Below are 55429 nucleotides of genomic sequence, written 5' to 3' on the forward strand. Positions count from 1 at the left end.
ACGACCAAAGGCCCCTCCCAACGCCAGCTCTCCGTCGGCGAGACCGTCCGTCACGCGCTGACGGCGGTCCTGCAGCGCGGTGAACTCCGCGATCCGCTGCTCGAAAATGCGGTGATCTCGGTCTCCGAAGTGCGGATGTCGCCCGACCTGAAGCTCGGTACCGCCTATGTCACCGTGCTCGGCCAGACCGATGTCGAGCCGTTCATCGAGGCGTTGAACCGCAATGCCCGCTATCTCCGCGGCCGGCTGACGCCGGCCCTCCGCCAGATGAAGTACATGCCCGACATTCGTTTCAGAACCGACACCTCCTTCGACAACTTCGCCAAGATCGATCAGCTGCTGCGTTCGCCCGAGGTCCAGCGCGACCTCGACCATGAGGACGACGACGGGGACGAACGCTGATGGCGCGGCAGGGACGCAAGCCGAAGGGCCGGCCGATCTCCGGCTGGATCGTCCTCGACAAGCCGAAGGGCATGGGCTCGACCGACGCCGTCGCCAAGCTGAAATGGCTGTTCTTCGCCCAGAAGGCGGGACACGCCGGCACGCTCGATCCGCTGGCCTCGGGCATGCTGCCGATCGCCTTCGGCGATGCGACGAAGACGGTGCCCTTCGTCATGGACGGGCGCAAGATCTACCGCTTCACCGTGCGCTGGGGTGCCGAGACGACCACCGACGACACCGAGGGACCGGTGACTGAAAGCTCGCCGGAGCGTCCGAGCGAGGCCGAGATCCGGGCGCTCCTGCCGGACTACCATGGCGAGATCACCCAGGTGCCGCCGCGCTTCTCCGCCATCAAGATCGATGGCGCGCGCGCCTATGATCTTGCCCGCGAGGGTGAGGTGGTCGAGATCGCGGCGCGTGGCGTCACCGTCCATCGCCTCGACCTCGTCGACATTCCCGACGCCGACACGGCGGTCTTCGAAGCGGAATGCGGCAAGGGCACCTATGTGCGTGCCATTGCCCGCGACCTCGGGCGCGACCTCGGCTGCTTCGGCCATGTCGTCGATCTGCGCCGTCTTGCCGTCGGCGCCTTCGACGAGGACGACCTCGTGTCGCTGGAGGATCTGGAGTCCGCCGCCGACGAAGGCCGCGAAGAGCTGGATGCCGAGGCGGTCGAGTCGGGGGCGCGGGCGCGCGTCGTCGATTTCGGCGCCCTCGACGAATACATCCTCGATCCGGCCCTGGCGCTCTCGGACCTTTATGAGGTGCCGCTCTCGGACGAGCAGGAGCGCCGGGTGCTCTCCGGCAATCCCGTGCTGCTGCGCGGGCGCGATGCGCCGGCCTTCTGCGACGAAGCCTATGCCACGGGCAAGGGTCGCCTCGTTGCGCTCGGCTCGATCGACCAGGGCTCCTTCCACCCTAAGCGGGTCTTCGGCGGCAGGGGGTGAGGCGTCGTCATTGCCCGGTCGTTAGCCCTACGGAATGGTTGGGCTCGCTCGGCTGGTAATTCCCGGCGATCTCGACTATATCCGCGCCAGCGCCGGGCGGCATCGACCGCCCCTGCGCCTACATGGCCCCTGCTGGACGACATCCCGGCTCGGGCGACCCGACCCTCAGACATCATGAAAGGGCTCTCCGATGTCGATCACTGCCGAGCGCAAGGCTGCGCTTCTGAAGGAATACGCTACCAAGGAAGGCGATACCGGCTCCCCCGAGGTGCAGGTCGCGCTTCTCTCCGAGCGCATTTCGAATCTGACCGAGCATTTCAAGGGCCACAAGAAGGACAACCACTCCCGTCGTGGCCTTCTGAAGATGGTATCCCAGCGCCGCCGTCTCCTCGACTATCTCAAGGACAAGGAAGAGGCGCGCTACCAGACCCTGATCGAGCGCCTCGGACTGCGCCGCTAAGGAACGATCACGGCAGCCGGCGGACGCTCAACGTCCGCCGGCGCCATTTTTCAGGCCTCCGCCGAATGAGCGGCGGCCGCCACTGCCCCGGTCCTGCCTTTTGCAGGATCTTGAACCGAACGGTCATGGGGCAGGATTGCCGGAGGCTTCCGGGTGCTGGCCGTGCGTCGTCGACGCCGCGCCGCCGCCGAGATCGATGCGAAGCCCCCCGCCGTCTTGCCCATGACGCGTTCCATCGAAGACTGCGCTCCGCATGAGCCGAACGGCCGCGGAGCCGCGCAGCAAAGGTACGCACATGTTCAACACGCACAAGGTCGAGATCGAGTGGGCCGGACGGCCGCTGACGCTCGAAACCGGCAAGATCGCCCGCCAGGCCGACGGCGCCGTCCTCGCCACCTATGGCGAGACCACGGTTCTCGCCACCGTCGTTTCCGAGAAGCAGCCCAAGCCCGGCTTCGACTTCTTCCCCCTGACCGTCAACTACCAGGAAAAGGCCTTCGCGGCTGGCAAGATCCCCGGCGGCTACTTCAAGCGCGAGGGACGCCCGAGCGAGAACGAGACGCTGGTCTCGCGCCTGATCGACCGTCCGATCCGTCCGCTCTTTGCCGAAGGCTACAAGAACGACACGCAGGTCGTCGTCACCGTCCTGCAGCATGACCTCGAGAACAACCCGGACGTTCTCGCCATGGTCGCCGCTTCCGCGGCCCTGACGCTCTCCGGCGTTCCCTTTATGGGCCCGATCGGCGGCGCCCGGGTCGGCTTCATCAACGGCGAGTACAAGCTGAACCCGCATGTCGACGAAATGGCCGAGTCCAAGCTCGACCTCGTCGTCGCCGGTACGCAGGACGCCGTGCTGATGGTCGAGTCCGAGGCCAAGGAGCTCGACGAAGAGACGATGCTCGGTGCCGTGATGTTCGGCCACCGCGGCTTCCAGCCGGTGATCGACGCGATCATCAAGCTCGCCGAGCATGCGGCCAAGGAGCCGCGCGAGCACGTGACGCCGGACTATGCCGAGCTCGAGAAGGAAATCCTCGGCGTTGCCGAGGCCGACCTGCGCGACGCCTACAAGATCACCGACAAGCAGGCCCGCTACAAGGCGGTCGACGCCGCCAAGGCCAAGGTCACGCAGCATTTCCTGCCCGAGGGCGCCACGGATCTGCGCTGGACCAAGGAGCAGGTCGGCGCGGTCTTCAAGGAGCTGCAGGCGAAGATCGTCCGCTGGAACATCCTCGACACCGGCAGCCGCATCGACGGCCGCGACCTCAAGACGGTCCGCAAGATCGTCGCCGAGGCCGGCGTCCTGCCGCGCACCCACGGTTCGGCGCTGTTCACCCGCGGCGAGACGCAGGCGCTGGTCGTCGCGACGCTCGGCACTGGCGAGGACGAGCAGTATGTCGATAGCCTGACCGGCACCTACAAGGAGACCTTCCTCCTCCACTACAACTTCCCGCCCTACTCGGTCGGTGAGACCGGCCGCATGGGTTCGCCCGGCCGCCGCGAGATCGGCCATGGCAAGCTTGCCTGGCGCGCGATCCGCCCGATGCTGCCGGCCAAGGAGCAGTTCCCCTACACGCTGCGCGCCGTCTCCGAGATTACCGAGTCGAACGGCTCGTCCTCCATGGCGACCGTCTGCGGCACCTCGCTGGCGCTGATGGATGCGGGCGTTCCGCTGACGCGTCCGGTGGCCGGCATCGCCATGGGCCTGATCAAGGAAGAGGAGCGCTTCGCGGTTCTCTCCGACATCCTCGGCGACGAGGACCATCTCGGCGACATGGACTTCAAGGTGGCTGGCACGGAGCAGGGCATCACCTCGCTCCAGATGGACATCAAGATCCAGGGCATCACCGAGGAGATCATGAAGATCGCCCTCGGGCAGGCCAAGGACGGACGTATCCACATCCTCGGCGAGATGAACAAGGCGCTGGGTTCGGCCCGTGCCGAGCTCGGCGAGTTCGCCCCGCGCATCGAGGTCATGCAGATCCCGACCGACAAGATCCGCGACGTGATCGGCTCCGGCGGCAAGGTGATCCGCGAGATCGTCGAGAAGACCGGCGCCAAGATCAACATCGAGGACGATGGCACGATCAAGATCGCCTCGTCGTCCGGCAAGGAGATCGAGGCGGCCAAGAAGTGGATCCACTCCATCGTGGCCGAGCCGGAGATTGGCGAGATCTACGAGGGCACGGTGGTGAAGACCGTCGAGTTCGGCGCCTTCGTCAACTTCTTCGGCTCGCGTGACGGCCTCGTACACATCTCGCAGCTGGGTTCCGGCCGCGTCGCCAAGACGACCGACGTCGTCAAGGAAGGCCAGAAGGTCTGGGTCAAGCTGATGGGCTTCGACGAGCGCGGCAAGGTGCGCCTCTCCATGAAGGTCGTCGATCAGGCGACCGGCGAGGAGATCAAGAAGGGCGCCGAGGACGACGCCGCCTGAGCGGCATCGCCACCGCAGTCTTCAGGAAGGGCCGGGGCGGCAACGCTCCGGCCCTTTTCGTTTAGTCCTGGGCAAAGTCGGCAGCGCCGCTGGAGCGCATCGCGTCGCGCGACCAGCCCCCAACCTCTGGCGCGATGCTTCAGCCATTGACGTCGCCTGACCCGATGCGCCTCTTGCATGCGCCGACTGGCTATGGGGTAACTGTCGCATGCGCCTCATCCTGATCCCCGCCTTCGCCTGCGACGCGCGCCTGTATGGCAGCCTGATCGAGTTGCTGCGCGGCGACTATGACTGTGCCGTCGTGATCCCCGCCGAGCCCACGATGGAGGCTTGTGCCGCCGCGGCCCTGGCCGAAGCGGGTGAGGGGCCGTTCATTGTCTGCGGCACCTCCTTCGGCGGCCATGTGGCGCGTGAGATGGCCTTCGCCGCGCCGGACAGGATTGCCGGGCTGATCGTGATGGGCGCCGGCGCCGGCGCACCAGCATCGCAGGCCGTCTATGACGAACGCCACGCGGCGATCGAGAATGGCCGGGCCGGCGAGATGCTGGAGACGATGGCTCGCGCCATCGTGTTCGAGGAGGAGGGGCGCGGCGAGGCCGCGGCTGACATGTTCCGGGCCATGGCGGCGGCAGCCGACCCCGCGGTGCTCCTGGCGCAGAATGCCGCGCTGGCCCGCCGTCCGGACCGCCGGGACGATGTCGCGCGCCTTGCCTGCCGCACGCTGCTGATCTGGGGCGAAGAAGACCGCTTCTCACCGCCCGCCGACGGCGCCGACATGGCCGCGCGGATGGTGCAGGCCGAGTATGTGACCTTGACCGATTGCGGCCACCTGCCGAGCCTGGAAGCGCCGATGCGCGTCGCCGCCGAGATCCGCCGCGTCTTCGTCCCCAGCGGACGCGGCGGCACGCTCGCCTAAGCGATGAGAGCCCGTGCAGCTCTCACAAGGTCGGCAGCGATTGGCTCCGCTGTGCCGACGGCGGCAGGCCGGCGGCGATGAGCTACGTCCTGCGCCTCCTGGCTGCCCTTCTCTTCGGCTTCGTCGCCAGCCAGTCGGCCGAATTCACCCAGCAGTATCTGCAGCGGCTCGGCGGCGCCGCGGACGAGCTCAGGCGGATCGTCCAGCGCTTCGACGAAGGCGCGGCCAGCCTTGGTCTGTCGCGTCAGCAGGCGGTGGGCCGGCTGGTCGCCAATCCGGATGCGATCGCGGTGCGCCAAGGCGAGGAGGCTGTGCTGACCGCCGGGCGCTATGCCGATGTCGAGCGACGTTATCGGACCTTGCGCGAGGCCGCGCCGCTGCAGCGTCCGTTCCTGGCCCTGTCCGATCCTGATTGGGATATGCTCAGCCGCACCGGCGAGGATTACCGCCCGGCACTGCCGGTGACGATGGAAGGCGTGGTGCTGACACTTGCCGGCTTTGCGCTCGGCTGGGCGGCGGGCGCCGGCGCCGCCGGGACCCGGCACATGCTGCGCCGCCGCCGCCTGCGGCGGAAGGCGGCTGCCGAGGGCACGTCGACGCCGAACTGAGGCAAGCAGAACGGGCGGCCGAACGCGTCAGCCGGCGCACCGGCCGTCGCGCAGCGGCCTGCTATGGCTGCTCGCTTATTTGGTATCGGATGCCGCGTCGTCGCTGTCGGCCGATCCTTCACCGGCGATCTCGGCGCGGCGTTCCTGCGCCTTCAGCTCGTCGAGGGCCGGCATCGACATGATGTTGTAGCCGCTGTCGACATAGTGGATTTCGCCGGTGACGCCGTTGGCGAGCTCCGACAGGAGGTAGAGCGTCGAGTTGCCGACCTCCTGGATGGTGACGTTGCGGCGCATCGGTGCATTGCGGCGCTGATAGTTGAACATCAGCCGGGCGTCGGAGACGCCGGCGCCGGCGAGCGTGCGCACCGGTCCGGCCGAGACCGCGTTGACGCGGATGTTGCGCGGCCCGAAGTCGGCGGCGAGATAGCGAACGGACGCCTCCAGCGCAGCCTTGGCAACGCCCATGACGTTGTAGTTCGGCATGACGCGCATCGAGCCGTCGAAGGTCAGCGTCACCAGCGACCCGCCATTGTCCATGATGTCGACGGCCCGGCGCGCGATCTCCGTAAAGGAGAAGCAGGAGATCAGCATGGTGCGGGTGAAGTTCGCCCGGGTGGTGTCGGCGTAGAGGCCCTTCAGCTCGCTCTTGTCGGAGAAAGCGATGGCGTGGACGAGGAAGTCGATCGTGCCCCAGCGCTCCTTCAGCGTCTTGAACACGCCATCCACGCTTTCGATGTCCTCGACGTCGCAGGGGATGATGAGGTCGGAGCCGAGCTCGGCGGCAAGCGGACGCACGCGGCGCCCGAAGGCCTCGCCCTGGTAGGTCAGCGCCACCTGGGCGCCCTGGTTCGCCAGCGCCTTGGCGGCGCCCCACGCAATGGAATTGTGGTTCGCGACACCCATCACGAGGCCGCGCTTGCCCTTCATCAGATCGCCCATGGTGCCCCCGGCTCTCTCAGTCCGTCACGCGCTGGAACACCAGCGATGCGTTGGTGCCGCCGAAGCCGAAGGAGTTCGACAGAACCCGGTCGAGCCTGACGTCGTCGATCCGCTCGCGCACGATTGGTATGTCTGAGAACTCAGGGTCGAGCTCGTCGATATGGGCGCTCTTGGCGATGAAGTTGTTCTTCATCATCAGGATCGAGTAGATCGCCTCCTGAACGCCGGTCGCGCCCTGGCTATGGCCAGTCAGCGACTTCGTTCCGGAGATCGGCGGAATATCGGCGCCGAAGACTTCCCGGATCGCCTGGATTTCCATGCGGTCGCCGACCGGAGTCGAGGTCGCATGCGGGTTGATGTAGTCGATCGGCCCGTCCAGGCCGGCCAGCGCCATCTGCATGCAACGCACCGCGCCCTCGCCGGAGGGTGCGACCATGTCGGCGCCGTCCGAGGTTGCGCCATAGCCGACAATCTCGGCAACGATGTTCGCGCCGCGCGCCCGCGCATGCTCGTATTCTTCCAGCACCAGCACACCGGCCCCGCCGGCGATCACGAAGCCGTCGCGCGCCTTGTCATAGGCTCTGGAGGCGACCGCCGGCGTGTCGTTGTAGTTGGAGGACAGGGCGCCCATGGCGTCGAAGAGGACGGAGAGAGTCCAGTGCAGGTCCTCGCAGCCGCCGGCGAAGATGATGTCCTGCTTGCCCATCTGGATGATCTCATAGGCATTGCCGATGCAGTGGCTCGAGGTCGAGCAGGCCGACGAGATCGAATAGTTCACGCCCTTGATCTTGAACCAGGTGGCGAGCGTGGCGGAGGCGGTCGAGGCCATCGCCTTCGGCACGACGGTCGGGCCGACCCGTTTTGGTCCCTTTTCGCGCGCCGTATCCGCGGCGGCGACGATCGACTGCGTCGATGAGCCGCCCGACCCCATGATGATGCCGGTGCGGATGTTGGAGACGAGCTCCGGCGTCAGCTGCGCGTCGGCAATCGCCTGGTCCATGGCGACGTGGTTCCACGCCGTGCCGCCGCCGTGGAAACGCAAGGCGCGACGGTCGAGGATCGTCGTCGGATCCAGTGTCGGCTTGCCATGGACATGGCAGCGGAAGCCCATCTCGGCATATTCGGGTGCAAAGACGATGCCGGAGCGGGCGTCCCGCAGCGATTGTGTCACCTCGTCCACATCGTTGCCGATGGACGAGACGATCCCCATGCCGGTCACGACGACGCGCTTCATCGCGTTCTCTCCCGTTGCCGCAATTCTTGCGTTCAGCCGCCGGCGACGCCGCTTTCGGCGCCGGGCTCGTCGGTGAACAGGCCGACGCGCAGGTCGCTGGCGCGGTAGATGACCTCGCCATCCGCCTTCATCCACCCTTGCGCGATGCCGAGCTTCAGGCGCGAGCGCATCACCCGCTTGAACTCGACGCCGTATTCCACGAGCTTCACCTTCGGCGTGACCTGGCCGGTGAACTTCACCTCGCCGACGCCGAGCGCCCGCCCGCGGCCAGGTTCGCCCAGCCAGCCGAGATAGAAGCCGGTGAGCTGCCAGAGCGCATCCAGGCCCAGGCAGCCCGGCATCACCGGATCACCTTCGAAATGGCAGCCGAAGAACCAGAGGTCGGGACGGATGTCGAACTCGGCCGTGATGATGCCCTTGCCGAATTCGCCGCCCTCTTGTGACACTTGCGTGATGCGGTCGAACATCAACATCGGCGGCAGCGGCAGCTGGGCATTGCCGGCGCCAAACAACTGGCCGTGGCCGCAGGCGATCAGGTCTTCGTAGTCGAATGAGGTCTTGCTGTCCGCCATAGTCCGTCCGTTCCGCCCATACGTGTCGCCATTGGCGATCCCGCGGGCCCGCCCTTAGCATTGCCGCCGCCGAGTGACAAACGCAGCGAGCGCGTGCTGCCTTGCTGCCGGCCGGCCGTCGCGCCATGGCGCTTTGTTGCGGCGGACATGGTGGCGGTGCATTGCGTCGGCAAGGATGCCGATCGGCTGTGAGCCGTCAGCCGCATGAAGATTCGGATGGAGCAGGGCATGAGCGAGCGATTTGGAACACGTGTATCGCCCGGCATTGCCGCGCTTCTGGCGACACTGCTCGCGGCGCCGGCCGCGGCTGCGTGGACGGGCAAGACCGGTGAGGCGAGTGCAAGCGTGGAGGGCGGTGGGCGCCTCCGCTTCGCCTGCGCGGCCGGCGCGCTGCGGATGACGCTGTCGGCCCCCGGCTGGCGCTTTGCGGACGGTGAAGCCTACACGGTCGTCGCAGATATCGACGGCACCGCCTTCATGCTGCCGGCGAAAGCGCGGCAGGACCCGCAGACCGGTGTGGCGGTGATCGCCCGGGATGCTGCGCCTGCCGACTATGCGCCGCTGATTGCGGCGTTGAAGGCAGGGCGGCGGCTGGTGATCTCAGGCCCCGGCGGGCGCTGGACGCTGAAGCTGACCGGCTCCGGTGCGGCCCTGCGCCAGCTGGAAGCCGGCTGCTGATCCCCGGTCGAATGGCCGGCGTACCGCTTCTGTCGACTTCAGTAGGACGGCGCGTGGTGAGTGCAGCTGCGCCCTGACCCCTCCGTCCTGCGTCATGGCAGATGCGACCCTCAGCGTTCCGGCACCGGCCCGAAGACGAGATCGAGCCAGGCTTCGAACATTGCCGCGACGTCCAGCGGCTCGTCGCCAGCGAAAAGGCCGTTCCACAACATCGCGATGACGGCCGGAGCGGCCATCAGGATCGGCTGGTCCGACAAGGCATGCGGGCGCAGTTCGCCGCGCCGCTCGGCGCGTCGGGCATAGATCCGGATCATCCTCAGCACCGGTTCGATCGCGACTTGACGGTAGACGCGCGTCAGTTCGGGAAAGCGCGTGCCCTCGCTGGCGACGAGGCGCAGCACCTGCGAGCGCCCGCTCCTTTGCAATTCGCTTAGGAGCGGCGGCACGATCCGGCGCAGGAACGCGCCCGTCGGCTCGTCAGGACGGGGTCGCGGCACCGAGCGGCCGGCGCGCGCGTCACGCAGCACCTCGACGACGACCGCGCCAAACAGCGCCGCCTTGTCCGTGAAGTAGAGATAGATCGTTCCCTTGGCCGTACCGGCGCGCGCCGCGACATCGCTCATCCGCGTGTCGGCGAAGCCCTTCTCGAAGAAGGTCGCAAGGGCGGCCGTCACCAGGGCTTGGCGCGTGGCAGCGGTCTTGGCGGGGCTCGGTCCCCTGCGGCGGCGGGGTGGGGCGTCGTCGTCTTCGAAGGCCATGAATCCGGCATACAAGAAAATGACCAAGCGGTCATCTTTGTATTGAAAGAAATGACCGGAGGGTCAATATTGATGGTGCGGCATGAACCGGAGCTGGTGCCGGACGTCACCGCCAACGCCGGGAGACTCGATCATGGCTGGAACTGATTGCGACGTGCTGGTGGTCGGCGCCGGACCTACCGGCCTGATGGCCGCCTATCTTCTCGCCCGCTGCGGCGTCAGCCTCCGCATCGTCGACAGGAATGCCGCCCCAGCGCAGGAGTCGCGGGCCTTCGCCGTCTCGGCGCGGTCGCTGGAGCTCTTCGCCAATCTCGGTCTCGTCGACAGGGTGCTGAGCCAGGGTACCATCAACGAGCGCATCGACTTTTTCATTTCCGGCAAGCGCGCCGGCGGCTTCGACTTCGACCGCGTCGAGGCGCCGGACACGCCCTATCACTTCATCCTGATGAACCCGCAATCCAAGACGGAAGCTCTGCTGGGCGAGGCTTTGCAGGAGGCAGGCGTCACCGTCGAGCGCGGTGTCGAAGTGACGGCTCTGACGCAGGACGAGGGCTGCGTCAGAGCCGCAGCGACACACGCGGATGGCCGCGCGATCGAGATCACAGCGCGCTATGCCATTGGCGCCGACGGCGCCCATAGCATCGTACGCAAGGCAGCCGGACTCAGCTTCGAGGGCGCCAAGTATCCGCAGAGCTTTCTCCTCGGGGATGTGGCCGTGGACTGGCCGCTCGATCATGCCCGCTTTCGCGTCTTCATGCATGGGGAGCGCATCGGCCTCTTCTTTCCGCTGCAGGGCTCGACGCTCTCCCGTGTGATGACGACGGATCTCGGCGGCTCTGCCGGCAATGAAACGATCGGGCCGGAGCCCCTGGAGCTTGACGTGCTGCAGCAGGCTTTCGCGCAGGCGAGCTGCCAGCCTGTGACTTTGCGCGATCCCGCCTGGCTCACCCGCTTCCGCACCCATCACCGGGTGGTGGATCGCTACCGCTCGGGCCGCCTCTTCGTGGCGGGTGATGCCGGCCATATCCACTCGCCGGCCGGCGGGCAGGGGATGAACACCGGCCTGCAGGACGCCGCCAATCTCGCCTGGAAGCTGGCGGCGGTGCTGAACAAGGGCACTGATGATGCGCTGCTCGACACCTATGAGAGCGAGCGTCTGCCGGTGGCGCGCGAGGTGCTGCGCTTCACCGACCGCATCTTCGGCTTTGCCGCCGGGCAGAGCGGCTGGCGTGCGCGAGCGCGCGACCTGCTGGCGCCCGCGATCGTCGGGCCGGCCTCGGAGATGGACGCGGTGCAGACCGCCGCCTTCCGCCGCTTTGCGCAGATCGATATCCACTATGAGGAGAGCGCCGCCGTCGCCTCAGGCGGAAGCGATCAACCGGCTGCTGGAATGCGGGCGCCGAACGCGCAGCTCTCCCGCCACCGCGACCTCTTCGATCTCATCAGCGGCTACCGATTTCATGTGCTGGCGCTGTCGCGCCGGGCGTTGGAGCAGGCGGAGGTCAGGCCGCTGCTGGCGGCTCTCTCGTCCCTGTCTGGTCCAGGGGTCGAGACCCACCTGGTCGCCCGAGTGGCCGGCCGGCATCAGCCGGGCGTCGAGCCTGTGGAACGTCCGGACGTCTTCGATCGCTACGGTCTTCCCGACGAAGGCGCGCAGGCGATCATTCTCGTGCGTCCCGACGGCACCATCGCCTGGCGCGGGGCGGGACTTGATGTCGAGGCGTGCGGGCGCGTCCTGGCGCGCTTTGTGGCGCCGGCTGGTTGTGGAGCCTGACGCCGTCCGACGTCCCTGGAACGACGAAACGCCGCCGGACGGTGCCCGGCAGCGCTTGCCTGTTCGATCGGTGCAGCCCCGGCGGACTTCGCCGGAGCGTCCTTCATCGGCGGTTCAGCCGGCCGCGCTGTCCGGTTCCTTCGGCTGCCAGACGCTGAACACCCGCGAGATCAGCGGCCACAGCAGGAGCAGGATGGCGAGCCCCATCAGCGTCGCCACGAGATTGTTCGACCAGAAGATCGACAGCGACCCGTCCGACAGGATCATCGACTGGCGGAAGGCATCCTCGGCCTTGTCGCCGAGCACCATGGCGAGCACGAAGGGCGCGATCGGATAGTCGAGCCGCTTGAACACGTAGCCGACGATGCCGAAGGCGACCGCGAGCCAGACGTCGAAGGTCGCGTTCGCCACGGTATAGGCGCCGATCAGGCAGACCACGATGATGATCGGGCCGATGATCGCAAACGGGATGCGCAGGATCGAGGCGAAGAGCGGCACCGTCGCCAGCACCAGGATCACGGCGATGATGTTCGACATGTACATGGAGGCGATCAGGCCCCAGACGAAGTCCGGCTGCTCGGTGAAGAGCAGCGGCCCGGGCTGTAGGCCCCAGATCATCAGGCCGCCCATCATCACGGCGGAGGTTGCCGATCCCGGCACGCCGAGCGCCAGCATCGGCAGGAGCGCCGAGGTGCCGGCCGAATGGTCGGCGGTCTCCGGTGCCACGACGCCCTCCGGCTCGCCGCGCCCGAAATTGGCGCGGTTGCGGCCGAAGCGCCGGCCGATGCCGTAGCTCATGAAGGAGGCCGCGGTGGGGCCGCCCGGCGTGATACCCATCCAGACGCCGATGATCGCCGAGCGGATGAAGGTCGCCCAGTAGCGCGGCAGGCGGGCCAGCGCCGTGAAGATCTCACGCACCTCGATCCGCGAGGAAACGCCGCGGAACTTCAGCTCCTCCTGCACGGTCAGCAGCAGTTCGCCGATGCCGAAGAGGCCGATTACGGCGACGAGGAAGGACACGCCACGCAGAAGATCGGCATAGCCGAAGGTCAGCCGCAGGTCGCCCGACACCGTGTCCATGCCGACGGTCGCGAAGGCGAGGCCGGTGAGGAGCGAGATCGCCGTCTTCATCGGGTCGGCACCGCCGAGACCGATGAAGGAGCAGAAGGCGAGCAGATAGATCGCGAAGAACTCCGGGGAGGAGAAGCGCAGCGCGAAGGCCGCGATCCAGCCGGCGAGAAGCGTGATGACGATGACGCCGACCAGCGCGCCGAGACCGGCCGAGAAGAATGCCGTCGCCAGCGCTTCCGTCGCCCGGCCCTGCTTGGCCATGGGATAGCCATCGAAGGTGGTGGCAACGGAGGACGGCTCGCCCGGAATGTTGAAGAGGATCGACGTCGTCGACCCACCGAACAGCGCGCCCCAGTACATCGACGACAGGAGGATGATCGCCGAGACCGGATCCATGGTGAAGGTCAGCGGCAAGAGCAGCGTCACGCCGTTGGGCGCGCCGAGGCCGGGCAGCACGCCGACCAGGATGCCGAGCAGCACGCCGAGGACGATGATGGCGACGTGGTAGAAGGAGAAGGCGACGGTGAATCCGTGGAAGAGCATGCCGAAGTCGGCCATGGCGGCAGTCTCCTCAGTTGATGCCGAGAAGGGGCAGGACGACGCCCTTCTCCAGCGGGACTTGGAACCAGATCTCGAAGATCGCGTAGAAGGCGACCATCGTGCCGACCGAGATGAGGCCAGCCTTCCAAAGCGGCAGCTTGCCGAGGGTCATCATCGAAAATATGAGGAAGAGCACCGAGGCGAGGTAAAGCCCGAGCCAGGGGATCAGGGCAGCGGCGACGGCCGTCGGCAGGAACACCGAGGCGATGCGGCCGAGAGCGCCGTCTTCCAGGAAGCGACTGTCGAAAGCGGCAAAGCCCTCCGTCGGATGGGACGGATCGGCGGCGGCGACATCAGCCGGGCGCCGCATGCGGCCGGCGAGGGCATAGCGGATCGCGATGGCGACACCCAGCACCACGATCAGCAAGCCGATGCGAAACGGGAAGTAGCCCGCCGCTGGCCCGACATCGGTCCAGCCGATGCCGTTCTCGGTCGAGCCATAGAGGACGACAGCCCCGAGGAGGGCGAGAGCGAGGCCGGTACCGACCTCCATATGGCGGCGTGTAAGCATGCGCGCCTCCGTTGTTGGATGTGTTGAGATGGTGGTGAGGCGCCGCTGGTGAGACGCCGTCATGAGGGCAGGAGGGTGCGCTAGGCGCGGCGAACCGCGATAATGCGGCAGGACGTCCGCGCTGCCGCTCCGGCACCAGCGTCACGTGAGGCTGCTGGGCATACTCTCATGATGGTCCTCCCTTAGATGCCGTCCGGCCAGTGCCGGACGCATGATGGTGCGGGGCAAGCCCCGAAGCCTCTGTATGTCTTCATCGCCGGCCGCTGCGTCCTCCCGCCCGACCGGCGAACTGTGGATCAGGCCACGCTCGGCGCGCCGTCCCTCGAGTGCGTCGCCAGCCGTTCGGCGACGACGCGCGCGCAGAGGGCGAGCGAGATCGCGCCGGCATCTGGATGGCCCACGCTGCGGGCCGCAAGCGGCCGCGCCCGCCCGAGCCGCGGCGTCATCGGTGCCGTAGCGTCGGCGGCCTCGGTCGCAGCCTTTGCAGCTGCGGCCCAGGCGGATGATGCAGCGCCGTCGGCCTCGATCCGGCCGGCCAGCGTTTCGACGAAGGGCACCAGCGCGTCGACCAGCGTCTTGTCGCCGGGGCGGGCACGGCCGAGCCGCATCACCCGCTCCAGCGCCGCACGGGCACCGGTGGCCACGTCGGTCGCCGTGACAGTCTCGCTGTCGGAGAAGGCGCTTGCCCAGCCGCGCAGGAGCAGGCCCCAGATCGCGCCGGATGTGCCGCCAGCCCGGTCCGCCCATGCATCACCCGCTGCACCCAGCAGGCTGGCAGCGCCCGCGCCGGCCGAAGCCGCCGCTTCGGCAGCCTCCACGGCGGCGGCCGAGCCGCGCCGCATGCCTTGGCCGTGATCGCCGTCGCCGGCCACCGCATCGATGCGGCCGAGTTCGTCCTCGGCCTCGCGCAGGGCGCCTGCCATTGTACGGAGGATGGCAAGCACCTCCGCCGCACTCGCCCTTGACGCCTCCGACGCCGGTGCGAAGGCGCGGGCGGCATCGGGAGCATCCGAAACGACAGGCGCCGGACGGGTGTCCGGCACGGTGCCACGCCGCAGGGCGGCGCAGTCTGCCGGCGCCAGCCACAGCGGCTCCAGCTCCGCGTCGAGGAAAGTCAGAGTCAGCGAGCAGCCGGCCATGTCGAGCGAGGTCACGAGCTCGCCGGCTTCCGGCGCGACGATCGTGACACCGGCCATCTCCAGCCGGTCGGCAACATGCGTCCAGAGCACGAAGAGCTCTTCGTATTTGGTACTGCCGAGGCCGTTGAGGATCACGGCGGCGCGGTTATTCCAGCCGTCGGGGCGTTCAGTCAGGAGCGTGTCGACGAGAAGCGTGGCGAGCGCCTTTGCCGGCATCGTCCGCTCTTCGTTGATGCCGGGCTCGCCATGGATGCCGAGGCCGATGCCGATCTGGCCCTTCGGCACCGTAAAGAGAGGCTCTTTGGCGCCGGGCAGCGTGCAGCCGTTGAAGGCGACGCCGATCGACACCGTACGGCGGTTGGCAAGCTCGGCGACGCGCTGCACGTCGTCGATGCCGGCGCCGGTCTCCGCGGCAGCACCCGCGATCTTGAACACGGCGACGTCGCCGGCAACGCCGCGGCGCTTGGCCTGCTCGTGGGCCGATGCGCTCGCCACGTCGTCGGTGACGGCGAGGACGCGCGCGTCAATGCCCTCGGCGCGCAGCCGCTCGGCGGCGGCGCCGAAATTGAGGACGTCGCCGGCATAATTGCCGAAGCCGAGAATGACGCCCATGCCGCGATCGGCGAGGCGCGAGATGCGGGCGACTGCCTGCGTCGAGGGCGAGGCGAAGACGTCGCCGGCGACCGCCGCATCCGCAAGGCCAGGCCCGACATAACCGAGGAAGGCCGGATAATGGCCGGAGCCGCCGCCGATGACGAGCGCAACCTTCGAGGCCCGTGTCTCCGCGGCACGCACCGCACCACCGGCGACGCGCTGCACATAGCGGGGATAGAGGCGGCAGAAGCCGTCGAGCGCTGTAGCGGCGAAAGTTTCGGGGTCGTCCAGGATCTGCGTCATGCCGAGACCGTCACGGCCTTGAGGATGTGGCGCAGATAGGTGCGGTTCTGTCCGCAGACGCTGAGGCCGTCGCCGCCATAATGCTCGAGCAGGAAGGCGCTGCGGAAGCCGTGTGCCAGCGCCATGCGGACCGCCGCGCGGTAGTTGATGATCCCGAGCTCCAGCGGCGCCGGCGTCGTCATCACCGCGCCGGTCGCCTCGTCTTCCATGCGGAAGTAGTTCTTGGCATGCCAGTACCCGGCGAAGGGCGCGAGCTTTTCCATCATCGACTGCCAGTGCTCGACCGGCCGGTGCAGGCGGATCAGATTGCCGAGGTCGCAATTGATCTTCACGTTCGGCAGGTCGACGTCGGTCGCAAAGCGGACCGATGAATCGGCGGTACCGAGATAGGTGTCCTCGTACATTTCGAGGGCCAGCTCGATCCCGAGCTCGCCGGCATGGCGTCCGAGGTCACGGATCCGTTCCACCGCTTTGCGCCAGATAGCCGGGTCGTCGGGATTGACGACACCGGGCATGGTCCAGAACCAAAGGGCGCGTTTCTGCGCCTCTGTCAGCGGGCCGAACAGGCCGAAGGACACTGCGCCTGCGCCGATCTTCGCGGCCGTGTCGATGACGCGGTGGCCATAGGCGAGGTATTCCTCACCGCGCTCGGGATCGATGACGCTGCGCCGTGCCGTCGAGATCGCCGGTACCGACAGGCCGACATCACGCGCGACCGCCATGAACTCGTCGAGGCGCGCCGGCTCGAGATCGGCGAGGCGGATCCAGGAATCGGTCGGATCGACGTCGGTGAAGCCGGCCTCGAAAACCTCCGCCAGCGCCTCGCGCCATTCGGCGGCGCTCTGTTCCTGGACGGTGCGCCCGTCCGGCAGGGCGTTCTGGCGGTGGATCATCGCCGACGCGATGATCCAGGTCTCCGCGTCGGGTCGTGCGTCGGAAGAAGCTCGCATGGCGGCCGCCTTACTCGGCGGCGGCCGCGAAGCGCCCTTGCCGGCGCGCCATGCGGATGGCGAGACGCAGCGCCTCGCGGGTCGCGCCGACATCGGCGATGCCCCTGCCGGCGATGTCGTAGGCCGTGCCATGCGCCGGTGTGCAGAGCGGGAAGGGCAGGCCACCCATCATGGTGATGCCCTTGTCGAAGCCCATCATCTTCATCGCGATCTGGCCCTGGTCATGATACATGGTCAGGACCGCGTTCCAGCCTTCCTTGACGGCGCGCAGGAACACGGTGTCGGACGGGAAGGGGCCCTCGATCACGTGGCCGCGGGCCTTCGCCTCGGCGACCGCCGGCTCGATGATGTCGATCTCCTCCATGCCGAAGGAGCCGCCGTCGCCCGCATGCGGGTTGAGGCCGGCGACGAGGATGCGCGGCTTCTCGATGCCCGCCTGTGCCAGGCAGCGCATCGTCAGCTCGACCTCGGCGAGGATCGCATCCTTCGACAGATGCGAGGAGACGTCCTTCAGCGGGACATGCGAGGTGACGCGGGCGTTCCAGACATTGGGCAGGACGTTGAACTCGCGCACCTTGCCGCGGAAGCCGGTGACGTCGGCAACGAAGCGGATCTCGTCGTCATAGCCCTCATAGGCGTAGCGCATCGCCTTCTTGTTGAAGGGCGTGAAGAACACCGCATCGGCCTCGCCGCGGTTCGCCATCAGCAGCGCCTCGCGGAAGTTGCGCGTGGCGAACGTGCCGCCGGCAACCGTTGCCTCGCCGCGCGTCACCTCCGACGGCGCAAGGTTGCGCAGGTCGACGAGAACATTGCGATCCGAAGCGAGCGCGGCCTCGGCCGTGTCGACGCGATCGATGTCGAGCGTGATGCCGGCAATTTCGGCACCCTCGTCGAGGATGCGCGCATCACCGAAGATGATGATCCGGGCTTCGTCCTTCGCCTCGGGCAGATCGAGAAGCTTGGCCGTGAGCTCGGGGCTGATGCCGGCAGGGTCGCCCATGGCCAGCGCAATCACGGGACGGTCGTTCTGGGACGTCGTGGTGGTCATGATCGGGCCTCCCTGCGAGATCGATGATGCAGACGGATAACGCCAATCCGTACCTGCATCAAGCATTCTGTCTTCTGTATACAAAATTCTGTATTGGCAAGTTGCGTCTGTTGCCATAGCTTGCCGCGCAATGAAGCTGCCTGGGCGAGGAGGCGGAGAAGCGCATATGGACGGAATGACGCCCGTATTGTCGCCGAATGGCGGAGCGGACCGCATTGCGCGTCCCTCGCTCCATGACCTCATCGTCGATCGCCTGCGTGACATGATCATCGAAGGCGAACTGGCGCCCGGCACCCGGCTGCACGAGGTGCAGCTTGGCGAACGGCTCGGCATCTCGCGCACGCCGCTGCGCGAAGCGATCAAATATCTGGCGAGCGACGGGCTGGTGGACCTCGTTCCCGGGCGCGGCGCCAGCGTGAAGCGCCTGAGCCGCAAGGACGTTCGCGATATGCTGGCGGTGATTCAGCGGCTGGAGGAACTCGGCGGCGAACTCGCCTGCGTCAACGCCAGCGACGAGGGCATCGCCCGTGTGCGGGTGATGCATGACGAGATGCTGAGCTGTTACCGCAGCAAGAACCGGCTCGAATATTACAAGCTGAATCAGGCGATCCACAGCGCCATGATGGAGCTTGCCGACAACGAGACGCTGCGAGCGATGCACGGCCGGCTGCAGATGCGGCTGAAGCGCATCCGCTTCATCGGCCACGAAGGGCCGGAGCGGTGGGCTGCGGCCGTCGCCGAGCACGAGGAGATGATGGCAGCGCTGGAAGCGCGGGACAGCCCGCGGTTGTCGGCCATCCTCGGCCTGCATCTCGCCAACGCCTGGACGCGTGTCGAGGAATACGTCTGAGCACCGTGAACTGACAGACGCCTGTCGCAGGAGGCGGCAGGCCGGGAGGACCATGATGATACTAATGATCGAGCGGGCGGCCTTCGCCGCCGCGCACGGAGAGGCTTTGCCTGCGGCCCGGCAGGACGGCGGCGTCCAGACCCGCATTGGCGGGACCTCGGCGGACCAGTCCCGATGAACAGCCATCTTCGTTTCCGGCGGGCCGAGCGTCCCGTCGAGGCTGCGCTCGTGGGAGCAGGTGCCTTCGGCCGATCGCTGCTCGGTCAGGGCCGCCGCATGGACCTGTTGAACGTACGGGTCGCCATCGACGTCACCGCCGAGCGCGCCGCCGAAGCGTTCCGCGCAGTGGGCTGGCCGCAGGCGGAGATCGCCACCTGCCGCACCGCCGCCGAGGCGGACGCCGCCTGGCAGCGCGGCGAGGCCGTTGCCGCCGGCGACCTCACCGTCGTGCTCGGCCTGCCGGTCGACATCGTGGTCGAAGCGAGCGGGCATCCGGAAGCCGGCGCGATCCATACCCATGCCGCCATCGAGGCCGGCAAGCACGTCGCGCTCGTGACAAAGGAAACCGACAGCGTCGTCGGTCCGTATCTCGCGGCACTCGCGGCCGAGCGCGGCCTCGTCGTGACGCCGGTCGACGGCGACCAGCCGGCGCTCCTCATCGGCCTCGTCACCTGGGCCGAAACGCTCGGCCTGCCGATCATCGCCGCGGGCAAGTCCAGCGAGTACGACTTCGTCTATGATCGTGCCGAGGCGCGGCTGACCAGCGAGGCCAAGGCGACGCCGGCGCCCGGCTTCGACGCAGTCTGGTCGCTCGGCGATCGCGAGACTGTGGCCCTTATCGCCGAGCGCGCCAGGCTGGCGGCGGCCCTGCCGCAGCTCGCCGTGCCGGATCTCTGCGAGATGGCTGTCGTCGCCAACGCCACCGGCCTCAAGCCCGATGTCGCCTCCTTCCATGCGCCGATCGCCCATATCGAAGAGGTGGCGAGCCTCTTCGTCGAGCGCGGGCAGGGCGGACTCCTGTCCGGCCGCCGCCGCCTCGACGTCTTCAACGGCTTGCGCGAGCCGGGTGGTCTGTCCTTTGCCGGCGGTGTCTTCATCGTCGTCGCCTGCGAGGACGAGGAAACCTGGAAGGTGCTGGCCGGCAAGGGCCATACGATGAGCCGCGACGGCAAGGCCGCGATGCTCTGGCTGCCGCGCCACCTCCTCGGTCTCGAGGCGCCGATCAGCATCCTTGATGCCGTGGTGAATGGCGTCTCGGTCGCGGGAGCGCCGAAGCCGGTCGTCGATCTCATCGGCCGCACGACACGCCCGCTCGCCAAGGGCACGCGCCTCGACGCGGTCGGACACCACCACACGATCGACGGCCTGGCGCCGGCGCTGATCGATGCAGCGCCCCTCGGGACCGATCGGCCCGCCCCCTATTACCTCATCGCCGGTCGCACCCTTCTGCGCGACCTCGACGCCGGTGTGTCCGTGACGCTCGGCGACGTCGATATCGACGAGGACGCGCCGATGGTCGCGCTGCGTCGTCGCCAGGATGCCCGCTTCTTTGCCGAGGCAGCGGGAGGATCTGGCTCGTGAATGCGCGGCGCTGCCGCGTCGGCCGCCGGGGCCGTTCCCGGCACACAGGACATCCGATTACCAACAGGGAGGAACGTTCCATGACCAGCATGTTTCTGAAGACTGGCGTCGCCATCTGCGCCATCGCCTTTGCCGCTGCACCGGCTGCGGCCGAATGGGCACCGTCGAAGTCGGTCGAATTCGTCGTGGCGTCCGGTGCCGGCGGTGGCACCGACCAGTTCGCGCGCCTCATCCAGTCGATCATCGTCAAGCACGAGCTGATGCCGGCCTCGGTCGTTGTCACCAACAAGGGCGGCGGCGCCGGCACGGAGGCCTTCGTGGCGGGCAAGCTCGCCGGTAACGACCCGCACAAGCTCGTCTTCGGCACCAACAACGAGTGGCTGCTGCCGCTGGTGATCAAGGCCGGCTACAAGCCGGAGGACCTGCGTCCGGTCGCCGCCATGGCGGTGGACGAGTTCCTGCTCTGGACGCACAAGGATGCGCCCTACAAGGACGCGGCCGAGTTCATCGCTTCGGCCAAGGAGAAGCCGATGAAGGTCGGCGGCAGCCAGTCCAAGGACACCGACCAGATCCTCTCCAAGCGGATCGAGTTCGCGACCGGGGCGAAGTTCACCTACGTGCCCTTCAAGTCGGGCGGCGAGGCGGCGACGCAGCTTGCCGGCGGCCATATCGAGGCGAACTTCAACAATCCGCAGGAGAACGTCGCACAGTGGCGCGGCGGCATGGTGCGTCCGCTCTGCGTCTTCTCGCCCCAGCGCATCAGCTACACCGCGAAGGTGACGGATACGATGTCCTGGGCCGACATCCCGACCTGCAAGGAAGCCGGCATCGCCGTCGACCAGTACCAGATGCCGCGTACCATCTGGCTGAACGCCGAGGTCGATGACGAGGCGGCTGCTTATTATGCCGACGTCTTCGCGAAGGTGCGCGAGACGCCGGAGTGGAAGGAGTGGCTGGAGCGCACGTCGCAGACCGACCGCTTCCTCACCGGTTCCGAGTTCACCGACATGGTGTCCAAGGAGCAGGCCAGCGCCCGCGAGCTCTTCGAGAAGACCGGCTGGCTCGTCTCCAACTGAGCCGATAAGCGGCCGCAGCGGCGGCCATGCAATGCTGGGAAGGAGCTGGTTCGCCGGCTCCTCCTTCTTTTTCCCATGGTGAAGAGCGCAGCATCGCCCGCGAGAATCGGTTAAGCGTCCGCGCGACGTCGTCTCTCGGAAAGCCTCATCATGGCGGACAAACAGCCGCGCCTTCTCGTCAGTCTGCTGATGCTGCTCGGCCTCGCCACGCTCTGGGGCGCCTCCTACACCTTCATCAAGATCGGCGTTTCCACCATTCCGCCGGTAACGCTGATCGCGGCGCGCACGCTGATTGCCGGCAGCGTCCTCATCCTTGCCCTGCGCCTGCGGGGCCTGCGCCTGCCGACGGATCGCCGCAACACTAAACGCTTTCTAATCCAGGCCTGCCTCAACACGGTCCTGCCTTTCACGCTGATCGCCTGGGGCGAGCAGTATGTCGATGCGGGGCTCGCGACGATCCTGAACGCGCTGACGCCGGTCTTTGCCTTTTTGATAAACGCGCTGGTCGTGCGCCACGAGAAGGTCACCGGAGCGAAGTCCATTGGCGTCGTCGCCGGCCTCGTCGGCATCTGCTTCGTCGTCGGTCCGGCGGCACTCGCTGGCGTCGGAGAGCAACTGGCAGCGCAGCTCGCCGTCGTGACGGCGGCGATCGCCTACGGCGCTGCGGTGAACTTCGGCCGGACCTTCAGCGATCTCGATCCTATGATGCCTGCGGCCGGCTCACTGATCTGGGGCGCCGTCATCCTCCTGCCCATCAGCCTTCTCGTCGATCGGCCGTGGACGCTGGCGCCGTCCAACGCCTCGCTGCTCGCGCTGCTGGCGCTGGCGCTGTTTTCGACGGCGCTCGCCTTCGTGCTCTATTTCAACCTGCTGCAGCGCCTTGGCCCGGTCGGCACGACGGCGCAGGCCTATCTGCGCGTGCCGATCGGCGTCGGCATTGGCATGGTCTTTCTGGGCGAGGCGCCGCAGCCGACGGCCTGGATGGGCCTTGCCTTCGTGATCGTCAGCGTCCTCGCAATGACGCGTCCGGCGAAGCGGCGCCTGCAGCCGGAGTAAGTGAGGCCTGTCCGATTTATGAACGAAAATGATGTCTGGCCCGCATCAAGTGAACAATCCTTCAAGCTCGGTCCATCTTAGAACCTCAGGCGGCAACGCTTAAACCTTAGGCCATGCCGCTGCACATCACCCTGCAGCCGCTTCTCCCGTCCTCCGTGTCACGGTCACGCCCATGAAAAAGATCGGCTTCCTCTCCTTCGGTCATTGGACTCCGTCCCCGCAGTCGCAGACGCGCTCGGCCGCCGACACGCTGCTGCAGTCGATCGACCTCGCTGTCGCGGCCGAGGAGCTCGGGGCGGACGGCGCCTATTTCCGCGTCCACCACTTCGCCCGGCAGCTCGCCTCGCCCTTTCCGCTGCTCGCCGCGGTCGGCGCCAGGACGAGCCGCATCGAGATCGGCACGGGCGTTATCGACATGCGCTACGAGAACCCGCTCTACATGGCGGAGGACGCCGGCGCGGCGGACCTGATCTCGGGCGGCCGCCTGCAGCTCGGCATCAGCCGCGGCTCGCCGGAGCAGGTGATCGAGGGCTGGCGCTATTTCGGCTACGCGCCGCAGGAGGGCCAGAGCGACGCCGATATGGGTCGGCGTCATACCGAAGTGCTGCTCCAGGTCCTCAAGGGCGAAGGTTTTGCGGAGCCTAATCCGCGCCCGATGTTCCCGAACCCGCCGGGCCTCCTCAGGCTGGAGCCCTATTCGGAGGGCCTGCGCGAGCGCATCTGGTGGGGCTCGGCCTCCAACGCCACCGCGCTCTGGGCGGCCAAGCTCGGCATGAACCTGCAGAGCTCGACCCTGAAGGAGGATGAAACGGGCGAGCCGTTCCACGTCCAGCAGGCCAAGCAGATCCGCGCCTACCGCGAGGCCTTCGCTGCGGCGGGCCATGCGCGCGAGCCGCGCGTTTCGGTCAGCCGCTCGATCTTCGCGCTCGTCGATGATCGCGACCGGGCTTATTTCGGGCGTGGCCAGGATAGCGACCACATCGGCATCATCGACAACATGCGAGCGATCTTCGGCCGTTCCTACGCGGCCGAGCCGGACAGGCTGATCGAGCAGCTGCGTGCCGACGAGGCGATCGCGGAGGCCGACACGCTGCTCCTGACGGTGCCGAACCAGCTCGGCGTCGATTATTGCGCCCACACGATCGAGTCGATCCTGACGCATGTCGCGCCGGCCCTCGGCTGGCGCTGACGGTCACCTCTCCGCGCCCCGGGGCGGCGCCGGATTTCGGCGCCGCCTTGGAGTCATTCAGCGCCTTTGTCCGGTTCTAGCGCTCCCAGCTGCGCCGCAGCAGGGCGTGCCAGTTGCGCCAGGCGATCTTCTCGATGAGGTCACGGCCGTAGCCCGCCTCCGCCATCGCCTGGAGCAATTTCGGCAGTCCGGCGGCCGACCCGATGGCAGCGGGAATCGTCGCGCCGTCGAAGTCCGACCCCAGTCCGACGCCGTCCTCGCCGAGCTCAGCCAGCAGATGATCGAGATGGCGGATCATCACGTCTAGGCCGGTATCGGCATCCATGCGCCCGTCCGGCCGCAGGAAGGCGGTGGCGAAGTTCAGCCCGACGATCCCGCCGCTCTCGCGGATCACTTGGAGCTGCCGGTCGGTGAGGTTGCGGCTGTGCGGCGTCACCGCATGAGCGTTGCAGTGGGTGGCGACGAGCGGCGCGCCGGAGAGGGCGGCGACGTCGTCGAACCCTTTCTCGTTGAGATGCGACAGGTCGACAATGATGCGCAGCTCGTCGCAGCGTTTCACCAGCCGCTTGCCGGCTTCGGTCAGGCCCGGCCCGATATCGGGCGAGGTGGGAAATGCCATCGGTACGCCATGGCCGAAGATGTTGGGACGGCTCCACACCGGCCCGAGCGAGCGCAGGCCCGCGGCGTGCAGCAGATCGAGCGCTTCCAGGTCGGCATCGATGGCCTCGGCGCCCTCGATATGCAGGACGGCGGCCAGCGCCCCGGCGGCGGTTGCCGCCTCGATGTCCGCGACCGAGCGGCAGACGCGCAGGCGACCGCCCGATCGGGCCTCCAGGCGGAAGAGGATGGCGCTCATGCGTATCATCGCATCCATCGCCTCGTGCCGATCGAGTGGCGTTGGAAGCGGCAGCTGATAAGGCGGCTCCGGCATGGAGGCCGACAGCGATACCGAGTCGTGCGAGGGCGGGAACATGGCGAACAACCCGCCGGCAAGGTTCCCCTGGCGCGCCAGGGCGCTGTCGATATGGCCGGTCGCCCCGCCGTCGAAGAAGCGCTCGATGGCGTCGCCCGTCGGATCGTCCATCAGCCGGAGCAGCGTATCGTTGTGGCCGTCGAAGACCGGTATGTCGGCTATGGATGCTATCACGGTCATGTCCTTCATCGATCAGGCCGGATGGTTGCCTCGCGTCACCGGGAACTGCGGTGCGACTCGGCTGCCGACCTTTGGAAGCTGGCGCGGGAGTTCTGCCCTTGTGGCGCAGCCGTCAAGCGATCCGCCAGCACGACCTGCCTCGCGGCATCTGCGCCAGCCACCCGAACCAGCGTTGAATGTCCCGAGCAACTGGGCGATGCAAGGGTGGCTGCGGTCGTCGAACAGGAGAATCGCTTTGCGCGCAGGTCTGTCGCAGGGGCAGCGTAAACGACCGGCATCCTGGTGCCGGAACACGCGTGCGTGCGGCGCGAAGCCGGGTCGCCGGGGCTGCCCGCTGGTAGGCTCCATACGGATCGGCCAGCCATGACAGGGGCACCGGCTCCCTCCCGCAAGGCGCGCCGAAAGGGTTCGGGCGTGACGATGGCCGAGGTGGCGGCTGCCGCGGGGGTCTCGATGCAGACGGTCTCGCGTGCGCTGCGCTCGCCGCAGACCGTGACGGCGGAGACGCGCAAGGCCATCGAGGCCGCGATCGAGAAGACTCACTACGTTCACAATCTCGCGGCCAGCCACCTGGCCTCATCGAAGAGCAATACGGTCGCGGCCGTCATCCCGACGATCTCGGCCTCGATCTTCGCCGAAACGATCCAGCACTTCTCCGACGTCCTCAACGCGGCCAACTACCAGATCTTCCTCGGCAATACGGATTACGGCTCGGAACGCGAGGAGGCGGTGATCCGCAGCCTGCTGGGGCGCCGGCCGGACGGGCTCTTTGTCATCGGGGCCCATCATACGCGCAGCTGCATCGCGCTGATGCGACGCGCTGGAATCCCGGTGGTGGAGGGCTGGGACCTGACGGCACGGCCGATCGACGGCATGGTCGGCTTCTCCAGCGCCGCGGCGATCACCGAACTGGCGCGCCGTCTTGCCGGCACCGGCCGAAGGCGCATCGTCTTTGCCGGCGTCCTGCGCCATGGCGACAGCCGCGCGGCAGAGCGGCGGGACGGCTTCGTGGCGGCGATGGCGGAGCTGTTCCCGCACGAGGCGCCACGGCTCTGCATCGCCGGCGACCTACCGTTGGAGATGGAATCAGGCGTAACGCTGCTGGAGCGCGTCCGCCGGCAGGACCCGGACGCAGACGCCATCATGTTCTCCAGCGACATCATCGCCTCGGGAGCGATCCTCGCGGCGAGCCGGCAAGGCATCGCCGTGCCGGAGGACATTGCGATCACCGGTTTCGGCGACTTCGAGCTGGCGCGTCACCTCAATCCGGCGCTGACGACAGTCGCCATCCCGGCGGCTTTGATCGGACAGGAGGCGGGACGTCTGCTTCTGGAAAGCATGAGCGGCCGCAAGCCGCAGCAAAAGCGGATCGATGTCGGGTTCCGGCTGATGATCCGCCAAAGCGGCTGAGCGAGCCGAAGCTCAGACCTCGGGCTGGTGCGGGAAGTCGGTCAGGAGCTCGCAGCCCGTCTCCGTCACGCGCAGCATGTGCTCCAGCCTGACGCCGCCGACCTCCGGGTCGAAGGCCTGCGGCTCCACCATCACCACCATGTCCGGCTGCAGCGTGGCGTCTTCATAGGAGACGATGCGCGGCCATTCATGCACGCCGGTGCCGATCGAGTGGCCGGAATGGTGGGCATAGGCATAGCCGTGCCGCGCCACATGCGCCTGCAGCATCCGGTCGAGATCGCCGATGACGAGGCCGGGGCGGATGGATTCGATCGCCAGCGCCAGAGCCGAGTGCGCGGCGCCGAAGAGCTTGGCAAAGCCGGGCGTGGCATGGCCGAGCATCACCGAAGCGCAGCTGTCGCCCCAGTAGCCGGCAACGCGCGGAGCAAGGTCGCAGATCACCGGGTCACCGGCTTGGAGGCGCCGGTTGCCGGGCCAGCCCATGAAGGCGGAGGTCGCCTCGCGGCCGGAGATCAGGTCGCCGGTGACGGGCAGACGCCCGCCCGCGCTTGTTTCCATCGCGAGGCGGATCTCGGCGAATATCTCGAGTTCGCTGCGCCCAGCCTGCGCAGCCTGCAGGAAGGCGCGCTGCCCGGCCGAGGCGATGCGGGCGGCTTCGGTGAGAAGCGCGATCTCGGCCCCCGTTTTCACCGACTTGGCGCGCCGCAGGGCCGGCTCGATCGGCACGATGCGGAGGCCGCCGAGGAGATCGCGCAGCGCGAAGGGAAAGCCGTCCTCCACTGCGATCGTGCCGGAGACGCCGAGCTCCTTTGCCAGCGAAGCGACAGCGTCGCGATAGTTGGCGGGGATGTCGGCCGGCGTCTCGTGCGAGAAGCCGACATAGGTCGCGATGGGCGCCGCCCAGCTCGCTGTGCCGGCTTCCAGATTGGTGACGACGAGGCCGCAAGCGCCGTCCGCCCCGATCATGGTGACGGCAGGTCCGCCGGCAAAGGGCGACGGCCCGGCCTCGATGGCGACGACGTGGCCGGTGGCATAGGCCACTGCCTCCGGGCTCGTCAGCAAGGCCCAGTCCGCACCGCTCTCCCGGACGGCTGCGGCAGTCTTCTGGAGACGCTCGTCCATCGCCGTGCCCTCAGATCAGGTTGCGGATGTGCTGATCGCGGCCATAGGCGGCGACGAGCGCGAGGATGAGGACGCCGAGCGCGGCCTGTACGCTCGCCTCCGGCAGGCCGAGGCCGATGAGGACCGTGCGCAGCTCGACCAGCACCATGGCGCCGGCGACCGTGCCGATATAGCCGCCGCGCCCCCCGATAAGGGCGGTGCCGCCGATCACCACGGCCGAGACGGTCTGGAAGAGGTAGGGCGTCCCGACCCCGGCACTGGACGAACCGGTAAAACCGAGGAGCAGGATGCCGGCGAGCGCCGCGAAGACGGCGCTGAGCGCAAATGTGGTCGCCCAGAGCGCAACGGGGCGCACCAGCGCAAGCTCGGCGGCCTTCGGGCTGGCGCCGAGGGCATAGAGCTTGCGGCCGTAGATCGTCCGCCGCAGCACGAAGAGAATGGCGAGGGCGAGCAGCAGCGTGAAGGGCACGAGCGGCGGGAAGGGCAGCGGCCCAGTGGAGCCGCCGAGCGAAACGAAGTCGTTGATCGCCTGCGGCGCCGAGCCCATCGGGAGGCCGCGTGTCCAGATCTGCACGCCGGCCTGGACGGCGGTGCCGATGCCGAGCGTCACGATCAGCGGATGGATGGCGAGCGCGGCCGACAGGGCGCCCGACGCCGCGCCGATCAGGGCGGCGCAGCCGAGAACGATGGCGAAGGTGGCAGGCGCCGGCAGGCCGTCGCCATAGAGGCTGGCGAAGACGACGTTGGCAAAGCCGATCACAAAGGGGATCGAAAGGTCGATCCCGCCGAGGATCATCACCAGCGTCTGGCCGAGCGCCGCAATGGCCAGCAGCGAGCCGAGGATCAGCATGGCGCGCACGGAGAAGAGACTGGCAAAGCCCGGGATCAGCACGGCGCCGGCAGCGAAGATCACCACCGCGCCAAGGACCGCGATCAGCGCGCGATTGCTGAAGACGGAGGAGAGCGCCCGGCTCATGCCGCGATCCTTCGCCGGCCAATGAGGGCCTTGAGCTTCTCCGAGTTCAGGCAGACCGCGAGGACGAGCACGATGCCGTAGGTCATCTGCAGCACGAAGGTCGAGACGTTGAAGGCGGTGAGCACGCTCTGAAGCAGGAAGATGTCCGCCGCGCCGAGGAAGGCGGCCGTCAGTCCGCCGATCCCGCCGGCAAGGCTGACGCCGCCGAGCGCGACCGCTGCGATGGCGATCAGCGTGTAGCCTGGGCCGATATTCGGGTCGCCGGAGCCGATCAGCGCCGTCAGGGAGAGGGCGGCGAGGCCGGCAAAAAGGCCCGCCAGCAGATAGGCCGTGAAGCGGACGCGCGGCACGCCGACCCCGGCCGTATAGGCGGCGCGGTCGTCGCTGCCGGTCGCCATCAGAAGATCGTAATAGGGCAGCCGCCGCACTGCGAGCCAGAGGAGGACGGCGGCACCGACCGGCAGCACCGACCAGGGGCCGGCCAGCGCCCGCAGCCAGTCCGGCACGCTGCCGGCGGGCGAGGGCAGGATGGTCAGCGCCAGGCCGGAATAGATAAGATAGGTGCCGAGCGTCGCGACGATCGGCTGAATGCGCAGCACGGAGGTCAGGAACCCGTTGAGGGCGCCGGAGGCAAGACCGAGGATGAGCGCCGCCGGCACGATGAGGAGCGGCGACTGGATACCGGCGCCAAGGATCAGACCTTTGACGATCAGGACGTTGACGAGGCCGATCAGCGGCCCGACCGAGACGTCGATCGAGCCGCGGCCGGCGAGGAACGGGACGGTGACGGCGAGCGCGGCGAGGAGGAGCGGCGCGGCAAGGCCAAGGACCGAGCCCCAGTTGTGCGGGGCAAAGCGCGCCGGGTTGAGCGCGATGTTGAGGACGAGGAGGACGACGAAGAGGAGGGCGGCAAGCCGCGTGTCCTCGCGTCCCGCGAACAGGCGGGCCAGCATGCCGGGTCGGCTCGATGCGGCGTTCAATGCGCGTCCTCCCGCTGACCGAACATCGCGGCCATGACGCCGCTCATCGTCATCTCGGCCTTCTCGATGATGGCCGTGCGCTCGAAGTCGTGGAAGATCTGGACGCGATCGCAGACCTGCAGGATCTCCTCGATCTCGCTCGACAGGATCACCAGCGCGATGCCCTTGTCGCGGGCGAGCTCCCGGAAGGCGGCATAGAACTTCAGCCGCGTGTTGAGATCGACGCCGCGGGTCGGATCGTTCAGCAGCATCACCCGCGGCTCCAGCGCCAGGAGGCGGGCGAGCAGCACCTTCTGCTGATTGCCGCCGCTGAGCGCGGTGATCGGCGCGTCCATAGCGGGATAGCGGATCGACAGGAAATCGGTGTAGCCGGCGAGCGCCCGCCGCTGCTTGCGGCGGTTCAGGATGCCGGCGAGCGAGAAGCGCCGCATCGACGGCAGGCCGAAATTATCCAGCACCGACAGGGCCGGGAAGATGCCGGTCGTGCGGCGGTCGCGCGGCAGGTAGACGACGCCGTGGCGGGCCGCCGCGTGGTGATCACGATAGACGGCAGGGCCGCTGCCGGTCATGACCGACACCGTCTCGCCGCCGCGCTTCAATCCGGCAAGGGTGAGCAGGAACTGCTCCTGGCCATGGCCCTCCAACCCGGCGAGGCCGGCGATCTCGCCGGCGCGCAGGACCCCGGAGATCGGCGCGCGGCCCGGCGCCAGAACGATGCCGTCATAGGTCAGGACTTCAGGGGCCAGGACGTTGGGGCCCGGGACGTCAGTCGGCATGAAGATGCGCCTCCGGTGCCATGAGGTCGAGGAGGCGCTGGCTCGAGACTGCTTCGCGCCGGAGTGTCTCGACGAGGTGGCCGTTGCGCAGCACGGTCACCCGGTCGGACAGGCGCTTCACCTCCTCCAGCCGGTGCGAGATGAAGATCACGACCGCGCCGGCGCGGGCATAATCCTCGACCGTCTCGAAAACGCGGTCGCGATCGGCGTAGTCGAGCGCCGCCGTCGCCTCGTCGAGGAGGAGGATCGAGGGCAGGCGAGCAAAGGCCCGCGCGATCACCACAATCTGCTGCGCGGCGAGCGGCAGCGATCCGGCGGGCGCACCCGGATCGATCGGGAAGCGGGCGAGGAGCCCCAGCAGCCGCTCCGCCGCCGCCCTCGTCTGCGTCTTGCTCAAGACGCGCCGGACGAACCCGTTGGTGCCGAGGAAGATGTTGTCGGCGACCGTGCGGTGCGGCGCGATGAACACCTCCTGGAACACGGTGGACAAGCCGCGATCCTGCATCTGGCGCGGCGAGCCCGCGGTGATCTCCCGCCCGTCGAGGAGAAGGCGCCCCTCGCTGGGGGAAACCACGCCCGACAGGATCTTCAGCATGGTGCTCTTGCCGGAGCCGTTCTCGCCGAGGATCGTGTGGATGCCCGGCGTGAAGGACAGGGACGCGGCACGCAGCGCGACGGTCTCGCCGTAGCGCTTGCCGATCCCGTCGAGCACCAGCTCCGACACGGCCGGGCCAGGACGAACGGCATTGCCGCACGCCGCCTCCATCAGCTGATGGACACGTGATCGCTTCCGCTGCTTGTCCGTTGGATCCGGCATCGGCGTCTTCCAGAGCGTCGGACCGGCTGCGTCACGCGCGTGACGCCGCCGGTCCGAGGGACCTTATTGCGGGCAGGAGGCCGGGACCTTGGAGAAGTCGTAGGCCGGCGTTGCCTTGCCGTTCTCGAAGTAGCCGTTCATCAGCTCCTCCGGAAACGGATCGGCCGGCGGGATCGGGAAGATCGAAGCCGAGTCCGGCTTCATGCAGTCCTTGTACCAGGTCGGCAGGTCGGCTGCGGTGACCGTCGGCATCGGCGCGATCAGCGTGTTCACCAGCGGCTTCTGACCGTCGAGGATGCGCAGCGCGACGCGGAAGGCGTTCTGGGCGGCGACATGGGGCGAGACCTCGCCGCCATAGAACTTGAAGGCGTCCTTGTTCTCATTCCAGAAGCCGAGCGCGTCGCCCGAGATCGAGGCGGTGATCAGCGGCAACGGCCGACCGGCCTGCTGGAAGGCCTCGGCGATGAAGCGGGCCTCGCTGCCGGTGGACCAGACGGCATCGATCGGCTGCGGCGTGGTCGCGAGCGCCTGCAGCACCGCCGATTTGGTTGTCGAGCCGGTCCATTCGCCGCTCACCTTGCGGGCGATGGTCAGATTGCCGGATTCGCTGACGGCCTTGTCGAGGCCGGCATTCTCCTGCTGCACCAGCGGATGGCCTGAGATACCCTCGACCTGGAGGATTGCACCACCATTCGGCAGCGCTGCGGCGATGCCCTTGCCCATCTGGTAGCCCCAGAGGTTCTGGTTGTGCATGACGTTGATGGCGGCCGGCGTCGTCACGGCGCCGGCGCTGGTGATGACGGGAATGCCGGCCTTGGCGGCGTCCTCGATCACGGCGTTCAGCGCGGTCGGCGAGCCGGCAATGGTGGTGATCACCGAGCAGCCCTGCTCGATGAAGGCGCGGATCTGCGAGATCTGCTGGGTGGCGTCGCCATTGGAGTCGGACACGACGAACTCGGACACGTCGCCCGCCGCCTTGGCGGCATCGACGAGGCGCGCCAGTTCGGCGTTGAAGGTCACGCGCCAGGGATTGCCCATGTAGGATTCTGAATGGCACCAGCGCCACGGCTTGGCGGGCGCCTTGAAGTCGCCAAGCTGCGCCGGCTGGACTTCAACGGCATCGGTGTAGAGCGCCTGGAGGTCAGCCGGCAGGGCGCTCTTGGCGTCCTGCGCTGCGGCCGGCCCTGCGAGCATGACGAGGGTAGAGGCCATCAGGCCCAGGTGCATGCGGCGCATCAGCATGGTCAGTCCTCCCACTGGACGACCTCCCGTCGTCCTTCATTGATGAAATTCGTATTCATTTCTGCATAGGACGTCAATCGACGGAGTTGAGCGTCCTCATCCACGACGCAAGCTCTCTCCACCTGAGATGTTAGCGCTAACACTAGACAAGGCGGCTGGCTAGAGTACCCTTGGCGCAATCGCGGGAATCATCGGGAAGCAAGCAGCGTTATGGGCATATTGTCGGGATTTCGGGTTCTGGATTGCTCCATCGCCATGGCCGGGCCTTTCGCGGCGCAGCGCCTGGGCGATCTCGGCGCCGACGTCGTCAAGGTCGAGCCGGTCACCGGCGAGTGGCAGCGCCACGTCGCCGCGGGCGGTGCGGAGGGCAACAAGGTCAACGTCTCCTTCCTCTCGCTCAACCGCAACAAGCGCTCGCTCGCCGTCGACCTGAAGAACCCGGATGGCAAGGCGGTGCTGCTGGAACTGGTACGCACGGCCGACGTCTTCCTGCAGAATTACCGGCCCGGCGTCGCCAAGCGTCTCGGCGTCGACTACGAGACCCTGTCGGCGATCAACCCGCGCCTCGTCTATGTCTCGATGTCCGGCTATGGCGAGGATGGTCCCTATGTGAACCGGCCGGGCCAGGATCTGGTGCTCCAGGGCATGTCGGGGGCAATGCTCTCAGCAGGGCGCGAGGGCGAACCGCCGACGGCCGCCGGCCAGTATCTCGTCGATGCCGTGACCGCCTACACCGCCTTCGAGGGCGCACTGGCCGCGCTGCTCCACCGTGAGCGCACCGGCGAGGGCCAGCTCGTCCAGGTCAACATGCTCGATGCCATCACGACGCTCCAGATGCAGGAGCTGTCGGTCTTCACCGTCGGCGGCAAGCCGCAGCAGCGCTCGGCCGAGCCGCATGCGCATGTCTATATCCGCTCTCCCTATGGCGCCTTCGCCACCAGCGACGGTTTCATCATCGTCGCCTTCCCCAAGCTGAAGACGCTGGGCGAGGTGATCGGCGAGGAGAGCTTCCTGTCCATGGCGGACGACGTCGACACCTGGACGCGCCGCGACGAGATCTTCGCCAAGACGCGCGAGAAGCTGGTCACCAAGACCTCCGCCGAATGGCTGGAGCGGCTGCGGGCTGCCGACATCTGGTGTGGTCCGGTCTATGGCTATGCCGACCTCGTCGCGGACGAGCAGATCCGTCACAACGGCACCTTCGTCGAATACGACCATCCGACCGAGGGCCGCGTGAAGACGCCGGGCTTCCCGATCAAGTTCTCCAAGACGCCGTCCACCGTCGAGCGCGGCGCCCCGCAGGTCGGCGAGCACACGCGGCAGATCCTCGCCGAGGCCGGCTATGATGCCGCGCGGATCGACAGCCTTCTCTCCTCCGGCGCCGTCGGCTCGCTGCAGGGCGAGGGCGATGCGGCCGGCTTCTCCGGCGGGGCCGATGTCGCTCCGGCGGGGAAGGAGGCGGCTCGATGAGCGAGTCCTCCGACGTCATCTTCGAAGTCGACGGCGCGGTCGCGACCATCACGCTGAACCGGCCGCGCAAGCTGAATGCCGTAACGCCGGCCATGGCGGATGCGATTGTCGCCGCGGTGGAGGAATGCAACGCCTCCGACACGATCCGCTGCGTCATCGTCACCGGGGCCGGCGAGCGCGCCTTCTGCGCCGGGTCCGACATCGCCGAGCTCGACACCTATGAGACGCCGTGGGAGTTCCGCAACCGGCCTGACTACTGCGACGCCATCCGCCGGCTGCTGAAGCCCTCCATCGCGGCGGTGAACGGCTATGCCTTTGGCGGCGGTCTCGAAACGGCGATGAGCTGCGACATCCGCATTGCCTCGGCCAACGCCCAGTTCGCCGCGCCGGAAATCAAGCTCGGCTGGATCGGCGGCGGCGGCATGGCAACGAGCCTTGCCCATTCGATCGGCGCGTCCAATGCCGCCTTGATGCTGATGACAGGTGATCCGATCGACGCCGCCAAGGCGGAGCGGTGGAGCCTCGTCAGCGAGGTGGTTCCGCTGGAAGAGCTTCTGCCGCGCGCAAAAGCCCTGGCCAAAACGATCGCGGCGCGCGCGCCGATCGCGGCGGAGACCGCCAAAGTCAATCTCAAGGCAGCCTATGCGATGTCCAAGGAGCAGGCGATCGAATATGAGCGCGACCTCCAGACGATCTGCTTTGCCACTGCGGATGCGGCCGAGGGCCGGGCGGCCTTCAAGGAGAAGCGCGCGCCGAAGTTCCGGCGGCGCTGAAGGCGGCAAACGGCCCGGCGTCGCGGCTGCCTTCTGAACCGAGGCAGCCTCCTCGTCCGAGACCATGCCTCCGCAGCCGCAATGGCTCGCGCCAGCACCGGCTCCGGATTTTCGGGCCGGGAGCATACGAACTGTCCCTCGTGACTGCGGCCGGCCGGCTATGCGGCGGATCAGACAACCAGCGCGGTGCAATGTTAGCGCTCACATTTTTGTAGACATTGCCCTGCGCGCTGGTCATGGTGCGCCGCGCACCGGGAGGGACGGGCTGCAGGCCGGAGGTGGTTGTCGCTACGGGGACCGTGCGTGTCGCCGCGCCCCGCTGATGCCTGCGGCCGATCCGGCGGCATCAAGTGTAAAATCAAGAGGGAGGGCGCCATGACGACGACGCGGACAGTCGACGAGCGCGGACTGAAGAGCACCATTCTCGCCAGCACGCTCGGCACGGTGGTGGAGTGGTATGACTTCATCCTCTATGCGACCGCGGCGGCGCTGGTCTTCAACAAGATCTTCTTTCCGCAGTTCGATCCCGTCGCGGGCACGATCGCGGCCTTCGCCACCTACTCCGTCGGCTTCCTAGTGCGCCCGCTCGGCGGCATCCTCTTCGGCTGGATGGGCGACAAGGTCGGCCGCAAGCCGGTGCTTCTCATTACGATCCTGATCATGGGCATCAGCACGCTCCTCATCGGCCTGCTGCCGACCTATGATCAGGTCGGCCTCTGGGCGCCTGCGATGCTGATCGCCTTGCGCATCGCGCAAGGGCTCGGCGCCGGCGCCGAATATGCCGGTGCCGTGGTCATGGCCGCCGAGGCCGCGCCGCGGCGTCGCGGCTTCTTCGCCGCCATGCCCGCCGCTGCCGTTGACGTCGCGACGGTGCTCTCCTCCGGCATGTTCGCGCTCTTTGCGCTGATGCCCGAGGAGCCCTTCATGTCCTGGGGCTGGCGCGTGCCCTTCCTGCTGAGCGTGGTGATCCTTGCCCTAGGCGTCTACATCCGCCGCCGCGTGCCGGAATCGCCGGAATTCGTCGCACTGAAGGAGGAAAGCCGCGAGTCGCGCCTGCCGGTGGTCGAGCTCCTGCGCGATCATCCGCGCACCGTCCTCGCGGCCATGGGCGCCAATCTGGCGCCGAACCTCTCCTACGTTTTCCAGACCTTCACGCTGGCCTATGCGACCTCGCAGCTGGGCTTCCCGCGCGAAATCGTCCTGATCGGCGTCATCATGTCGAGCGTCGTCGGCGCGCTGACCTGCGTGATGTTCGGCGCCCTGTCGGACCGTTATGGACGCGGCCCGGTGATGATCATCGGTGCCGGCTTCTCGACGCTCTACAGCCTAGTCTACTTTCAGCTTCTCGGCGCCGGAACGCCCTGGCTCGCGGTGCTCCTGATCGTCGTCGGCCACGCTATTGGCGCGCGGTCGTCCTTCGGCGTGCAGCCGGCCTTCTACTGCGACATCTTCCCGGCACGGGTGCGTTACAGCGCCATCGCCTTCGCCCGCGAGGTGACGGGCGCGCTCCTCGTCGGGCCGCTGCCGCTCGTGGCGACGGCTCTCGTCGGCTGGACCGGTGGCTCGGCCTGGCCGGTGGCACTGATCACGGCAACCTACAGCTTCGTGACGCTGATCTCCGTGGCGTTGACGCCGCGGGCGATTGCCGCCGACGCCCGCGCTCGCACCCGGGCCGGCCGGCTGCAGCCGGCATAAGCGCTTCCAAGCAGGGCGGCGCGGCAACGCGCCGCCGTCCCCTGCTGAGGACGGGCGGCGCTAAGCTGGCGGACGGACACGCCCGACACGCGACGCAAAGCGATGCCGCGGCTGTCGATCCCGGCCGGAACGGCTATACCCCTCGCAAAGCCGCAGGCCTGCGCCGCGGCTCGTCCGAGGCTCCAATCCGTCCCGAATGCCGCATCTCACCAGCTCTCATACCGCCCGGCAACTGCGCAGGGCTCTTCGCGTGGCCTGCGGCGCCGTGCTGCTGCTCTTGCTCGCCTGCGTGCTCCTCGCCGTGGCGATGCGCTACCTCTTCGGCGCCGCCTTGTTCGGCTCGGACGAGGCGGCGCTGTGGCTGTTCCTGCTCCTGATCGCGCTCGGCGCGCCGCTGGCAAGCGAAGGCGCCCTGGCGCTGCGCTTCGATCTCGGCGTTTCCATGTTGCCGCGCCGCGGGCAGGTCATGGCGGGCGTCGTGGCGGATGCCTTCATCCTCGGCTCGGCCCTCGTGCTGATCCTCGGCGGTGCGCAGGCGACAGGCGCGATCGGCGGCATCTCGCCCGCGCTCGGCCTGCCCGAATGGCTGCGGCCGGCGCTGTTTGCGGTGAGCGGCGCGCTTGCCGTCCTGGTTCTTGGCCTCGCGCGTAAAGCGGAGGGGCGGTTTCCGGCGGTTCTCGGCTCCGCGGCACTGGCGGGCGGCACCGTCTTGGCGATGAACCTCGTCGGCCCCGCAGAACTCTCGCCCAGCCTTCTTGCCGCACTGGTCGCATTGGCGGGCCTGTTCGTCGGCGCGCCGCTGCCGCATGCGCTGCTGGCCGGCGCCGGTATCGCCGATCTCTCCGGCGGCACATTGCCGCCACCGGCGCTGGTCGCGTCCGCTATCGCTGGCATGTCGAAATTCCTGCTCCTCGCGGTGCCCTTCTTCCTCCTTGCCGGTGGGCTGCTGGCGACCTCGGGCGCGGCGGCGGCACTGGTGCGCTGCGCGGCCTCCCTCGTCGGCCACGTTCGCGGCGGCATCGCCCAGACGACGCTGCTGACCGGCACGCTGTTCTCCGGCGCCTCCGGCTCCTCCATCGCCAACGCCGCCTTCGGGGCGCGCACCTTCGCACCGCAGCTCGTCGCGCGCGGCTACACACCGGCGGAGGCTGGCGCGATCATCGCCGCCACCTCGACCCTCGACAACGTCATCCCGCCATCGATCGCCTTCCTGCTGCTGGCCGGCGCCGCCAATCTCTCCGTCGGCCGCCTGCTGACCGGCGGCTTCGTCGCCGGGGCGGTGATGGCGATCGCGCTGGCCTTCGCGATCCGCTGGCGCGCCCGGGCGAGCGACCGTCAGCCAAGGGCGGACGCTGCCGAGCGCCGCGCCGCACTGCTTGGGGCGCTGCCGGCCTTTGGGCTCGGTGTCGTCGTGGTGGCCGGCATCCGGATCGGCCTCGTGACGACGACGGAGGCCGCGGCTCTCGCCGCTGCCTATACGGTGCTGCTGGCGCTCTGGACGCGCATCGACGGCCGCTCGCTGGCCGGCGCGTTCATGGATGCGGCCGCCGAATCCGCGGCGATCGGCTTCCTGATCGGCGCCTCGACACCGCTCGCCTTTCTGCTCGCAGTGGACGATGCGGCCGGCGCGCTCGGCGCGCTGGTGGAGGGGGGCGGCACCGGGGCCTGGCAGGTGCTGCTGGCGGCCAACCTCATTCTGCTCGTCGCCGGCCTGTTCCTCGATATCGGCGTCGCGATCCTGCTGCTCGGGCCGATCCTCGTCCCCATCGTGGCCGCACATGGCGTCGATCCGATCGACTTCGGCGTCATCCTCGTGGTCAACCTGATGATCCATGGCCTGACACCGCCGGTCGGGATTCTCGTCTATGTCGTGTCGGCGGCGACGAAGGTCCGGCCCAGCGCGCTGTTCCGCGCCGTACTTCCGTATCTCGGAGCGCTGCTCGGCGCGCTCCTTCTCCTCTGCATCGGTGCGCTGCTGCGGGCGCGCTGATCAGGCCGCCGCGGCGGCTTCGATCCGCGCCATGCCGCCGACGGTCTCGGCGAAGGCCGGCCACACGCTGCGGCCGATCCGCTCCCATGCGGCGCGGTCGTCCGGCTCGATGAAGCTGCCGCCGTTGTCCTCAACGAGCTGCGTCGCCGCGACCTCGTCTTTCATAACCAGCTCGTCGAAATGCCGGGCACCCGTCACGGCCGCGCGTTCGAAGACGTCGCGCTGCTCCGCGTCGAGGCCGTCCCAGAAGCTGGCGGAAAAGGCGACGACGCCGCCGGCCCAGATGTGGCGTGTCCTCGTGGTCACCGGCACCACCTCGTAGAGGCGGAACCCGGCCGAGGCCGAGATCGTCAGGTCCATCATGTCGACAACGCCGTTCTGCAGTGCGTTGTAGGTCTCCGGGATCGGGATCGCCGTCGGATAGGCGCCGAAGGCCTGCCACAGCGCGCCGTGCAGCGGGCTCTGGATGACACGGATACGTCGGCCTTTCACCGTCTCCGGCGTCACTAGAGCCTCCTTGGCGAGGAGATTGCGGGCGCCGTAGTTGACGAAGGCCGGCGTGCGGAAGCCCTGCACCGTCAGCTCCTCAGTCAGCATCCGGCCCGTCTCGCCATTGACGGTGCGGGCGAAATGCGCGCGGTCGCGGAACAGGAAGGGCAGGTCGAGGAGCTGTGTGCCCGGCGCCCAGGCCGAGAGCGCCGACAGGGTCAGGAGGCTTGCCTGGATTGAGCCGAGCCGAAGCCCCTCCGCCACCTCCCGCTCGGCGCCGAGCGCGGCATTCGGCACGACGTTGAAGGAGAAGGCGCCCGGTAGCTCCGCTTCGACAAGTTCGGCAATGCGGGTCCAGACCAGCGTCTCCGGCTTGTCGCGGCCGAGCAGCGAGGCGACGGTGATGCGGGTCGCCGCCCGCGCCGGGCGCAGGATGGCGGGCGCAGCAAGAAGGGCGGCGGTGCCGCTCAGGAGGGTGCGGCGGGTGATCGTCATCATCGGGGCTCCCGTCCCATGTCCTCGTCCGCGGCATCCAAAGCCATCTGCCAGAAGGCGGCTTCGAGGTCGCAGGCCTGTGCGAAGATCCGTTCGAGCTGGCGGAGGCGCGCGGGCAGCAGCGGCCCGTCGGCGAGACGATCGAGATCGGCACGAGCCTCGGCGGCCACGTGTTGGTAGGCCTCGCCTGCATATTCCTCGACCCAGACGCTCTGCGCGTGGCCGGGCCGGCTCCGCACCTTCGTCGCAATCCGAACCCCGATCTCGGCATAGCCGATGACGCAAGGGGCGAGCGCCGTGCGCAGGTCGAGGAGGTCGCCGGCCATGCCGCAGTCGAGGACGAAGCGCGTATAGGCGACCGTCGCCGTGTGTTCAGGCGCGCGTTCCAGATCTTCGGGCGAGATGCCCCAGCCGGCGCAAATCCGCACATGCAGGTCCGTCTCGTCCAGGATCGCCGACATCGCGACCTTGGAGGCGCGCATCTCGGCCAGGCTCCGGCTCTTGTAGACGGCAAGCGCCTGCGCCCGCGCGAACTGGATCAGGAAGAGGTAGTCCTGCACGAGATAGAAGCGGAAGGCCGCCGCCGGCAGCTCGCCCGCGGCAAGACGGCGGACATAGTCGTGATCGACATAGGCCTCCCAGCTGGGCAGGGCGGTGGCTTTCAGATGCTCGAAGAGCCCGCTCATCGATCAGCCTCCCACCACGGGTAGAAGTGGTGAACGGGACCGCGGCCCGAGCCGACCTGCAGCGCATCCGCCGCCGCGAGCGCGGCATGGAGGTAGCGCTTCGCCGCCCCGACGGCGTCTTCAAGCGCGAGACCCTTGGCAAGGCCGGCGGCGATCGCGGCCGAGAGCGTGCAGCCGGTGCCGTGGTCATGCGTTGTTGCGAGGCGCGGCGCCTCGAAACGATGGACGCCTCGGCCATCGAAGAGGAGGTCGGTGCTGGTCTCGCCCGAGCCATGGCCGCCCTTCATCAGCACGGCCTTGGCGCCGAGCGCGAGGATGCGCTCGGCCTGCCGCGCCATCGCTGTTTCGTCCGCCGCGATCGCGTCGTCGGCCAGGATCGCGGCCTCCGGCAGGTTAGGCGTGACGAGGTCGGCGAGCGGCAGCAATTCGCTGCGTAACGCGTCCACTGCCTCCGGCCGCAGCAGCCGGTCGCCGGACGTCGCCACCATCACCGGGTCGAGCACGGCGCGCCGGCCATGCCGCGCGAGTGCCGCGGCGATGGCGAGGGCGGTCTCGGCGCGCGACACCATGCCGATCTTGATCGCGCCGACGGCAAGATCGGAAAGGACCGCATCGATCTGCGCCGTCACCATTGCAGGCGACAGGTCCTCCACCATCGTGACACCGTGCGTGTTCTGCGCGGTGACCGCCGTCAGGGCGCTGGCGCCGTAGACACCGAGGGCCGAGAAGGTCTTCAGGTCGGCCTGGATGCCGGCGCCGCCGCCGCTGTCCGAGCCCGCGATGGTCAACGCGATCGGCGTCATGGCCGGCGCTCCGCGAGGGCGGCATCAACCGCTGCGCGCAAGCTGAAGGCCGCGGCCTGAGGATCGGGAGAGCCGAAGATCGCAGAGATCACCGCGATTCCGTCCGCCCCGGCGGCGATCGCGGCCGGCGTGCGGGTCAGATCGATGCCGGCGATGGCGCCGACCGGCAGCGCCGGGGCCCGGCTGCGCATGAGCTGGCGCAAGGACCTCAGGCCGTCGAGGCCGACGGGCGCGTCCGGATTGTGCTTCGACAGCGTCTCGAAGACGCCGCCGATACAGGCATAGTCGACCGGCGCCGTTCCCGCGACAGCGGCATCCGCCTCGTTCTTCACGGTGAGGCCGATGATCGCGTCGGGCCCCAGGATGGCGCGGGCCAGTCCCGCCTCCATGTCCTCTCGCCCGAGATGAACGCCGGCTGCGCTGCTGGCGAGTGCAACGTCTAGCCGGTCGTTGATGAGGAGCGGCACGCCGGTCCCTTCCAGCCCCACGCGGATGGCCGTCGCACAGTCGATCATGGCGCGGGTCGAGCCGGTCTTGTCGCGATACTGGATCAGCGTCGCGCCGCCTTGCGCCGCCGCGCGGGCGAGGGCAGGCAGTCGCTCGCGGCCGAGCGCCGCATCGACAAGGGCATAGAGGCGGATATCAACCATGGGTCAGCTTCAGGCGCTGGTGGATGTCGGAAGCGTCGATCGCCGCAAGGGCGTCGAGCAGCTCCATGGCGAAAGAGCCGGGACCGCGACTGCGCTCGGCCGCCATCTCGGCAGCGACACCGATGAGCGCCATCGCGCCGGCACCGGCAAGGAGCGGGTCGTCCTCGACCGTGGCCGCGGCTGCGATCAGCGCGCCGGCAAGGCAGCCCGTCGCCGTCACTGCGGCGAGCCACGGGTGGCCGTTCCGGATGAGCGCCGTCCGTTCGCCGTCCGTGATGCGGTCGGTCTCGCCGGTCTCGACAACGGCAGTTGCCTTCGAAGCCGCCGGCTGGAGATCGGCCATCTCGGCGGCATTCGCCTTCACCGCGAAGGGCCGGTTTGCGATGAGGCTGAGAGCAAAGTCGTGCCGGATCGGCGAGGCGTAGCTCTTCACCGGATCGAGCACGAAGGGCCGGCCGGCCTGCGTCCCGGCTTCGACGGCAATGTCGATCGCGCGGCGCATCTCCGGCGTCGACGTGCCGAGATTGACGAGCAGTGCGTCGGCGCGGCGGGCAAAATGCGCCACCTCATCGGCACTCGACGTCATGGAGGGGATGATACCAAGGGCCGACAGCCCATCCGCGACCAGCTTCTGCGCCACCGTGTTGAGGAGGCAGTGGACGCGCGGTGCGCGGTTGCGCAGGCGCTGCGGCAGCGAGGCGATGCGGTCGATGTCGAGGCTCACGGCTTCAGCTCCACCGCGATGTCGGCGAGATCCGGCACATCCTTGATCAGGCCGGCCTCCTGCATGAAGGCGGCAAAGCGCTGATAGCGGCCAGCGTCCAGCGCCGCGGGGCGCTTGGCGAAACGCGGCAGCGTGTCGGTGAAGGCCTGCCGGTTCAGCGCGTCGTCTAGATCGGGATAGGCCTTTTTGAACAGCGCCCAGCCCTCGTCCGGATGATTGGTGATGAAGAGCGCGGCTTCCTCCACCGCGGCGAGGAAGCGCGGCAGGCGCGGATCGTCCTTCAGCGCGCCGCGGGTGACGAAGATCAACTCGTCATAGGGCGGCACGCCGTTCTCCTCGGGAAAGAAGGCGCGGCCTTCGTGCCCTTCCAGACGCATCTGCGTCAGCTCGAAGTTGCGGTAGCCGCCGATCGTCGCATCGACGCTGCCGGCGATCAGCGAGGGTGAGAGCGAGAAGTTGACGTTGACGAGCGTCACGTCGGAGAGCGTCAGCCCGGCGCTCTTCAGGAAACGCGAGAGCAGGGCGTCCTCGAAGCCGGAAACCGAAAAGCCGATGCGCTTGCCTTTAAGGTCGGCCAGCGTCTTGATCGGTCCGTCCTTCAGGACGGTCAGCGTGTTCAGCGGCGTCTCGACCAGCGTGCCGAAGCGCATCAGCGGCAGCCCGCCCGCATGGTCGAGATAAAGGCTCGGCTGGTAGTGCAGCCCGATATCCGCCTGCCCCGCGGCGACGAGGCGCGGCGCCGCGGATGGGTCGGAGGGCGGGATCAGCTCGACGTCGAGGCCATGCGCGGCGAAGAGGCCCTTTTCCTTCGCTATGACCAGCGGGGCATGATCCGGGTTCACGAACCATTCGAGCATGACGGTCAGCCGGTCGGCTGCGACGGCGGGGGCCAGACCTGACAGGACGAGGGCGGCGGCGAGGAGGAGGGATCGAAGCACGGACGAGCCTTTAGTCGATGAGGGGATCAGGCGGTTTCGGGCGCCCAGGGCGCTAGGCGGCGGCACAGCGCATCGGCGAGGAAGCGCAGAAAGAGGGTGGCTGCGGCGAGGATGGCGATCGCGGCGAAGACCGTGTCGGTCTGCATGCGGGCATTCGCCTGCAGCATGACGAAGCCGAGCCCGCCGGAGGCGCCGACCCATTCGCCGATCACCGCGCCAAGCGGCGCGAAGGGTGCGGCGACGCGGATGCCGGTGCCGAGCGAGGGGAGGGCGAGCGGCACGCGCACATGCCGGAGCGCCTGCCAATGCGAGGCCTCGGTCATCGCGGTCGCGTCGATAAGATCGGGATCGATGCGGCGCAGGCCATCGGCGAACGCCGAGGCGACGGGAAAGAAGATGATCAGCCCTGCCATCGCCACCTTGGAGGTGAGGCCGAAGCCGAACCAGAGCACCAGGAGCGGCGCCAGCGCGAAGACGGGCATTGCCTGCAGCACCAGCAGCAGCGGCCAGACGAGGCGCCCGAGGCGCGGCAGCGCCACGACGAGGAGACCGGAGAGGATGCCGGCGGCAATGCCGAAGACGAGACCGGCGAGGACCTCGATCCCGGTGACGGCACTCTCGCTGAGGAACATCGGCCACCGCGCCACAAGCGTCTCCGCGACCCGCAGCGGGCTCGGCAGCATGAAAGGGGGTGGCCGGAGAATGAGGACGGCGGCCTGCCAGGCCGCGATCACGACGAGGAAGGCGGTGCCGGTGCCGCCGAGGAGCCGCAGCGAGCCGGCGAGGCGCGGGCGCAGCGTGGCGCCTGCCTGTCTCCTGCCTGCCTGCACGTCCGTCAACGCCATCACCCGCCGCCACGAAGACGATCCGGAGATGACAGCTGCACAGGAGAGAGGTCGGGCGGTTCAGCCCAGTTCCGTTCCTACGCCGGCATGACCCGGATCAGGTTCAAGGGTGCTGGCTCGACGCCATCTCAGCACGGAAACGTGCGCCCCTCGGAATGGCTTGAAGCTGTGGGCGTGTTTGCCGCCGATGTCAATCACACCGCCAAGCCTCGCCTCACCGCGGCGCGCCCGTATCTGCCGGCGCCGAGGTGGGCTCCGGAGGGTGCCGCTGCTGAGGGGCTGCTGTCGGCGACGGCGCTACTCGCTGAGACTGTCCTTCAGGCCGCCCCAGCGGCGGACGGAGCCGGTCTCGATGCCGAACAGGTCCAGCGCCCGGGCGACGCTGTGCGCGACCACGTCTTCCAGCGTCTGCGGCTTGGCGTAGAAGGCCGGCACCGGCGGCATGATGATCGCACCCATCTGCGTCAGCAAGGTCATGGTCTGGAGATGGCCGAAATGCAGCGGCGTCTCGCGCACCATCAGGACGAGGCGTCGGCGCTCCTTCAGGACGACGTCGGCGGCACGGCTCATCAGCGACGAGGTGACGCCCGTGGCGATCTCCGACATGGTGCGGATCGAGCAGGGTGCGATCAGCATCCCCATCGTCTGGAACGAGCCGCTGGCGATGGTGGCGCCGATATCCGCGGCCGGATGAATGTGGTCGGCGCGGCCTTCGAGGTCGCCCTTCTGCAGGCCGACCTCCTGGGCGAGCGTCAGCAGCGCCGAGCGCGAGACCACCAGATGGGTCTCGCAGCCTGCTTTACGCGCCATGTCGAGGGCGGTGAGGCCATAGGCGGCCCCGGACGCGCCGGTAATGCCGATGACGAGGCGCCGCGGCTGGGTCATGCGCCGGGGAACCAGTCGGCGAGCTTGACCTCGTTCACCATGCGCAGACGCTTGCGCTCGAATTCCGGCTCGCGCCCCCAGGGCTTGGTCGCGTCGACAAGGAGGCGTCCCCAGTGGTCCTTGGCCTCGTCGCGGTAGAAGGACGGCGTCTCCGGTATGATCATCATGTCCTTGTCGGGCCGGCAGCGCGTCAGGATCGCCCACTGCACGTCGTCCATGTCGTAGATGTCGACATCGGTGTCGACCACGGTGATCTGCTTGGCCCAGATCGGCTCGGCCCCGATGGTGGCAAGCATCACCTGGCGCGCGTGGCCCTCGAACTGTGGCTCGATCTGCACGATGGCGTGGTTGACGAAGGGCTGGCAGGTGACGTTGCGGATGCCGGGCAGCGCCGCGCTGAGGCGCTGGTAGATATTGGCCGAGACCGAGAGCTCCAGCGTCAGCACCTCTTCCGGCGAGCCGCAGAGGATGGAGTGGAACATCGCGTCCTTGCGCACGGTAACACCGAGCACCTCGAAGACTGCGTTCGGCCCGACCGGCACATAGTAGCCCATGAACTCGCCGAATGGTCCCTCGGGGCGACGCTCGTTCGGCAGGAATCGGCCCTCGATCACCACTTCCGTCTCGGCGGGCACTTCGAGGTCGATATGGTTGCAGCGGCGCATCGGAATCGGCCGACCGCGCAGCCGGGCGGCGACCTCCAGCTCGTCGACATCGTAAGGCAGCGGCGCCGCGGCGGTGAGGAAGGCATGCGCCGGCGGGCCGATCAGCATGGCCGCTTCCAGCGGCTGGCCCATCTTCTCGGCCTTCTCGTGGTAGATCGTCAGGTGGTGGCGCGGTGCCAGGCGGCAGCGGAGCTCGTTGTCGCTGATGAACATCGAGCGGTGGTAGGAGAGATTGCCGACGCCGGTCTCGGGATCCTTGGCGATGAACATCGCCGAGGTGAAGTAGGGCGCCCCGTCGCGGTCGGAGTAGGTGATCAGCGGCAGGTCGGAAAGCTTGACCTCCTCGTACTCCGGCGTCTCCTCCGCCGGCACCAGCGGCGTCTTCATCTCGGAGGCGCCGAGCGAGGACAGCTTGCTCCACTGCCGGCAGAAGTCGCCGGCGTCGATGCCGATCACCTCCGCGAGCCGCTCGCGCGTGCTGTAGACATTGGTGACGACGGGAAACCGCGTGCCCTTGACGTTGGTGAACATCACCGGCTTGGCCCACTGCTTCTGGGCAAGGTGGGTGACGGCGGCGAGCTCGTGGGCGGGGTCGATCTCGCGATCCACCACCAGAAGGTCACCGCGCTCCTTGAGCGTGCGGACGAAGTCTCTCATGGGCGTCTTTCCTGCCGGGCTCAGCGGCTCTTGCCGGTCGTCATGGTGACGACGCGGTTGGTGCGGGCTTCATGGCTGGAACGCAGCCTGTAGCGGTCGCCGGGATAGATGAAGCGGCTGCGGGTGACGGGCACGCCGTCGCGCCAAGTCGAGCGATCGAGCAGGAGGCAGGGCTGGTTGCCGTCAATCTGCAGGTGCTGGCGCGTTTCCTCGTCGGCCCGGATCGCCCGGATCGTGTTGTCGACGGTCGTCACCGTGGTCTCGCGCAGGAGCCAGCTGTGCGGCGCGGTCTTGGAGAAGTCCTGCTCGATCCAGCCGGGCGCCTCGGCGGCGTTGATGTAGCGGTCCTCCAGCTGGATCGGCGTGCCGTCCTCCAGATGCAGCAGCCGCGAATGGAAGACGGTCTCCTCCGGCGGCAGCTGCAGCATGTTCCGGCCGGGGCTGTCCTTACCGAGGATCGCGTGCTGCAGCACCCGGCAGCTATGGGCGCCGCCGGACAGGGCGATCTCCTCGGAGATGTCGGGAAGGCTGAACACCGCACACTGCATGCGTGGGCCGATCACGAAGGTGCCGCGGCCTTGCACCCGCAGGAGCACGCCGTCGGCCTGGAGCTCGCGCAGGGCGCGCCGCACAGTCAGCGGCGAGGCGCCGAACTCGTCGGCGAGTGCCTCCTCGGACGGGACCTGGAAGTTGGCAGGCCACTCCTCGGTTTCGATTCGCCGGTCGATGGAGCTTTTGATCTGCTCGTAGAGAGGTAGCTCCGGCCGCACCGCATACTCCTAATGATATCATAATCGAGGCGACATTCGCCTTATCTGGCCGCGGGAATCAAGGGGTACTTTTATCTTGCCCCGAGGCATGGCGCCGATTTGCGCGTTATATGCGCTTAAATCAGGCAAATAGCTCTATTTCCGATCAAGCAGCAGATTCAGCTGCGAGTCCGATATTTCTATCATTGACAACAAATAGGAATATCACTTTCATCCTCTCAACAGCCGCACGAGGGCCGAAGCGTCAGGCTCGGTCCGCAGCGCCGGAGCAAGCCGGGGCATACGAGGTGCGGTCCTATGGGAGACGACATGCCAGCCGAGAGCCTGCCAAAACTGTCCATGTATATCGACGGCCAGTGGGTCGCCCCCGCCTCCGGGGAGTACATCGAGACGGTCAATCCCTTCACCGCGGAACCCTGGGCGCTGGTGCCGCGCGGCAATGCGGAAGACGCCGACCGCGCCGTGCGTGCCGCCCACAAGGCGTTCGTCGAGGGTCCCTGGGGGCGCATGCACCCCACCCAGCGCGGCCGCATCATCCAGCGCTTCGCCACCCTCATCGAGGCGCATGCTGACGAACTCGCCGAGGTCGAGGTGCGCGACAATGGCCGGCTCCTGGAGGAGATGCGCCACCAGATCCGCTACGTGCCGCACTGGTATCATTACTATGCCGGCTATGCCGACAAGATCGAAGGCTCCGTTCATCCCTGCGATAAGCCGGCCTTGAGCTTCTCGCGGCACGAGCCGCTCGGCGTCTGTGTCGGCATCGTGCCCTGGAACGCCCCGCTGCTTCTGTTCTCGCTGAAGGCCGCGCCGGCGCTGGCCGCCGGCAACACGCTGGTGATGAAGCCGGCCGAGCACACGTCGGCGACCGCCCTGAAGCTGATGGAGCTCGTCGAAGAGGCGGGCTTCCCGACCGGCGTCATCAACGTCGTCACCGGCTACGGCCCCGAGGTCGGCGAGCCGCTGGTCACCCATCCGCTGACCCGCCATCTCGGATTCACCGGCTCCACCAAGACCGGCGCCTATCTCTATTCCCTGGCGGCCAAGGACGTGAAGCGGGCGAGCCTGGAGCTCGGCGGCAAGTCGCCCAACATCGTCTTCGGCGACGCCAATCTCGACAACGCCGTGCGCGGCGCCGTCGGCGGCATCTTCGGTGCGGTCGGCCAGACCTGCATCGCCGGCTCGCGCCTGCTGCTGCACCGCTCCATCCACGACGAATTCCTGGAGAAGCTCTCGGCCTTCACCAAGACCGCCCGGATCGGCGATCCGCGCAAGGTGGAGACGCAGATCGGTCCGATCGCCAACAAGATGCAGTACGAGCGTGTGCTCGGGTATATCGACATCGCCCGTCAGGAGGGTGCCGAGCTGATCCTCGGTGGCAAGCGCCCGGACATCGAGGAGTGCAGCGCCGGCTTCTTCATCGAGCCGACCATCTTCGCCGGCGTCAACAACGACATGCGCATCGCCCGCGAGGAGGTGTTCGGCCCGGTGCTCTCGGCCATTCCCTTCGACGAGCCCGAGGAGGCGATCGCGATTGCCAACGACAGCGAGTTCGGCCTCGCGGCCGGCGTCTGGACGGCCGACATGCGGCTGGCCCTGAAGATGTCTGAGCGCCTCGAAGCCGGCAGCATCTGGGTCAACACCTACCGCGACATCTCCTATACGACGCCTTTCGGCGGCTACAAGAAGAGCGGCATCGGCCGCGAGAACGGCGTCGCGGGCATCTACGAATACCTCCAGACCAAGGCTGTCTGGCTGTCTACAGCCGACGAAATCCCGAACCCGTTCGTCATCGGGTGAGCCCGCAGCCTCAGCGATACCAACGCCGCCAACGGCGATCATAGCGCAGCGCATTCGAAACGCTCACTGCAAGCGTAACAGGCGAACTGTATCAACAATGGAGAAGTCGTCATGAAGAAGACTGGTGAAAAGCGGCGCAGCGTCGGCACTGCGCCGTTCGGCCTGGCCATTCTGGGAATGCTGTTGACCTCCACCGCTGTCTATGCGCAGTCCGCGGCCGATCTGCTGCCCGAGAAGTACAAGAGTGCCGGCGTCATCAACCTGGTGACGGACGCCAAATATCCGCCGTTCCAGTATATGGACGACTCCGGAAAGATGGTCGGCTTCGAGGTCGATCTGTGGGATGCGCTCGCCGAGCGATTGAAGGTCAAGATCAACGTGACCTCGGTCGCCTTCGACTCGATGATCCCCGGTGTGCAGTCCGGTCGCTGGGACGTCGCGATGGAAGGCATCACCGACAATGCCGAGCGTCAGGCGGTCGTCAGCTTCGTCGACTACGGCTACACGACCTCCTCGGCCTATGTGCTCGAATCCAAGGGCGCCGACATCAGCGATCATCTGTCGCTGTGCGGCCTGAAGGGCGCGGCGCAGAGCGGCACCGAATGGGTCGGGATGATCACGGGCGAAATGGCGGCGGCCTGCAAGGAAGCGGGAAAGCCCGCGCCGACGGTCGCTGAGTTCGGAACCTCGGACGCGACGCTTCTCTCGGTGTACTCCGGACGCACGGATTTCGTGCTGACATCCGCAGCCTCCGCCCAGGAAATCCAGAAGGCCGCGCCCAAGCCGGTCAAGGTCGTGGCCATGCCGATCCTGGCCCGTATGCCGAGCGGAATCGCCTTCCGCAAATCCGAGGAAGACCTGGGCAAGGCGCTTCTCGCCGCACTCAAGGACGTTCGCGCTGACGGCACCTACGACAAGATCTATTCCAAGTGGAACATCGATGCCATGAAGATGGACCACGAACCGGGCATCAACCTCGAGACTGTGCCAACCAAGTAAACGGCCAGGGGCGGGCGGCCAAGCCTGCCCGCCCCTGGGTCTCCGCAGAGTAGATCGAGCGTCATGTCGGCAGTAACGCAAAGCACCCGAGATCCGTCCAGCGATCGCTCGTCGCAGGAGCCCATGCTGGTCTATGTTCCAGCCCGGACCTGGGGAACCCGAGCGGCAGCAGCGGCACTGCTGCTGGTGGTCGCCTATTTCGGCTATTCCATTGCCGGCAATGCGAACTTCGGCTGGGCGGTCGTCTGGCAGTATCTGTTCGACGCCCGGGTCCTATCGGGTCTCAGCCTCACCGTCTGGCTCACCGCCGTCACCATGGTCATCGGGGTGGTGCTGGGGACGATCTTCGCGATCATGGCGATGTCCCGAAACGTCGTGATATCGACGGTCGCCAAGGCCTATATCTGGTTCTTCCGCGGCACGCCGGTCCTCGTCCAGCTGATCTTCTGGTACAATCTGGGGGCGCTGTTTCCAGAGATCTTCGTCGGTATCCCTCTGACCGCATGGGGTGTGTCGCTCCCCACCAACGACCTGATCTCGCCGATCACGGCCGCGGTTCTGGGCCTTGGCCTGAACGAGGGCGCCTATATGTCCGAGATCATCAGGAGCGGGCTTCTGGCGGTCGAACCTGGACAGCGGCAGGCTGCGATCTCGCTGGGCATGACCGGACGCAAGGCGCTTTGGCGAATCGTTCTGCCACAGGCGATGCCGATCATCATTCCGCCGACCGGCAACCAGACGATCGGCATGCTGAAGACCTCATCCCTGGTCAGCGTCATCGCGCTTTCCGACCTGCTTTACTCGGTCCAGACGATTTACTCCCGCAACTTCCAGACCATTCCGCTGCTGATCGTCGCCTGCCTCTGGTATCTCGTGGCGACAACGGTCCTCAGCTGGATTCAAAGCAGGATCGAACGGCATTTTGCCCGCTCGCGAAACGCATCCAAGTAACCGACGTCCCTTAGGGGCAGGCAAGCCATGGACTCTCCCATGATCGTGGTCGATCGCGTCTCGAAGAGTTTCGGAAAACTCCCCGTTCTCCGAGATGTCAGCCTCGCGGTGTCGCCGGGGGAGGTCATCAGCCTGATCGGCCCGTCGGGCTCCGGCAAGTCGACGCTGCTGCGCTGCGTCAATCATCTTGAACGGATCGAGAGCGGTAGCATCGCCGTGGATGGCGAGCTGATCGGCTACAGGCGCGTCGGCAATCACGCTTACGAGCTGCCGGAGAAGCTGATCGCAAGGCAGCGTGCCCGTATCGGCATGGTCTTCCAGAACTTCAATCTGTTCGGCCACAAGACGGCACTCGAAAACGTCGTGGAGGCGCCGATCCACGTTCTGGGCGTGTCACGCCGCGAAGCCGAGGAGCGGGCGAGCCAGTTGCTCGCCAGGGTGGGCCTGGCAGACAAGATGCATAGCTATCCTCGCATGCTTTCCGGTGGACAGCAGCAACGTGTCGCCATCGCTCGCGCGCTGGCGATGCAGCCGAAGGTCATCCTGTTCGATGAGCCGACCAGCGCCCTTGATCCCGAACTGGTCGGAGAGGTGCTGGACGTGATGCGCGCTCTGGCATCCGACGGAATGACGATGATGGTGGTGACGCACGAGATGTCGTTTGCGCGCGAGGTGTGCCACCGCATCGCCTTCATGGAGGGCGGCCGGATCGTCGAATGTGGCAAGCCCGCCGAGGTTCTCGACAATCCGGCGTTCGAGCGAACCCGGGCGTTCCTGTCTCGCGTGCAATGACGCGCACAGGCGTGACGTCCAAACACGACTGGGACCTGATCGTCGTCGGCGGCGGCATCGTAGGCTGCGCGGCGGCGCTCTATGCCGCCCGCATGGGCATGGCCTGCCTCATCGTCGAGCGCGACATGATCGGTTCGGCGCAATCCGGCCGCAACCTCGGCTTCGTGCGCCAGCAGGCTCGAGACTTCCGCGAACTGCCACTGATGATCGCGGCCACGCGGCTGTGGGAAGGGCTCGAGGCCGAACTCGGCCGTTCCATCGGCTGGCACCAGGGCGGCAACGTCTCGCTCGCGATGAGCGAGGTGGAACTAGCCTCGCGGCGTGAGTGGCAGTATCGCGGCAGCGGGGAATTCGGCCTCGACACGCGGATGCTGTCGGCCGTGGAAACCTATAATCTCCTGCCTCACCTCACGCCCGACAGCGGCATCGTCGGCGCCATGTATACGCCGTCGGACGGGCGCGCAGAGCCGGCACGCGCCACCCGCGCCATCTTCGAGGCGGCGCTGCAGCTTGGCGCCTCGGTCAGTCTTGGCACAGGCGTCTCGCGCATCGACGTGAGTGCCGGGCAGGTCACCGGCGTCTGGATCGGCGGTACGCTCCACCGCGCGCGGACCGTTGCCGTCGCGGCAGGGGCGGGCAGCGCTGCACTGCTGCGCCGGGTCGGCCTCGATCTACCGCAGGAGCGCATTCGTGCCACCGTCGCGCGAACCGCCCGGCGGCCCGAGCGGATGCCGCAATGCGTCTCGGGACCGACGACCGGCATCCGCCAGGATGCCGATGGCGCCTTTGTGATTTCGGTCGCGGGCGGTGAATACGACGTGCGTCCCGACTCCTGGCGGCACATGCGCTGGTACGCCGCCACGCGCCGTGAAAACCCGGAGGCGGCGAAGATCAACTATCTCGCGCCCCTCCAGCGCCTGTGGCCGCATCGCGGACAGGCGCCGCTTGCCGACATTCCGCCGAGCCGCGACCGGCTGCGGCCGGAATCGCAACGCGCCGAACAGGCCCGCCAGGAGTTCGGCCGGCTGTTCCCCGCCTTTGCGGAGGTGCCGCTCCAGACGATCTGGGCCGGCGAGATCGACACGCTTCCGGATGTCGTTCCCGCCATCGGCCCCGTTTCGGGCGTCGAGGGGCTGCTGGTTGCGACCGGCTTCAGCGGTCACGGCTTCGGCCCTGGCCCGATGGCCGGCTGCGTCCTCGCCAACCTTGCGGCCGGGCGGGACGCCGGGGTCGACCTCACCGGCCTGTCGCCAGACCGCTTTCGCGGTGGAGCGCCCCGCTGATGGCTGCCGCTCCTGAGCATGGGGCAACTGCGACCCGGCAGCCGTTAGACCTCTGGACCTTCCTGGTCGAGGTCTACAAGCTGCCGGAGGTCGCGCCCGCCTGCCTGCGGCTGCAGGAGGCGTTCCAGCTCGACGTGGTGCTGTTTCTGGCCGTGCTCTATGCCGCTGGCCGAGGCCGCCACGTCGATGCGGAAGCGATCGCGGCGCTGGAGGCCGGTGCTGTGCAGTGGCGCGACGAGGTGGTGCGACCGCTGCGTCTGGTGCGCTCGCGGATGAAGGCCCATCCCTGGATGGCCAGGCCCGACGCGCCGCCCTTCCGGGAAGCGGTCAAGGCTCTGGAGCTGCGGGCCGAACGGATCGAGGCGGTCGCGCTGGAAGAGGCTCTGGCCGACCTGCCGGAGAGCGACGCGGCAAGGATGAACTTGGCTGGAACGATCGAGCCGGCCGGGCTGCTGGTGCTCGATCATGCCGCCGGGCCGGGCGCCTCGATTGCGCGAAGAGCTGACGTTAGCCGGATCGCGCAGGCCGCAGCGACCCTGCTGCGGGAGCCGGGCGGACCGGCCTGACGGCCGGCGCTACCGCTGATCGCGGCATCTCAAGCGCCGATGCCATTTCATGCCTTCGCTGATGCGCGATCCACGATCATCGAGTATCGGTCGCGCTCGAGGACTGCGTTTATCGCCGGTCGATCACCTCAAGGAGTGCCGCCATGAGCGAGCCGACCGTGGCCGAGGCCACGAACAGCATCTATGAATCGCTGAAGGCGGACAACGCCGATCTCGACGAGCATATCGCGACCCTCAAGGCCGCCCTGAAGCGCGAAGGCCTGAAGGAGGCCGTGTTCGATCCCGCCAGGCTGGCGCAGAACAACCGGCAGGGCCGCAAGCTGATGCAGGCTTATTTCCGCCAGCGCGGCGTCACGGTGACCTACACAGCGTCCTGACGGCGCGAGGGCCTGTCTCCGGCGTCGGGCCGGCGACGCGCTCGATGTCCATCAGGGCAGGTTGCCGACCGGAAGATCGAGCATGGCGGCACTGCCGGGTTCCAGAACTATGTGCCCGTCGCCGACGGTCACATAGACGTCGTCGTCACGATGCTCCGGCAGTCTGACCGGGGCGGGTTTCCCGCCCGTCCGGCGGCGGCCGAAGCGCGGAACCGCGTCCAGAAGATTGCGCGTATAGGGATGCTGCGGCGTGTCGATGATGCTGCGTACCGGGCCGCTCTCGACGATGCGGCCTCGATGCATCACGGCGATGCGATCGCAGAGCCTGGCCACCACCGCCATGTCATGCGAGATGAAGAGATAGGACAGGCGCCGCTCTCGCCGGATCTCGGCCATGAGGTCGAGGATCTGCGCCTGGATGCTGACGTCGAGCGCGGAAACCGGCTCGTCCGCGACCACGATCTGCGGGTCTGGCGCAACAGCTCTGGCGATGGCGATGCGTTGCCGCTGCCCGCCGGAGAATTCATGCGGGTAGCGTTCTGCGAAGTCCCGCTTCAAGCCGACACGCTCCAGGAGATCGGCGACGGTCGTCCTGATCTCGCGCCAGTCCGACTGGCCCGACGCATAAAGGCCCTCGCCGATCTGGCGGCCGACGGTCAGGCGCGGGTTCAGCGAGGAATAGGGATCCTGGAAGATCATCTGGCAGCGCCGCAGCTTCTGCCTGCGAAGCTGCGGCGACAGGCCGTCAATGCGCTCGCCGCCCACCGAGAGCTGCCCGCTCGTCGGCTCGTCGAGCCCGACGGCGATGCGGCCGAGCGTCGATTTTCCTGAACCGCTCTCGCCGATGATCCCGAGGGTCTCACCGGGATCGAGGCTGATGGAGACACCGCTCAGCGCGTGGACCGTTCGACTGCGCGTGATGAAGACCTTGCGGAGATCTTCGATCGCGAGAATGGGCGTCATGGAGCCATCCGTCTTGCGTCCGCGTCCCGCTGGTGCATCGCCTTCTCGACAGTGAGATGGGAGGCGAGCAGCGCCCGGGTGTAATCGTGGCTGGGTGCGCCGAGCACCGCGTCCACGCTGCCGGTTTCCACGATCTCGCCGCCGCGCATCACCGCGACACGGTCGGCCGTCTCCGCGACGACGCCGATATCGTGGGTGATGAGCAGGATACCGGAATCATAGCGCGACTTCAGGTCGACCAGGAGATCGAGGACCTGCGCCTGCACCGTGACGTCGAGTGCGGTCGTCGGCTCGTCCGCGATCAGGATGCCCGGCTGCAGCGCCAGCGCGGCCGCAATCATCACCCGCTGCCGCATGCCGCCCGACAGCTGGTGCGGATATTGGCGCAGCACCCGCTCCGGTTCGGCAAAGCCGACGTCGTCGAGGCTGATCCGAGCCATCTCCAGCGCCTCCCGGCGAGAGGCACCCTTATGCCGGATCAGCCCCTCGGTCATCTGCCGCTCAATCGTCAGCACCGGATTCAGAGACGTCATCGGCTCCTGGAAGATCATGCCGATCTTGGCGCCGCGGACATCCTCCATCTGGCGGCGCGACAGCGAAGCAATGTCCTGGCCGTCGATCTCGACCCGGCCGGTCATGCGCGCTGCTTCCGGCAGCAGCCGCAGGATGGAAAGCGACGTCAGGCTCTTGCCGCTGCCGGATTCCCCGACGAGCGCGAGGATCTCGCCGCGGGCGAGGTCCAGGCTGACGTTGCGCACCGCCTCGACATCGCCCTGCCGGCCGTGGAAGGCGACGGTGAGGTCGCGCACGCTGAGGAAGGGAGCACTCATGGCCGGCCCTTTCTGCGGGGGTCGACAAGGTCGCGCAGGCTGTCGCCGATGAGATTGAAGGACAGCACCGTCAGGCAGATGGCGAGCCCTGGAAAGATCAGGATCCACGGTGCCTTGGTGATGTAGTTGCG

54 protein-coding genes and 1 riboswitch (2 of these 55 cut by a window edge) are annotated in these 55429 nt (G+C 67.7%); of the genes, 25 read left to right on the forward strand and 29 right to left on the reverse strand.

What is annotated here, in order from left to right:
- The 6 genes from rbfA to C0R46_RS10730 all read left to right on the forward strand — a co-directional run.
- Positions 1 to 402, forward strand: partial view of a 30S ribosome-binding factor RbfA gene (gene rbfA, locus C0R46_RS10705; RefSeq protein ID WP_102959596.1) — the 3' portion only. Its footprint begins 18 nt before the window's first position; the window shows 402 of its 420 coding nt (coding positions 19-420); the start codon falls outside the window, past its left edge; the stop codon is at positions 400 to 402.
- Positions 402 to 1388: a tRNA pseudouridine(55) synthase TruB gene (gene truB, locus C0R46_RS10710; RefSeq protein ID WP_102959597.1), complete on the forward strand. Its 987-nt coding sequence runs from the start codon at positions 402 to 404 to the stop codon at positions 1386 to 1388. Before rbfA ends, truB begins: the two co-directional genes overlap by 1 nt.
- A gap of 190 nt (positions 1389 to 1578) precedes the next feature.
- Positions 1579 to 1848 carry a 30S ribosomal protein S15 gene (gene rpsO / locus C0R46_RS10715; RefSeq protein ID WP_102959598.1) on the forward strand — a complete coding sequence of 90 codons (270 nt, stop codon included), beginning with the start codon at positions 1579 to 1581 and terminating at the stop codon, positions 1846 to 1848.
- A 295-nt stretch (positions 1849 to 2143) separates the two neighbouring features.
- A complete protein-coding gene (pnp, locus tag C0R46_RS10720) occupies positions 2144 to 4279 on the forward strand; it encodes a polyribonucleotide nucleotidyltransferase (protein WP_102959780.1) in 2136 nt (711 codons plus the stop codon).
- Between the two features lie 208 nt (positions 4280 to 4487).
- Positions 4488 to 5195 carry an alpha/beta fold hydrolase gene (locus tag C0R46_RS10725; protein WP_102959599.1) on the forward strand — a complete coding sequence of 236 codons (708 nt, stop codon included), beginning with the start codon at positions 4488 to 4490 and terminating at the stop codon, positions 5193 to 5195.
- Positions 5196 to 5272: 77 nt separating this feature from the next.
- The gene (locus tag C0R46_RS10730) at positions 5273 to 5803 is read left to right on the forward strand and encodes a DUF2937 family protein (RefSeq protein WP_102959600.1); all 531 of its coding nucleotides are present in this window, start codon (positions 5273 to 5275) and stop codon (positions 5801 to 5803) included.
- 75 nt (positions 5804 to 5878) lie between these two features.
- On the opposite strand, the gene fabI is transcribed toward C0R46_RS10730, so the two are convergent.
- From fabI to fabA, 3 genes are read right to left on the reverse strand one after another with little or no spacing between them, the layout of a single operon-like run.
- On the reverse strand, positions 5879 to 6742 hold the full coding sequence (gene fabI / locus C0R46_RS10735) for an enoyl-ACP reductase FabI (RefSeq protein ID WP_102959601.1): 864 nt from the start codon (positions 6740 to 6742) through the stop codon (positions 5879 to 5881).
- A 16-nt stretch (positions 6743 to 6758) separates the two neighbouring features.
- Complete coding sequence (gene fabB, locus C0R46_RS10740) at positions 6759 to 7976, reverse strand: beta-ketoacyl-ACP synthase I (RefSeq protein WP_102959602.1); 1218 nt, start codon at positions 7974 to 7976, stop codon at positions 6759 to 6761.
- 32 nt (positions 7977 to 8008) lie between these two features.
- Entirely contained in the window at positions 8009 to 8548 is a 540-nt protein-coding gene (gene fabA / locus C0R46_RS10745) for a 3-hydroxyacyl-[acyl-carrier-protein] dehydratase FabA (protein WP_102959603.1), read from the reverse strand.
- 228 nt (positions 8549 to 8776) lie between these two features.
- Between fabA and C0R46_RS10750 the strand changes: the two genes are divergently transcribed.
- A complete protein-coding gene (locus C0R46_RS10750) occupies positions 8777 to 9226 on the forward strand; it encodes a hypothetical protein (protein WP_157944618.1) in 450 nt (149 codons plus the stop codon).
- 110 nt (positions 9227 to 9336) lie between these two features.
- Here C0R46_RS10750 and C0R46_RS10755 read toward each other — a convergent pair whose 3' ends face one another.
- Positions 9337 to 10011: a TetR/AcrR family transcriptional regulator gene (locus tag C0R46_RS10755; protein ID WP_245413521.1), complete on the reverse strand. Its 675-nt coding sequence runs from the start codon at positions 10009 to 10011 to the stop codon at positions 9337 to 9339.
- A gap of 106 nt (positions 10012 to 10117) precedes the next feature.
- Here C0R46_RS10755 and C0R46_RS10760 point away from each other — a divergent pair, with 106 nt between their 5' ends.
- Positions 10118 to 11758 carry an FAD-dependent monooxygenase gene (locus tag C0R46_RS10760; protein ID WP_157944619.1) on the forward strand — a complete coding sequence of 547 codons (1641 nt, stop codon included), beginning with the start codon at positions 10118 to 10120 and terminating at the stop codon, positions 11756 to 11758.
- 114 nt (positions 11759 to 11872) lie between these two features.
- Here the strand turns inward: C0R46_RS10760 and C0R46_RS10765 are convergent, their stop codons facing one another.
- From C0R46_RS10765 to C0R46_RS10785, 5 genes are all read right to left on the reverse strand, one after another.
- Entirely contained in the window at positions 11873 to 13387 is a 1515-nt protein-coding gene (locus C0R46_RS10765; protein ID WP_102959606.1) for a tripartite tricarboxylate transporter permease, read from the reverse strand.
- A 13-nt stretch (positions 13388 to 13400) separates the two neighbouring features.
- Entirely contained in the window at positions 13401 to 13940 is a 540-nt protein-coding gene (locus C0R46_RS10770; RefSeq protein WP_157944620.1) for a tripartite tricarboxylate transporter TctB family protein, read from the reverse strand.
- Between the two features lie 296 nt (positions 13941 to 14236).
- Entirely contained in the window at positions 14237 to 15976 is a 1740-nt protein-coding gene (locus C0R46_RS10775) for a dihydroxyacetone kinase family protein (RefSeq protein WP_102959608.1), read from the reverse strand.
- Positions 15973 to 16926 carry a sugar phosphate isomerase/epimerase family protein gene (locus C0R46_RS10780; protein WP_102959609.1) on the reverse strand — a complete coding sequence of 318 codons (954 nt, stop codon included), beginning with the start codon at positions 16924 to 16926 and terminating at the stop codon, positions 15973 to 15975. The genes C0R46_RS10775 and C0R46_RS10780 overlap by 4 nt, the downstream gene beginning before the upstream one ends.
- Before the next feature lie 10 nt (positions 16927 to 16936).
- The gene (locus C0R46_RS10785) at positions 16937 to 17974 is read right to left on the reverse strand and encodes a 4-hydroxythreonine-4-phosphate dehydrogenase PdxA (protein ID WP_102959610.1); all 1038 of its coding nucleotides are present in this window, start codon (positions 17972 to 17974) and stop codon (positions 16937 to 16939) included.
- Between the two features lie 166 nt (positions 17975 to 18140).
- Between C0R46_RS10785 and C0R46_RS10790 the strand changes: the two genes are divergently transcribed.
- The 5 genes from C0R46_RS10790 to C0R46_RS10810 all read left to right on the forward strand — a co-directional run bounded on the left by C0R46_RS10790 (position 18141) and on the right by C0R46_RS10810 (position 23726).
- A complete protein-coding gene (locus C0R46_RS10790; RefSeq protein WP_102959611.1) occupies positions 18141 to 18824 on the forward strand; it encodes a GntR family transcriptional regulator in 684 nt (227 codons plus the stop codon).
- Positions 18825 to 18998: 174 nt separating this feature from the next.
- Entirely contained in the window at positions 18999 to 20405 is a 1407-nt protein-coding gene (locus C0R46_RS10795) for an NAD(P)H-dependent oxidoreductase (protein ID WP_102959612.1), read from the forward strand.
- A gap of 95 nt (positions 20406 to 20500) precedes the next feature.
- The gene (locus C0R46_RS10800) at positions 20501 to 21481 is read left to right on the forward strand and encodes a Bug family tripartite tricarboxylate transporter substrate binding protein (protein ID WP_425349881.1); all 981 of its coding nucleotides are present in this window, start codon (positions 20501 to 20503) and stop codon (positions 21479 to 21481) included.
- 150 nt (positions 21482 to 21631) lie between these two features.
- On the forward strand, positions 21632 to 22537 hold the full coding sequence (locus tag C0R46_RS10805) for a DMT family transporter (protein WP_102959613.1): 906 nt from the start codon (positions 21632 to 21634) through the stop codon (positions 22535 to 22537).
- Between the two features lie 172 nt (positions 22538 to 22709).
- On the forward strand, positions 22710 to 23726 hold the full coding sequence (locus C0R46_RS10810) for an LLM class flavin-dependent oxidoreductase (protein ID WP_102959614.1): 1017 nt from the start codon (positions 22710 to 22712) through the stop codon (positions 23724 to 23726).
- Between the two features lie 76 nt (positions 23727 to 23802).
- Here C0R46_RS10810 and C0R46_RS10815 read toward each other — a convergent pair whose 3' ends face one another.
- The gene (locus C0R46_RS10815; protein ID WP_102959783.1) at positions 23803 to 24879 is read right to left on the reverse strand and encodes a dipeptidase; all 1077 of its coding nucleotides are present in this window, start codon (positions 24877 to 24879) and stop codon (positions 23803 to 23805) included.
- 363 nt (positions 24880 to 25242) lie between these two features.
- On the opposite strand from C0R46_RS10815, the gene C0R46_RS10820 reads away from it, so the two are divergent.
- Positions 25243 to 26289, forward strand: a complete 1047-nt coding sequence (locus C0R46_RS10820; RefSeq protein ID WP_102959615.1) for a LacI family DNA-binding transcriptional regulator — start codon at positions 25243 to 25245, stop codon at positions 26287 to 26289.
- Between the two features lie 12 nt (positions 26290 to 26301).
- Here C0R46_RS10820 and C0R46_RS10825 read toward each other — a convergent pair whose 3' ends face one another.
- The 6 genes from C0R46_RS10825 to C0R46_RS10850 form a co-directional block, all read right to left on the reverse strand.
- Positions 26302 to 27411, reverse strand: coding sequence for a M24 family metallopeptidase (locus C0R46_RS10825; RefSeq protein WP_102959616.1), 1110 nt, complete (start codon positions 27409 to 27411; stop codon positions 26302 to 26304).
- Between the two features lie 10 nt (positions 27412 to 27421).
- Positions 27422 to 28387, reverse strand: a complete 966-nt coding sequence (locus C0R46_RS10830) for an ABC transporter permease (RefSeq protein WP_102959617.1) — start codon at positions 28385 to 28387, stop codon at positions 27422 to 27424.
- Positions 28384 to 29367 carry an ABC transporter permease gene (locus tag C0R46_RS10835; RefSeq protein ID WP_342586505.1) on the reverse strand — a complete coding sequence of 328 codons (984 nt, stop codon included), beginning with the start codon at positions 29365 to 29367 and terminating at the stop codon, positions 28384 to 28386. The genes C0R46_RS10830 and C0R46_RS10835 overlap by 4 nt, the downstream gene beginning before the upstream one ends.
- Positions 29364 to 30143, reverse strand: coding sequence for an ATP-binding cassette domain-containing protein (locus tag C0R46_RS10840; protein ID WP_102959619.1), 780 nt, complete (start codon positions 30141 to 30143; stop codon positions 29364 to 29366). The genes C0R46_RS10835 and C0R46_RS10840 overlap by 4 nt, the downstream gene beginning before the upstream one ends.
- The gene (locus C0R46_RS10845) at positions 30133 to 30960 is read right to left on the reverse strand and encodes an ATP-binding cassette domain-containing protein (protein WP_102959620.1); all 828 of its coding nucleotides are present in this window, start codon (positions 30958 to 30960) and stop codon (positions 30133 to 30135) included. Before C0R46_RS10845 ends, C0R46_RS10840 begins: the two co-directional genes overlap by 11 nt.
- 63 nt (positions 30961 to 31023) lie before the next feature.
- Positions 31024 to 32217 (reverse strand): substrate-binding domain-containing protein, encoded by a 1194-nt coding sequence (locus C0R46_RS10850; RefSeq protein WP_245413522.1) that lies wholly within the window; start codon positions 32215 to 32217, stop codon positions 31024 to 31026.
- Between the two features lie 195 nt (positions 32218 to 32412).
- Here C0R46_RS10850 and C0R46_RS10855 point away from each other — a divergent pair, with 195 nt between their 5' ends.
- The 4 genes from C0R46_RS10855 to C0R46_RS10870 all read left to right on the forward strand — a co-directional run bounded on the left by C0R46_RS10855 (position 32413) and on the right by C0R46_RS10870 (position 38130).
- On the forward strand, positions 32413 to 33672 hold the full coding sequence (locus C0R46_RS10855) for a CaiB/BaiF CoA transferase family protein (RefSeq protein WP_102959621.1): 1260 nt from the start codon (positions 32413 to 32415) through the stop codon (positions 33670 to 33672).
- Positions 33669 to 34445, forward strand: a complete 777-nt coding sequence (locus C0R46_RS10860) for an enoyl-CoA hydratase/isomerase family protein (protein ID WP_102959622.1) — start codon at positions 33669 to 33671, stop codon at positions 34443 to 34445. Before C0R46_RS10855 ends, C0R46_RS10860 begins: the two co-directional genes overlap by 4 nt.
- Positions 34446 to 34820: 375 nt before the next feature.
- Positions 34821 to 36140, forward strand: coding sequence for an MFS transporter (locus tag C0R46_RS10865; RefSeq protein ID WP_102959623.1), 1320 nt, complete (start codon positions 34821 to 34823; stop codon positions 36138 to 36140).
- A 196-nt stretch (positions 36141 to 36336) separates the two neighbouring features.
- Positions 36337 to 38130 (forward strand): TRAP transporter large permease, encoded by a 1794-nt coding sequence (locus C0R46_RS10870; RefSeq protein WP_102959624.1) that lies wholly within the window; start codon positions 36337 to 36339, stop codon positions 38128 to 38130.
- Here C0R46_RS10870 and C0R46_RS10875 read toward each other — a convergent pair whose 3' ends face one another.
- The 10 genes from C0R46_RS10875 to C0R46_RS10920 form a co-directional block, all read right to left on the reverse strand.
- Entirely contained in the window at positions 38131 to 39117 is a 987-nt protein-coding gene (locus C0R46_RS10875; RefSeq protein ID WP_102959625.1) for a TRAP transporter substrate-binding protein, read from the reverse strand. It lies immediately after the preceding gene.
- Positions 39114 to 39800, reverse strand: a complete 687-nt coding sequence (gene tenA, locus C0R46_RS10880) for a thiaminase II (RefSeq protein ID WP_102959626.1) — start codon at positions 39798 to 39800, stop codon at positions 39114 to 39116. The genes C0R46_RS10875 and tenA overlap by 4 nt, the downstream gene beginning before the upstream one ends.
- A complete protein-coding gene (gene thiD / locus C0R46_RS10885) occupies positions 39797 to 40603 on the reverse strand; it encodes a bifunctional hydroxymethylpyrimidine kinase/phosphomethylpyrimidine kinase (protein WP_102959627.1) in 807 nt (268 codons plus the stop codon). Before thiD ends, tenA begins: the two co-directional genes overlap by 4 nt.
- A complete protein-coding gene (thiE, locus tag C0R46_RS10890; protein WP_102959628.1) occupies positions 40600 to 41253 on the reverse strand; it encodes a thiamine phosphate synthase in 654 nt (217 codons plus the stop codon). The genes thiD and thiE overlap by 4 nt, the downstream gene beginning before the upstream one ends.
- Positions 41246 to 41977, reverse strand: coding sequence for a hydroxyethylthiazole kinase (locus C0R46_RS10895; protein ID WP_102959629.1), 732 nt, complete (start codon positions 41975 to 41977; stop codon positions 41246 to 41248). Before C0R46_RS10895 ends, thiE begins: the two co-directional genes overlap by 8 nt.
- A complete protein-coding gene (locus tag C0R46_RS10900; protein WP_425349876.1) occupies positions 41974 to 42915 on the reverse strand; it encodes an ABC transporter substrate-binding protein in 942 nt (313 codons plus the stop codon). Before C0R46_RS10900 ends, C0R46_RS10895 begins: the two co-directional genes overlap by 4 nt.
- A gap of 26 nt (positions 42916 to 42941) precedes the next feature.
- Positions 42942 to 43760 carry an ABC transporter permease gene (locus tag C0R46_RS10905; RefSeq protein WP_102959630.1) on the reverse strand — a complete coding sequence of 273 codons (819 nt, stop codon included), beginning with the start codon at positions 43758 to 43760 and terminating at the stop codon, positions 42942 to 42944.
- Between the two features lie 57 nt (positions 43761 to 43817).
- Positions 43818 to 43921: riboswitch (TPP riboswitch) on the reverse strand.
- A 136-nt stretch (positions 43922 to 44057) separates the two neighbouring features.
- Positions 44058 to 44645 carry a UbiX family flavin prenyltransferase gene (locus tag C0R46_RS10910; RefSeq protein WP_102959631.1) on the reverse strand — a complete coding sequence of 196 codons (588 nt, stop codon included), beginning with the start codon at positions 44643 to 44645 and terminating at the stop codon, positions 44058 to 44060.
- Entirely contained in the window at positions 44642 to 45967 is a 1326-nt protein-coding gene (locus C0R46_RS10915; protein WP_102959632.1) for a UbiD family decarboxylase, read from the reverse strand. The genes C0R46_RS10910 and C0R46_RS10915 overlap by 4 nt, the downstream gene beginning before the upstream one ends.
- A gap of 20 nt (positions 45968 to 45987) precedes the next feature.
- Positions 45988 to 46737: a histidine utilization transcriptional repressor HutC gene (locus tag C0R46_RS10920; protein WP_102959633.1), complete on the reverse strand. Its 750-nt coding sequence runs from the start codon at positions 46735 to 46737 to the stop codon at positions 45988 to 45990.
- 309 nt (positions 46738 to 47046) lie between these two features.
- Between C0R46_RS10920 and C0R46_RS10925 the strand changes: the two genes are divergently transcribed.
- From C0R46_RS10925 to C0R46_RS10955, 7 genes are all read left to right on the forward strand, one after another.
- On the forward strand, positions 47047 to 48537 hold the full coding sequence (locus C0R46_RS10925) for an aldehyde dehydrogenase (protein WP_102959786.1): 1491 nt from the start codon (positions 47047 to 47049) through the stop codon (positions 48535 to 48537).
- Between the two features lie 111 nt (positions 48538 to 48648).
- Positions 48649 to 49536, forward strand: coding sequence for an ABC transporter substrate-binding protein (locus tag C0R46_RS10930; RefSeq protein WP_102959634.1), 888 nt, complete (start codon positions 48649 to 48651; stop codon positions 49534 to 49536).
- Between the two features lie 123 nt (positions 49537 to 49659).
- Positions 49660 to 50487, forward strand: a complete 828-nt coding sequence (locus tag C0R46_RS10935; protein WP_198598296.1) for an amino acid ABC transporter permease — start codon at positions 49660 to 49662, stop codon at positions 50485 to 50487.
- Between the two features lie 39 nt (positions 50488 to 50526).
- The gene (locus C0R46_RS10940) at positions 50527 to 51279 is read left to right on the forward strand and encodes an amino acid ABC transporter ATP-binding protein (RefSeq protein ID WP_198598297.1); all 753 of its coding nucleotides are present in this window, start codon (positions 50527 to 50529) and stop codon (positions 51277 to 51279) included.
- Between the two features lie 11 nt (positions 51280 to 51290).
- Positions 51291 to 52562: an NAD(P)/FAD-dependent oxidoreductase gene (locus C0R46_RS10945; protein ID WP_245413524.1), complete on the forward strand. Its 1272-nt coding sequence runs from the start codon at positions 51291 to 51293 to the stop codon at positions 52560 to 52562.
- Entirely contained in the window at positions 52562 to 53128 is a 567-nt protein-coding gene (locus C0R46_RS10950; protein ID WP_102959638.1) for a TIGR02444 family protein, read from the forward strand. The genes C0R46_RS10945 and C0R46_RS10950 overlap by 1 nt, the downstream gene beginning before the upstream one ends.
- 143 nt (positions 53129 to 53271) lie before the next feature.
- On the forward strand, positions 53272 to 53505 hold the full coding sequence (locus tag C0R46_RS10955) for a hypothetical protein (protein ID WP_102959639.1): 234 nt from the start codon (positions 53272 to 53274) through the stop codon (positions 53503 to 53505).
- A 51-nt stretch (positions 53506 to 53556) separates the two neighbouring features.
- Here C0R46_RS10955 and C0R46_RS21095 read toward each other — a convergent pair whose 3' ends face one another.
- The 3 genes in view from C0R46_RS21095 to C0R46_RS10970 are tightly spaced (each overlapping or abutting the next) and all read right to left on the reverse strand, a layout consistent with a single transcriptional unit that may run on beyond the window.
- Positions 53557 to 54468, reverse strand: a complete 912-nt coding sequence (locus C0R46_RS21095) for an ABC transporter ATP-binding protein (protein WP_102959640.1) — start codon at positions 54466 to 54468, stop codon at positions 53557 to 53559.
- Positions 54465 to 55298: an ABC transporter ATP-binding protein gene (locus C0R46_RS21100; protein WP_102959641.1), complete on the reverse strand. Its 834-nt coding sequence runs from the start codon at positions 55296 to 55298 to the stop codon at positions 54465 to 54467. The genes C0R46_RS21095 and C0R46_RS21100 overlap by 4 nt, the downstream gene beginning before the upstream one ends.
- Positions 55295 to 55429 carry the 3' portion of an ABC transporter permease gene (locus C0R46_RS10970; RefSeq protein WP_102959642.1) on the reverse strand. The gene runs 717 nt beyond the window's last position, so only the last 135 of its 852 coding nucleotides appear in the window; its start codon lies off the right edge, out of view; it ends in the stop codon at positions 55295 to 55297. Before C0R46_RS10970 ends, C0R46_RS21100 begins: the two co-directional genes overlap by 4 nt.

The sequence above is a fragment of the Mangrovicella endophytica genome, assembly GCF_002893625.1.
GTDB lineage: Bacteria > Pseudomonadota > Alphaproteobacteria > Rhizobiales > Rhizobiaceae > Mangrovicella > Mangrovicella endophytica.

Coding starts and splice junctions, on each gene's coding strand:
- truB (WP_102959597.1), top strand. CDS start 402: ATGGCGCGGCAGGGACGCAAGCCGAAGGGCCGGCCGATCTCCGGCTGG.
- rpsO (WP_102959598.1), top strand. CDS start 1,579: ATGTCGATCACTGCCGAGCGCAAGGCTGCGCTTCTGAAGGAATACGCT.
- pnp (WP_102959780.1), top strand. CDS start 2,144: ATGTTCAACACGCACAAGGTCGAGATCGAGTGGGCCGGACGGCCGCTG.
- C0R46_RS10725 (WP_102959599.1), top strand. CDS start 4,488: ATGCGCCTCATCCTGATCCCCGCCTTCGCCTGCGACGCGCGCCTGTAT.
- C0R46_RS10730 (WP_102959600.1), top strand. CDS start 5,273: ATGAGCTACGTCCTGCGCCTCCTGGCTGCCCTTCTCTTCGGCTTCGTC.
- fabI (WP_102959601.1), bottom strand. CDS start 6,742: ATGGGCGATCTGATGAAGGGCAAGCGCGGCCTCGTGATGGGTGTCGCG.
- fabB (WP_102959602.1), bottom strand. CDS start 7,976: ATGAAGCGCGTCGTCGTGACCGGCATGGGGATCGTCTCGTCCATCGGC.
- fabA (WP_102959603.1), bottom strand. CDS start 8,548: ATGGCGGACAGCAAGACCTCATTCGACTACGAAGACCTGATCGCCTGC.
- C0R46_RS10750 (WP_157944618.1), top strand. CDS start 8,777: ATGAGCGAGCGATTTGGAACACGTGTATCGCCCGGCATTGCCGCGCTT.
- C0R46_RS10760 (WP_157944619.1), top strand. CDS start 10,118: ATGGCTGGAACTGATTGCGACGTGCTGGTGGTCGGCGCCGGACCTACC.
- C0R46_RS10765 (WP_102959606.1), bottom strand. CDS start 13,387: ATGGCCGACTTCGGCATGCTCTTCCACGGATTCACCGTCGCCTTCTCC.
- C0R46_RS10770 (WP_157944620.1), bottom strand. CDS start 13,940: ATGCTTACACGCCGCCATATGGAGGTCGGTACCGGCCTCGCTCTCGCC.
- C0R46_RS10775 (WP_102959608.1), bottom strand. CDS start 15,976: ATGACGCAGATCCTGGACGACCCCGAAACTTTCGCCGCTACAGCGCTC.
- C0R46_RS10780 (WP_102959609.1), bottom strand. CDS start 16,926: ATGCGAGCTTCTTCCGACGCACGACCCGACGCGGAGACCTGGATCATC.
- C0R46_RS10785 (WP_102959610.1), bottom strand. CDS start 17,974: ATGACCACCACGACGTCCCAGAACGACCGTCCCGTGATTGCGCTGGCC.
- C0R46_RS10790 (WP_102959611.1), top strand. CDS start 18,141: ATGGACGGAATGACGCCCGTATTGTCGCCGAATGGCGGAGCGGACCGC.
- C0R46_RS10795 (WP_102959612.1), top strand. CDS start 18,999: ATGAACAGCCATCTTCGTTTCCGGCGGGCCGAGCGTCCCGTCGAGGCT.
- C0R46_RS10805 (WP_102959613.1), top strand. CDS start 21,632: ATGGCGGACAAACAGCCGCGCCTTCTCGTCAGTCTGCTGATGCTGCTC.
- C0R46_RS10810 (WP_102959614.1), top strand. CDS start 22,710: ATGAAAAAGATCGGCTTCCTCTCCTTCGGTCATTGGACTCCGTCCCCG.
- C0R46_RS10815 (WP_102959783.1), bottom strand. CDS start 24,879: ATGACCGTGATAGCATCCATAGCCGACATACCGGTCTTCGACGGCCAC.
- C0R46_RS10820 (WP_102959615.1), top strand. CDS start 25,243: ATGACAGGGGCACCGGCTCCCTCCCGCAAGGCGCGCCGAAAGGGTTCG.
- C0R46_RS10825 (WP_102959616.1), bottom strand. CDS start 27,411: ATGGACGAGCGTCTCCAGAAGACTGCCGCAGCCGTCCGGGAGAGCGGT.
- C0R46_RS10830 (WP_102959617.1), bottom strand. CDS start 28,387: ATGAGCCGGGCGCTCTCCTCCGTCTTCAGCAATCGCGCGCTGATCGCG.
- C0R46_RS10840 (WP_102959619.1), bottom strand. CDS start 30,143: ATGCCGACTGACGTCCCGGGCCCCAACGTCCTGGCCCCTGAAGTCCTG.
- C0R46_RS10845 (WP_102959620.1), bottom strand. CDS start 30,960: ATGCCGGATCCAACGGACAAGCAGCGGAAGCGATCACGTGTCCATCAG.
- C0R46_RS10855 (WP_102959621.1), top strand. CDS start 32,413: ATGGGCATATTGTCGGGATTTCGGGTTCTGGATTGCTCCATCGCCATG.
- C0R46_RS10860 (WP_102959622.1), top strand. CDS start 33,669: ATGAGCGAGTCCTCCGACGTCATCTTCGAAGTCGACGGCGCGGTCGCG.
- C0R46_RS10865 (WP_102959623.1), top strand. CDS start 34,821: ATGACGACGACGCGGACAGTCGACGAGCGCGGACTGAAGAGCACCATT.
- C0R46_RS10870 (WP_102959624.1), top strand. CDS start 36,337: ATGCCGCATCTCACCAGCTCTCATACCGCCCGGCAACTGCGCAGGGCT.
- C0R46_RS10875 (WP_102959625.1), bottom strand. CDS start 39,117: ATGATGACGATCACCCGCCGCACCCTCCTGAGCGGCACCGCCGCCCTT.
- tenA (WP_102959626.1), bottom strand. CDS start 39,800: ATGAGCGGGCTCTTCGAGCATCTGAAAGCCACCGCCCTGCCCAGCTGG.
- thiD (WP_102959627.1), bottom strand. CDS start 40,603: ATGACGCCGATCGCGTTGACCATCGCGGGCTCGGACAGCGGCGGCGGC.
- thiE (WP_102959628.1), bottom strand. CDS start 41,253: ATGGTTGATATCCGCCTCTATGCCCTTGTCGATGCGGCGCTCGGCCGC.
- C0R46_RS10905 (WP_102959630.1), bottom strand. CDS start 43,760: ATGGCGTTGACGGACGTGCAGGCAGGCAGGAGACAGGCAGGCGCCACG.
- C0R46_RS10910 (WP_102959631.1), bottom strand. CDS start 44,645: ATGACCCAGCCGCGGCGCCTCGTCATCGGCATTACCGGCGCGTCCGGG.
- C0R46_RS10915 (WP_102959632.1), bottom strand. CDS start 45,967: ATGAGAGACTTCGTCCGCACGCTCAAGGAGCGCGGTGACCTTCTGGTG.
- C0R46_RS10925 (WP_102959786.1), top strand. CDS start 47,047: ATGCCAGCCGAGAGCCTGCCAAAACTGTCCATGTATATCGACGGCCAG.
- C0R46_RS10930 (WP_102959634.1), top strand. CDS start 48,649: ATGAAGAAGACTGGTGAAAAGCGGCGCAGCGTCGGCACTGCGCCGTTC.
- C0R46_RS10935 (WP_198598296.1), top strand. CDS start 49,660: ATGCTGGTCTATGTTCCAGCCCGGACCTGGGGAACCCGAGCGGCAGCA.
- C0R46_RS10940 (WP_198598297.1), top strand. CDS start 50,527: ATGATCGTGGTCGATCGCGTCTCGAAGAGTTTCGGAAAACTCCCCGTT.
- C0R46_RS10950 (WP_102959638.1), top strand. CDS start 52,562: ATGGCTGCCGCTCCTGAGCATGGGGCAACTGCGACCCGGCAGCCGTTA.
- C0R46_RS10955 (WP_102959639.1), top strand. CDS start 53,272: ATGAGCGAGCCGACCGTGGCCGAGGCCACGAACAGCATCTATGAATCG.
- C0R46_RS21095 (WP_102959640.1), bottom strand. CDS start 54,468: ATGACGCCCATTCTCGCGATCGAAGATCTCCGCAAGGTCTTCATCACG.
- C0R46_RS21100 (WP_102959641.1), bottom strand. CDS start 55,298: ATGAGTGCTCCCTTCCTCAGCGTGCGCGACCTCACCGTCGCCTTCCAC.